55 protein-coding genes and 6 pseudogenes (2 of these 61 only partly in view) are annotated in these 56,137 nt (G+C 65.8%); 26 read left to right on the forward strand and 35 right to left on the reverse strand.

Annotated features, from left to right (window positions below; genetic code table 11):
* Together ACQPXH_RS16930 and ACQPXH_RS16935 are read left to right on the forward strand one after the other, a co-directional pair.
* Positions 1 to 356 carry the final stretch of a UbiA family prenyltransferase gene (locus tag ACQPXH_RS16930; RefSeq protein ID WP_433597497.1) on the forward strand. Its footprint begins 553 nt before the window's first position, so 356 of the gene's 909 nt are visible here — the last part of the coding sequence; its start codon lies off the left edge, out of view; it ends in the stop codon at positions 354 to 356.
* Between the two features lie 375 nt (positions 357 to 731).
* Positions 732 to 2,625, forward strand: a pseudogene (locus ACQPXH_RS16935) (Tn3 family transposase); the annotation flags it as partial.
* A gap of 85 nt (positions 2,626 to 2,710) precedes the next feature.
* Here the strand turns inward: ACQPXH_RS16935 and ACQPXH_RS16940 are convergent.
* Positions 2,711 to 3,199 carry a MarR family winged helix-turn-helix transcriptional regulator gene (locus ACQPXH_RS16940; protein WP_433597498.1) on the reverse strand — a complete coding sequence of 163 codons (489 nt, stop codon included), beginning with the start codon at positions 3,197 to 3,199 and terminating at the stop codon, positions 2,711 to 2,713.
* 78 nt (positions 3,200 to 3,277) lie between these two features.
* Here ACQPXH_RS16940 and ACQPXH_RS16945 point away from each other — a divergent pair, with 78 nt between their 5' ends.
* From ACQPXH_RS16945 to ACQPXH_RS16960, 4 genes are all read left to right on the forward strand, one after another.
* A complete protein-coding gene (locus ACQPXH_RS16945; RefSeq protein ID WP_433597499.1) occupies positions 3,278 to 3,658 on the forward strand; it encodes an antibiotic biosynthesis monooxygenase family protein in 381 nt (126 codons plus the stop codon).
* Between the two features lie 122 nt (positions 3,659 to 3,780).
* The gene (locus ACQPXH_RS16950; RefSeq protein WP_433597500.1) at positions 3,781 to 4,218 is read left to right on the forward strand and encodes a DUF4267 domain-containing protein; all 438 of its coding nucleotides are present in this window, start codon (positions 3,781 to 3,783) and stop codon (positions 4,216 to 4,218) included.
* A gap of 49 nt (positions 4,219 to 4,267) precedes the next feature.
* Positions 4,268 to 4,702, forward strand: a complete 435-nt coding sequence (locus ACQPXH_RS16955) for a DUF2871 domain-containing protein (protein ID WP_433597501.1) — start codon at positions 4,268 to 4,270, stop codon at positions 4,700 to 4,702.
* 173 nt (positions 4,703 to 4,875) lie between these two features.
* The gene (locus ACQPXH_RS16960) at positions 4,876 to 5,451 is read left to right on the forward strand and encodes a recombinase family protein (RefSeq protein WP_433597502.1); all 576 of its coding nucleotides are present in this window, start codon (positions 4,876 to 4,878) and stop codon (positions 5,449 to 5,451) included.
* 275 nt (positions 5,452 to 5,726) lie between these two features.
* Here ACQPXH_RS16960 and ACQPXH_RS16965 read toward each other — a convergent pair whose 3' ends face one another.
* Positions 5,727 to 8,078 (reverse strand): hypothetical protein, encoded by a 2,352-nt coding sequence (locus tag ACQPXH_RS16965; protein WP_433597503.1) that lies wholly within the window; start codon positions 8,076 to 8,078, stop codon positions 5,727 to 5,729.
* A gap of 132 nt (positions 8,079 to 8,210) precedes the next feature.
* The gene (locus ACQPXH_RS16970) at positions 8,211 to 8,495 is read right to left on the reverse strand and encodes a hypothetical protein (protein ID WP_433603702.1); all 285 of its coding nucleotides are present in this window, start codon (positions 8,493 to 8,495) and stop codon (positions 8,211 to 8,213) included.
* On the opposite strand from ACQPXH_RS16970, the gene ACQPXH_RS16975 reads away from it, so the two are divergent.
* The 3 genes from ACQPXH_RS16975 to ACQPXH_RS16985 all read left to right on the forward strand — a co-directional run bounded on the left by ACQPXH_RS16975 (position 8,409) and on the right by ACQPXH_RS16985 (position 11,120).
* Positions 8,409 to 8,774, forward strand: a complete 366-nt coding sequence (locus tag ACQPXH_RS16975; protein WP_433597504.1) for a hypothetical protein — start codon at positions 8,409 to 8,411, stop codon at positions 8,772 to 8,774. The genes ACQPXH_RS16970 and ACQPXH_RS16975 overlap by 87 nt on opposite strands.
* Before the next feature lie 495 nt (positions 8,775 to 9,269).
* Entirely contained in the window at positions 9,270 to 10,184 is a 915-nt protein-coding gene (locus ACQPXH_RS16980; RefSeq protein ID WP_433597505.1) for an undecaprenyl-diphosphate phosphatase, read from the forward strand.
* Between the two features lie 33 nt (positions 10,185 to 10,217).
* Positions 10,218 to 11,120, forward strand: a complete 903-nt coding sequence (locus tag ACQPXH_RS16985; RefSeq protein ID WP_433597506.1) for an alpha/beta fold hydrolase — start codon at positions 10,218 to 10,220, stop codon at positions 11,118 to 11,120.
* Positions 11,121 to 11,144: 24 nt separating this feature from the next.
* Here the strand turns inward: ACQPXH_RS16985 and ACQPXH_RS16990 are convergent, their stop codons facing one another.
* From ACQPXH_RS16990 to ACQPXH_RS17005, 4 genes are all read right to left on the reverse strand, one after another.
* Positions 11,145 to 12,050: a serine/threonine-protein kinase gene (locus ACQPXH_RS16990; protein WP_433597507.1), complete on the reverse strand. Its 906-nt coding sequence runs from the start codon at positions 12,048 to 12,050 to the stop codon at positions 11,145 to 11,147.
* Positions 12,051 to 12,120: 70 nt separating this feature from the next.
* Entirely contained in the window at positions 12,121 to 12,774 is a 654-nt protein-coding gene (locus tag ACQPXH_RS16995) for a PAS and ANTAR domain-containing protein (RefSeq protein WP_433603485.1), read from the reverse strand.
* 312 nt (positions 12,775 to 13,086) lie between these two features.
* Complete coding sequence (locus ACQPXH_RS17000) at positions 13,087 to 14,442, reverse strand: NAD(P)/FAD-dependent oxidoreductase (RefSeq protein WP_433597508.1); 1,356 nt, start codon at positions 14,440 to 14,442, stop codon at positions 13,087 to 13,089.
* Positions 14,443 to 14,559: 117 nt separating this feature from the next.
* Positions 14,560 to 15,381 (reverse strand): ParA family protein, encoded by an 822-nt coding sequence (locus tag ACQPXH_RS17005; RefSeq protein ID WP_433597509.1) that lies wholly within the window; start codon positions 15,379 to 15,381, stop codon positions 14,560 to 14,562.
* Between the two features lie 340 nt (positions 15,382 to 15,721).
* Between ACQPXH_RS17005 and ACQPXH_RS17010 the strand changes: the two genes are divergently transcribed.
* Positions 15,722 to 16,057 (forward strand): histone-like nucleoid-structuring protein Lsr2, encoded by a 336-nt coding sequence (locus tag ACQPXH_RS17010; RefSeq protein ID WP_433597510.1) that lies wholly within the window; start codon positions 15,722 to 15,724, stop codon positions 16,055 to 16,057.
* Positions 16,058 to 16,090: 33 nt separating this feature from the next.
* Here the strand turns inward: ACQPXH_RS17010 and ACQPXH_RS17015 are convergent, their stop codons facing one another.
* The 3 genes from ACQPXH_RS17015 to ACQPXH_RS17025 form a co-directional block, all read right to left on the reverse strand.
* Positions 16,091 to 16,915: an FAS1-like dehydratase domain-containing protein gene (locus tag ACQPXH_RS17015; RefSeq protein WP_433597511.1), complete on the reverse strand. Its 825-nt coding sequence runs from the start codon at positions 16,913 to 16,915 to the stop codon at positions 16,091 to 16,093.
* A 166-nt stretch (positions 16,916 to 17,081) separates the two neighbouring features.
* Entirely contained in the window at positions 17,082 to 17,549 is a 468-nt protein-coding gene (locus ACQPXH_RS17020) for an NUDIX hydrolase (protein WP_433597512.1), read from the reverse strand.
* Positions 17,550 to 17,765: 216 nt separating this feature from the next.
* On the reverse strand, positions 17,766 to 19,232 hold the full coding sequence (locus ACQPXH_RS17025; protein WP_433597513.1) for an MDR family MFS transporter: 1,467 nt from the start codon (positions 19,230 to 19,232) through the stop codon (positions 17,766 to 17,768).
* A gap of 206 nt (positions 19,233 to 19,438) precedes the next feature.
* On the opposite strand from ACQPXH_RS17025, the gene ACQPXH_RS17030 reads away from it, so the two are divergent.
* Positions 19,439 to 20,464, forward strand: a complete 1,026-nt coding sequence (locus ACQPXH_RS17030; protein ID WP_433597514.1) for a hypothetical protein — start codon at positions 19,439 to 19,441, stop codon at positions 20,462 to 20,464.
* Here the strand turns inward: ACQPXH_RS17030 and ACQPXH_RS17035 are convergent.
* The 4 genes and pseudogenes from ACQPXH_RS17035 to ACQPXH_RS17050 all read right to left on the reverse strand — a co-directional run.
* A pseudogene (locus ACQPXH_RS17035) lies at positions 20,461 to 20,676 on the reverse strand (glycine betaine ABC transporter substrate-binding protein); the annotation flags it as partial. The gene ACQPXH_RS17030 and the pseudogene ACQPXH_RS17035 sit on opposite strands and share 4 nt — an antisense overlap.
* 71 nt (positions 20,677 to 20,747) lie before the next feature.
* Positions 20,748 to 21,293 (reverse strand): hypothetical protein, encoded by a 546-nt coding sequence (locus tag ACQPXH_RS17040; protein ID WP_433597515.1) that lies wholly within the window; start codon positions 21,291 to 21,293, stop codon positions 20,748 to 20,750.
* A gap of 219 nt (positions 21,294 to 21,512) precedes the next feature.
* Complete coding sequence (locus ACQPXH_RS17045) at positions 21,513 to 21,902, reverse strand: DUF3618 domain-containing protein (RefSeq protein ID WP_433597516.1); 390 nt, start codon at positions 21,900 to 21,902, stop codon at positions 21,513 to 21,515.
* Positions 21,903 to 21,904: 2 nt separating this feature from the next.
* Positions 21,905 to 22,327, reverse strand: a complete 423-nt coding sequence (locus ACQPXH_RS17050; protein WP_433597517.1) for a phage holin family protein — start codon at positions 22,325 to 22,327, stop codon at positions 21,905 to 21,907.
* 289 nt (positions 22,328 to 22,616) lie between these two features.
* On the opposite strand from ACQPXH_RS17050, the pseudogene ACQPXH_RS17055 reads away from it, so the two are divergent.
* A pseudogene (locus tag ACQPXH_RS17055) lies at positions 22,617 to 22,811 on the forward strand (hypothetical protein); the annotation flags it as partial.
* Positions 22,812 to 22,913: 102 nt separating this feature from the next.
* Here the strand turns inward: ACQPXH_RS17055 and ACQPXH_RS17060 are convergent.
* A complete protein-coding gene (locus tag ACQPXH_RS17060) occupies positions 22,914 to 23,249 on the reverse strand; it encodes a winged helix-turn-helix transcriptional regulator (RefSeq protein WP_433603486.1) in 336 nt (111 codons plus the stop codon).
* Positions 23,250 to 23,385: 136 nt separating this feature from the next.
* Here ACQPXH_RS17060 and ACQPXH_RS17065 point away from each other — a divergent pair, with 136 nt between their 5' ends.
* The 4 genes and pseudogenes from ACQPXH_RS17065 (at position 23,386) to ACQPXH_RS17080 (ending at position 26,042) form a co-directional block, all read left to right on the forward strand.
* Positions 23,386 to 23,691 carry a hypothetical protein gene (locus tag ACQPXH_RS17065; RefSeq protein WP_433597518.1) on the forward strand — a complete coding sequence of 102 codons (306 nt, stop codon included), beginning with the start codon at positions 23,386 to 23,388 and terminating at the stop codon, positions 23,689 to 23,691.
* Positions 23,692 to 23,747: 56 nt separating this feature from the next.
* The gene (locus ACQPXH_RS17070) at positions 23,748 to 24,479 is read left to right on the forward strand and encodes an SDR family NAD(P)-dependent oxidoreductase (RefSeq protein ID WP_433597519.1); all 732 of its coding nucleotides are present in this window, start codon (positions 23,748 to 23,750) and stop codon (positions 24,477 to 24,479) included.
* A gap of 11 nt (positions 24,480 to 24,490) precedes the next feature.
* Positions 24,491 to 24,598, forward strand: a pseudogene (locus ACQPXH_RS17075) (alpha/beta hydrolase); the annotation flags it as partial.
* A gap of 340 nt (positions 24,599 to 24,938) precedes the next feature.
* Positions 24,939 to 26,042, forward strand: coding sequence for a CapA family protein (locus ACQPXH_RS17080; RefSeq protein ID WP_433597520.1), 1,104 nt, complete (start codon positions 24,939 to 24,941; stop codon positions 26,040 to 26,042).
* On the opposite strand, the pseudogene ACQPXH_RS17085 reads toward ACQPXH_RS17080, so the two are convergent.
* A pseudogene (locus ACQPXH_RS17085) lies at positions 26,023 to 26,676 on the reverse strand (dienelactone hydrolase family protein); the annotation flags it as partial. The gene ACQPXH_RS17080 and the pseudogene ACQPXH_RS17085 sit on opposite strands and share 20 nt — an antisense overlap.
* 217 nt (positions 26,677 to 26,893) lie before the next feature.
* Here ACQPXH_RS17085 and ACQPXH_RS17090 point away from each other — a divergent pair.
* Positions 26,894 to 28,078 (forward strand): NAD(P)/FAD-dependent oxidoreductase, encoded by a 1,185-nt coding sequence (locus ACQPXH_RS17090; RefSeq protein ID WP_433597521.1) that lies wholly within the window; start codon positions 26,894 to 26,896, stop codon positions 28,076 to 28,078.
* Here the strand turns inward: ACQPXH_RS17090 and ACQPXH_RS17095 are convergent.
* The 4 genes from ACQPXH_RS17095 to ACQPXH_RS17110 form a co-directional block, all read right to left on the reverse strand.
* Positions 28,051 to 29,115, reverse strand: coding sequence for a sulfite oxidase (locus ACQPXH_RS17095; RefSeq protein WP_433597522.1), 1,065 nt, complete (start codon positions 29,113 to 29,115; stop codon positions 28,051 to 28,053). The genes ACQPXH_RS17090 and ACQPXH_RS17095 overlap by 28 nt on opposite strands.
* A 78-nt stretch (positions 29,116 to 29,193) precedes the next feature.
* Entirely contained in the window at positions 29,194 to 29,571 is a 378-nt protein-coding gene (locus ACQPXH_RS17100; RefSeq protein WP_433597523.1) for a cutinase family protein, read from the reverse strand.
* Positions 29,558 to 29,833, reverse strand: coding sequence for a hypothetical protein (locus tag ACQPXH_RS17105; RefSeq protein WP_433597524.1), 276 nt, complete (start codon positions 29,831 to 29,833; stop codon positions 29,558 to 29,560). The genes ACQPXH_RS17100 and ACQPXH_RS17105 overlap by 14 nt, the downstream gene beginning before the upstream one ends.
* Before the next feature lie 187 nt (positions 29,834 to 30,020).
* Entirely contained in the window at positions 30,021 to 35,483 is a 5,463-nt protein-coding gene (locus ACQPXH_RS17110) for a carboxyl transferase domain-containing protein (RefSeq protein ID WP_433597525.1), read from the reverse strand.
* Positions 35,484 to 35,932: 449 nt separating this feature from the next.
* On the opposite strand from ACQPXH_RS17110, the gene ACQPXH_RS17115 reads away from it, so the two are divergent.
* Together ACQPXH_RS17115 and ACQPXH_RS17120 are read left to right on the forward strand one after the other, a co-directional pair.
* Positions 35,933 to 36,199, forward strand: coding sequence for a hypothetical protein (locus ACQPXH_RS17115; RefSeq protein WP_433597526.1), 267 nt, complete (start codon positions 35,933 to 35,935; stop codon positions 36,197 to 36,199).
* A gap of 579 nt (positions 36,200 to 36,778) precedes the next feature.
* Positions 36,779 to 37,441 carry a serine protease gene (locus tag ACQPXH_RS17120; protein ID WP_433597527.1) on the forward strand — a complete coding sequence of 221 codons (663 nt, stop codon included), beginning with the start codon at positions 36,779 to 36,781 and terminating at the stop codon, positions 37,439 to 37,441.
* A gap of 21 nt (positions 37,442 to 37,462) precedes the next feature.
* On the opposite strand, the gene ACQPXH_RS17125 is transcribed toward ACQPXH_RS17120, so the two are convergent.
* The 14 genes from ACQPXH_RS17125 to ACQPXH_RS17190 all read right to left on the reverse strand — a co-directional run bounded on the left by ACQPXH_RS17125 (position 37,463) and on the right by ACQPXH_RS17190 (position 47,928).
* On the reverse strand, positions 37,463 to 37,807 hold the full coding sequence (locus ACQPXH_RS17125) for a LuxR C-terminal-related transcriptional regulator (RefSeq protein WP_433597528.1): 345 nt from the start codon (positions 37,805 to 37,807) through the stop codon (positions 37,463 to 37,465).
* Positions 37,808 to 37,964: 157 nt separating this feature from the next.
* Positions 37,965 to 39,599, reverse strand: a complete 1,635-nt coding sequence (locus ACQPXH_RS17130) for a tetratricopeptide repeat protein (RefSeq protein ID WP_433597529.1) — start codon at positions 39,597 to 39,599, stop codon at positions 37,965 to 37,967.
* On the reverse strand, positions 39,596 to 41,416 hold the full coding sequence (locus tag ACQPXH_RS17135) for a hypothetical protein (protein WP_433597530.1): 1,821 nt from the start codon (positions 41,414 to 41,416) through the stop codon (positions 39,596 to 39,598). The genes ACQPXH_RS17130 and ACQPXH_RS17135 overlap by 4 nt, the downstream gene beginning before the upstream one ends.
* Positions 41,413 to 42,687, reverse strand: a complete 1,275-nt coding sequence (locus ACQPXH_RS17140; protein WP_433597531.1) for an ABC transporter substrate-binding protein — start codon at positions 42,685 to 42,687, stop codon at positions 41,413 to 41,415. Before ACQPXH_RS17140 ends, ACQPXH_RS17135 begins: the two co-directional genes overlap by 4 nt.
* A gap of 70 nt (positions 42,688 to 42,757) precedes the next feature.
* Complete coding sequence (locus ACQPXH_RS17145) at positions 42,758 to 43,048, reverse strand: gas vesicle protein K (protein ID WP_433597532.1); 291 nt, start codon at positions 43,046 to 43,048, stop codon at positions 42,758 to 42,760.
* Complete coding sequence (locus tag ACQPXH_RS17150) at positions 43,041 to 43,277, reverse strand: gas vesicle protein (protein ID WP_433597533.1); 237 nt, start codon at positions 43,275 to 43,277, stop codon at positions 43,041 to 43,043. Before ACQPXH_RS17150 ends, ACQPXH_RS17145 begins: the two co-directional genes overlap by 8 nt.
* Positions 43,274 to 44,068, reverse strand: coding sequence for a GvpL/GvpF family gas vesicle protein (locus ACQPXH_RS17155; protein ID WP_433597534.1), 795 nt, complete (start codon positions 44,066 to 44,068; stop codon positions 43,274 to 43,276). The genes ACQPXH_RS17150 and ACQPXH_RS17155 overlap by 4 nt, the downstream gene beginning before the upstream one ends.
* Positions 44,061 to 44,453, reverse strand: a complete 393-nt coding sequence (gvpJ, locus tag ACQPXH_RS17160; RefSeq protein ID WP_433597535.1) for a gas vesicle protein GvpJ — start codon at positions 44,451 to 44,453, stop codon at positions 44,061 to 44,063. Before gvpJ (ACQPXH_RS17160) ends, ACQPXH_RS17155 begins: the two co-directional genes overlap by 8 nt.
* Positions 44,450 to 44,776: a gas vesicle protein GvpO gene (gene gvpO / locus ACQPXH_RS17165; protein WP_433603487.1), complete on the reverse strand. Its 327-nt coding sequence runs from the start codon at positions 44,774 to 44,776 to the stop codon at positions 44,450 to 44,452. Before gvpO ends, gvpJ (ACQPXH_RS17160) begins: the two co-directional genes overlap by 4 nt.
* Positions 44,777 to 44,790: 14 nt before the next feature.
* Positions 44,791 to 45,048 (reverse strand): gas vesicle protein GvpG, encoded by a 258-nt coding sequence (locus ACQPXH_RS17170; protein ID WP_433597536.1) that lies wholly within the window; start codon positions 45,046 to 45,048, stop codon positions 44,791 to 44,793.
* Positions 45,049 to 45,051: 3 nt separating this feature from the next.
* Positions 45,052 to 45,810, reverse strand: a complete 759-nt coding sequence (locus ACQPXH_RS17175; RefSeq protein WP_433597537.1) for a GvpL/GvpF family gas vesicle protein — start codon at positions 45,808 to 45,810, stop codon at positions 45,052 to 45,054.
* Positions 45,810 to 46,214, reverse strand: coding sequence for a gas vesicle protein GvpJ (gvpJ, locus tag ACQPXH_RS17180; protein ID WP_433597538.1), 405 nt, complete (start codon positions 46,212 to 46,214; stop codon positions 45,810 to 45,812). Before gvpJ (ACQPXH_RS17180) ends, ACQPXH_RS17175 begins: the two co-directional genes overlap by 1 nt.
* Positions 46,211 to 47,362 carry an SRPBCC family protein gene (locus ACQPXH_RS17185; protein WP_433597539.1) on the reverse strand — a complete coding sequence of 384 codons (1,152 nt, stop codon included), beginning with the start codon at positions 47,360 to 47,362 and terminating at the stop codon, positions 46,211 to 46,213. The genes gvpJ (ACQPXH_RS17180) and ACQPXH_RS17185 overlap by 4 nt, the downstream gene beginning before the upstream one ends.
* Before the next feature lie 5 nt (positions 47,363 to 47,367).
* Complete coding sequence (locus ACQPXH_RS17190) at positions 47,368 to 47,928, reverse strand: hypothetical protein (RefSeq protein WP_433597540.1); 561 nt, start codon at positions 47,926 to 47,928, stop codon at positions 47,368 to 47,370.
* Positions 47,929 to 48,249: 321 nt separating this feature from the next.
* Between ACQPXH_RS17190 and ACQPXH_RS17195 the strand changes: the two genes are divergently transcribed.
* The 6 genes and pseudogenes from ACQPXH_RS17195 (at position 48,250) to ACQPXH_RS17220 (ending at position 55,378) form a co-directional block, all read left to right on the forward strand.
* Complete coding sequence (locus ACQPXH_RS17195) at positions 48,250 to 49,449, forward strand: PucR family transcriptional regulator (RefSeq protein WP_433597541.1); 1,200 nt, start codon at positions 48,250 to 48,252, stop codon at positions 49,447 to 49,449.
* A 156-nt stretch (positions 49,450 to 49,605) separates the two neighbouring features.
* On the forward strand, positions 49,606 to 51,060 hold the full coding sequence (gene lpdA / locus ACQPXH_RS17200) for a dihydrolipoyl dehydrogenase (protein ID WP_433597542.1): 1,455 nt from the start codon (positions 49,606 to 49,608) through the stop codon (positions 51,058 to 51,060).
* 124 nt (positions 51,061 to 51,184) lie between these two features.
* The gene (locus ACQPXH_RS17205; protein WP_433597543.1) at positions 51,185 to 52,168 is read left to right on the forward strand and encodes an alpha-ketoacid dehydrogenase subunit beta; all 984 of its coding nucleotides are present in this window, start codon (positions 51,185 to 51,187) and stop codon (positions 52,166 to 52,168) included.
* Between the two features lie 11 nt (positions 52,169 to 52,179).
* Complete coding sequence (locus ACQPXH_RS17210; protein ID WP_433597544.1) at positions 52,180 to 53,448, forward strand: dihydrolipoamide acetyltransferase family protein; 1,269 nt, start codon at positions 52,180 to 52,182, stop codon at positions 53,446 to 53,448.
* Positions 53,449 to 53,560: 112 nt separating this feature from the next.
* A pseudogene (locus ACQPXH_RS17215) lies at positions 53,561 to 53,797 on the forward strand (bile acid:sodium symporter family protein); the annotation flags it as partial.
* Positions 53,798 to 53,953: 156 nt separating this feature from the next.
* Positions 53,954 to 55,378, forward strand: a complete 1,425-nt coding sequence (locus ACQPXH_RS17220) for a CHAD domain-containing protein (protein ID WP_433597545.1) — start codon at positions 53,954 to 53,956, stop codon at positions 55,376 to 55,378.
* A 58-nt stretch (positions 55,379 to 55,436) separates the two neighbouring features.
* On the opposite strand, the gene ACQPXH_RS17225 is transcribed toward ACQPXH_RS17220, so the two are convergent.
* Positions 55,437 to 55,586, reverse strand: coding sequence for a hypothetical protein (locus tag ACQPXH_RS17225; RefSeq protein ID WP_433597546.1), 150 nt, complete (start codon positions 55,584 to 55,586; stop codon positions 55,437 to 55,439).
* A gap of 445 nt (positions 55,587 to 56,031) precedes the next feature.
* Between ACQPXH_RS17225 and ACQPXH_RS17230 the strand changes: the two genes are divergently transcribed.
* On the forward strand, positions 56,032 to 56,137 hold the beginning of the coding sequence (locus ACQPXH_RS17230) for a class I SAM-dependent methyltransferase (protein ID WP_433597547.1). 797 nt of this gene lie beyond the right edge of the window; only the first 106 of its 903 coding nucleotides appear in the window; the start codon lies at positions 56,032 to 56,034; the stop codon falls past the right edge of the window.

Below are 56,137 nucleotides of genomic sequence, written 5' to 3' on the forward strand. Positions count from 1 at the left end.
TCGCGGCGATAGCCATACCCCTGGGTGCGCTGGTATCCCTGCAAGATCTACGCGATATCGACGGTGATGTGGCGGTCGGAAGACGCACCGCCGTAGTGGTTTTCGGTGAGTCGGCCTGCCGCCGGTTCTTTGCGGCGGCATTCGTGATCTATCCGGTTGCCATGCATTTCGTCGTCTATCGGGACGCACCGGCCCCCGCGGCACTGCTCGCACTGGCCGCGGCGCTGCTGTCCTTCGTCATCGCCTACCGCGTACTCCGCCGGCGCGATCGCCGTGCCGACCACACCACCTACCTGCTCTATACCTACTGGTACTGCCTGACTCTGGCCACCGCGGTCCTCGCTTTCGCAACGTGATCCTCGGCAGGACGCGCCCACGCAAAACGCGATGACGGGTAACAGTCCGGTGGCTACCGAGGTCGGCGACCAAGACTCCGTCAACACACAAGCCCACCATCACCCGTCTTGTGAACCAGCCCAAGTCGAGATTCACGCCTGGCCCTGATCGGGGTCCCGGTAGTGATCGTGCGAAAAACAACGACAATGGCTTGACCAGCGGCGATGTCCAGCTTCCGGTTCGGGCTGCGCGGCAACATATTTGGTGCTTGGCTTGGCTGCCGATGAGGTTGGTCGGTGTGCTGGAGGTCGGGTTTCGTGGCGATGCAGGTGTTCGCGGACGAGGAGTTGGTGCGTCTGCGGGAGTTTCCGGACATCAGCCGCGAGGAGTTGTTCCGGTTCTTCACGCTCACCCCGGCCGATATCGCGTTCATCACCCCGGGGCGTGGGCGCGGTCCGGGAGAGCGGCTGGGTCTGGCGGTGGCGTTGTGCACGCTGCCGTGGCTGGGATTCGTGCCGGACAAGGTGGCCGCGGCGCCACCGGTCGTGGTGGCGCGGCTGGCCGAGCAGTTGAAAGTTGATGCGTCGCTGATCCGTTCATACGGCAAGCGGGCACAGACGCGCACCGAGCATCTGCGGCTGGTGGCGCAGTATCTGGGCTGGCGGGCAGCCGGGGCGATGGAGTTGAAGGAACTCGACGAGTTCCTGTTGGCACGGGCGATGGAGCATGATTCACCGACGTTGCTGTTCCGGCTGGGGTGTGAGTATCTGGGCTCGGCGCGGGTGATCCGGCCCAGCCCCGACACCGTCGTTCGCCGTGTTGTGCACGCGCGCGAGCGCGCGCAACGCGAGACCTACGACCGGTTGGCGCACGAGCTGACGCCGCAACGCTGCGTGGAGTTGGACGGCTTGCTGGTCATCGATGCCTCGATCCGGATGTCGCGGTTGCGGTGGCTCGCGACCGGCCCGGTGGAGGCGTCGGCGGCTGCGGTGCGCAACGAGGTCGAGAAGCTGGGGTTCGTCCGCGGTTTGGGCGCGGACACCCTGGACTTGTCGGTGCTGCCTGCGGAGCGTCGCCGGTTTTTGGCCACGCTGGGTCGCCGTCTGACCGGTCAAGCGTTGGAGCGGCGTGACCCGGAGCGCCGGTATCCGATCTTGTTGACGGTGTTGGCGCAGTCCGCGGCCGAGGTGCTCGATGAGGTGGTGGCGCTGTTCGATCAGGCGCTGTCGGGGAAGTTCAGTGCCGCCGAGAACCGGATGCGGGAGGAACTCGCCGAGCGCGGCAAGAGCGGGGAAGACCGGCAAGCGCTGCTGGACGACCTCCTCTCCATCCTCATCGACCCGCAGATCCCCGACGAGGACGTCGGCGGATTGATCCGCGGCCAGCGCATCGGGTGGGAACGGCTGCGGGCGGCGAAAGCCCAAGCCCGCCCGCGGCTTCCGCGTGATCACGGGCACCTGGCCGCCCTCGACAGTTCGTATTCGTATCTGCGGAAGTTCACCCCGGCGGTGCTCTCGGCAGTCCGGTTCGCTGGCGGCACCGCGGCCACCGAGCTGCTGATCGCGGTGAACATGCTGCGCGAGCTGAATGCGACCGGCCGCCGCAAGGTGTTCGACGACGCGCCGACCGGATTCGTGCCGACCAAGTGGCGCGGCTACCTCGACGACGCCCGCAAGACCGGCAACACCGTTGCCTACCGGCCCGTTGCTGACCCGCAAGCTGAATCTGGACCTGATCGCCGAGCACTACGACGACCTGCTGCGGTTGGCCGGATCGCTGAAGTTCGGGCACGCCACCGCGTCGCTGCTGGTCGGCAAGCTATCGGCATCGGGACGGCAGAACGCCCTCGCAGCGGCGCTGAAAGAATACGGCGCGATGCGCCGCACCATCTACGCCTGCCGGTATCTGACCGATCCGGACTACCGGCGCAAGATCTCCCGCCAGCTCAACAAGGGCGAATCCATCCACGCCCTCAAACGCGGCCTCATCTACGCCCACGAAGGGGCCTTCCGCGCCCGCCACCTGGAAGCCCAGACCGAACAGGCATGGTGTCTGACCCTGGCCACGAACGCCGTGATCGCCTGGACGATAGAGTATTTCGGGCTGGCGGTGGACCAGATGCGCCGTCAGGGCCGCCGCATCGATGACGAGGTGCTGGCCCACATCTCTCCGGCGCACAGCGAGAACATCAACTTCTTCGGCGCGATCGAGGTCGATATCGATGCCGAGTTGGCCCAGCTCGGGCCGACCGGCTACCGGCCCCTGCGAATGCGCGACACACTGTTCTGATATCTGAGGTCACGCTCCCGCCCGACAGCGAGAACTTGTGGCCGTTTCGAACCGCGCACCCGAGGGACGCTCGGCAGGGGTGAGTTCACCGTGGTTCTCGGCGGGCGCGGCGCCGTCGTTGCAGGCCAGGGTGGATTCCGGCCGGGAGGTCCGCGTGTGCGGCGATGCGATGAAGCAGCGGCAGTAGCAGGTTTCGCTCGGTCCCGTCGAGGGGTGCGAGGATTTCCGATTCCAGTGCGTCGGCCTCGGATTGGATCGCCTCGAGCACCGCTCGGGCGTGATCGGTGAGGTGGACCGCGTGTGCGCGCCGGTCGTCGGGATGCGGGCGCCGGGTCACCAGTGCGCGTTCCTCGAGCTCGTCGACCAGACCGACCATCGCGTTGCGGTGCACCCGCAGCAGATCCGCGAGTTCCTGCTGGCTGCGGCCATCGCTGGCCGCCAGGTGGCCCAGGACCGCGAAGTGGGCCGGATCCAGATCCAATCGCGCGAGCTGCTCGGTGAACCGGTATGCCACGTGATGGCCGATCTGCGACAACAGGAATACCCCACGCGAGTCCAGCGGCCGGTTCACCATGACCCCACTTTAGCAACCCAACATGACTGCCACATAGATTGATTGACATTTAAAAAGACTGTCATTTAAGGTGACAATATGACAGCTCCTAACAACCCCACCGTCCCCGCCACCGACGCCCCGGTCACAGTGATCAACACGATGACCGTTCCCGCGGCGCAGCGGGACCTGTTCCTGCGGCGCTGGCGCGACAGCGCCCAGTACATGGCGGCCGCGTCCGGTTTCCGCCGGTCCCGGATGTTCGAGGCGGCCGGCGACGCGGCCGAGGCGGTCTTCGTCAATGTCGGGGACTGGGACAGCGGCACCGCCCTGGGCCGCGCCCTGAGCACCCCGGAATGGCGTGAGTTGACCCTGCGGATCCAGAACGATCTCGACCTCACCGCGCGGCCGATGATCTACCACCTCGCTATCGACGTGGCACCCGGCGACATGATGTCCCCGGTGACCGCCGGGCGGTAACTCGAAGATTCACCGCCCGGCTGGCTCGCACGAGAGCGCGGCCGGCCGGGCAACACCCCTCGGCGGGGCCGGATGCCTTGCCGAACAAAAGCTCACCGTCCGAGTGTCACAGGAGACCGACCATGTCGCGCAAGAACGTCAACACCGTCCTGGCCACCGCCACTGTCCTGTTCACCTTCTACCTCGCGTTGTCCTTCATCCTGACCCCCGCGACGTCGGCGCCGGGCTTCGGCCTGCCGACCTGGCCCGCCGGCGACGGCGGCGGCTTCCTCATCGTGAAGGGGTGCCGCGAACTCGCGATGGGCCTGGGCTCGGGCATCCTGCTGATGACGGGCCAGCGTCGCGCCCTGGGCTGGGTCCTGCTGACGACGGCCGTCGCCCCGTTCGGCGACATGGTCAACGTCCTGGTCCACCACGGCTCCGCGGCCACCGCATTCGGCGTCCACGGCCTGACCTCCGCACTGATCGCGGCCACGGGCCTGCTGATCCTCCGCGAGACCAGCAAGGCCCCGACGTCCCAGAAGGACGCCGCCCCAGCGCTCACCGCGCAGCCCGCCTGAGGTCTACCCGCCGCGAACGACCGCACCATATTTCACGAACGAGGACTCGATGAACTCGATGAAACAGCTCTACTGGGCCGCCGTCGGCTACACCGCACTGGGACTGCCCTCGGGCCTGCTCTACCGCGAACTCACCAAGGCCCACCAGTTCACCGGCAAAACCGAACTCGCCGTGGTCCACACTCACCTGCTGGCACTGGGAACACTGTTCTTCCTGATCGTCCTGGTGCTCGAACATCAACTCACCCTGTCGAACACCCGCGCCTATCGCTGGTTCTTCCCCGTCTACAACATCGGTGTCCTGTGGGCGTCGGCGTGCATGACCATCATCGGCAGCCGGACCGTCCTCGGGCACGGCGAATACAAGCCACTATCGGAGCTGTCCGGCGTCGGTCACGTCCTGCTGACGATCGGATTCGTGCTGTTCTTCCTCACCGTGTACCAGGCCATCACAGCTCGCAGCGAGGAGCCGGTCCCCTCCTGACCTCCGGTATGGCAAGTCCATCGACTGCGGCGGCACGCATTCTCACAAATGATCGTTCACGAGACATATTGGGCCGCTGCGGATTCCCGCAGGTCGGATTCGGCCGAACCTGTAAAGATTGCCGTGTACGCGGCATCGTCAACCTGTCGGGGGTTCGCATTACGCTGCGCGGCATGCGAATCGGCTACGGGCGGGTCTCCACCCGCGACCAGCATCCCGAAGCCCAGCACGACGCACTCACCGCGGCCGGCTGCGAACAGATCTTCATCGACAAAGCCTCCGGCAAACTCGCCTCCCACCCCGAACTGACCAAGGCGCTGCTCGTCGCCAACCGACCCGCAGACCAACTGGTGGTCACCAAGCTCGACCGGCTCGGCCGCTCCCTCGAACACCTCATCGAACTGTCCAAGACGCTGCAGGAGCGCGGCGTGGACCTGGTCGTGCTCGATCAGGGCATCGACACCTCCACCGCGGTCGGCCGCATGTTCTTCCAAATCCTCGGCGCGATAGCAGAATTCGAACAGGCCCTAATGTCCGAACGCACCCGCGACGGGCTTGCCGCCGCCCGTGCCCGCGGACGCACCGGCGGACAGAAACCCAAACTCGGCTCCCGGCAGGTCGAACTGGCCCGGCAGATGTACGACGAACTCGACGAACACGGCAAGCGCCGCTACACCGTCGCCCAGATCGCCACCGAGTTCGGCGTCACCCGCCCCACCATCTACCGCCACCTCGGCAAGACCTCATAGCCCGATCAACCTGCTACAACGCCGAATCCGTTCCTCGACCGACCCCAAGTGACGGGAAGCCACGGTCCCTCCGGTTATTAGGGAACAACCATCTCGGGGAACGGGACCATGGCCTCCCAGCAGAGGGGTTGCCACACACGCATTCGTCTACACACGGTCCACCGAATGTCTATGACCGACCGTGCCCGCGCACAGACCCACCCCGCCAGGTCCACCATCGTTGCTGGTCAAGCCATTGTCGTTGTTTTTCGCACGATTACTACCGGGACCCCTGATCACGCCGACAGGTCGGTCGACTCGGCTCGCGCCATCTTGACCAGCATGTCGTGCAACTCCTTCGCCAACTTCCCCGCCCGATCGCCGTGCAGCGCGACATCGGTGAAGGCATCGAGCAGGGCGAGGCTCGGATCCAGCGGGTTGTAGGTGAGATCCGCACTGCGACGCAGTGATTCGGTGATCAGTCGGCGCTGCGCCTCGTGCCGGGCCCGAAAGTCCCCCGCGACATCGAGCGCACAACCGAACTCACGCACGACCGCCGCGTACACCGGCCTATCGGCGTTGCGGCGCCGCCGCAACCACCTACGCGGCTGCGCACCCTTGGTGGCCGGGACCAAGGTCGCCAAGGCACCCCCGTCGAGCACCATCCAAATCGCTGACGTATCCGATTGTGGCAATGCCGGAGACGGCCCATGCGAAGCGGGCCCGCTATCGTTCGGGTCGGTAATCCGTATGCCGCGCAAGGCAATCGGATATCTGGTGAGCATGTCATCCACCGCTGCCGTCACCTCCCCGACAACGTAGGTGTCGACATTCGGCCCATCGAATCCGACGATGTCCAGACCGTGCTGCGCCGCCAACTCGACAGCGGTCGTCGGCTTCGCCGAATCGACGGAATCCGCACGGGAGCACGGCATCTCGATGTCAGGATATGTCGGAAGCCGTACCGCCTCGGACTTCTCGACACAGACCGGCAGCGGCACAGACTGCGGCTTCAACTCCTCCGCGGATGGCCACACCACCCCGGGCTCCCCCATGTAGAGCGGCAGCGGTACCGACTCCGGCTCTTGCCTGTAGACCGGCACCGACACCGACTCCGGCTCTTGCCCGTAGACCGACACCGACTCCCGCTCTTGCCCGTAGACCGGCACCGACTCCGGCTCCTGAACGTCGGCCGCTACCGGCACTGCCTCCAGCCCCCGGACATCCGCGGGTAACGCCCCTTCCGCAGGCCCGGCAGAAACCACTGACAACGGGACCATCTCGGGCGCTGCAAAATCCACCCGCGGGCGTGCCGTCTCGGGTTCGGAGATATAGGCCGGTAGCGGCCGAGCCTCATACTCCCGAACACCTGCAGGCAACGGCACCGCCCCGGGTGCCTCGATTTCCACCGGCGCACGTCCCGATTCGGGAACTGAAACGTCAGCTGGTAGCGGCACTTCATCCACGCCACTGACATCCACCCGAAGCGACAGAGCCTCGGGTTCGCGAATATCCTCCGGCAGTGCCTCCGCCGCTGGCTCCACGACATCAGCCGACAACACCGACCCGGGGTCCTGAACATCCGTCGGCAGCGCCACCGCCGCAGCCTCCACGACATCAGCCGACAACACCGACCCCGGATCCCAAATATCCGCTGGTAGCGCCACCGCCGCGGGCTCGGCGGCATCCGCAGGGAACGGCACGGCCGCAGGTGCCACAGGATCCATCGGCGGGCGCACCGACTCGGGATCCGAAACGTCGACCGACACAGGTGAAGCCGGGCGTTCTGCGACCTTGACCGGTACAGGTTCCGCGATATTCACCGACGGCGGCAGAGGGTCCGACGGCCGAACATCACCGGCCGGCGAAACTACCTCCGGCGCTTGAACTTCCGCCGACGGTCGAATCGCTTCCGGGTTCGCGGTCTCACCAAGCGGACCACTCGGTGCCGACACGGCTTCCGGTTCCCGGATATCTCCCGGTGACGCCGCACCACCGGACACCGACTCCACCAGGAACGGCATAGCCGCTGGCGCCTCGATGTCGTCCACCGGCGCGGGTATCGACTCGGGTTCCGAAACACCCACCGAAAGCGACGTCGGTGCGGCTGGGGCTGCGAGTGGGATCGGTTCCGGTGCAGGGGATGTGGAGGGTTCGGCGGGTGCTTTCGGTCTCGCCGGGCGCGGACGGACGGTGCGTTGCGACCACGGGGTGTCCACTGTCCGACGGGACCACGGAGTTGGTGCGGGCTCGCGCACGAGGGGGCGATGCCGACTTGCTGTGGGTTGGTCTGTCGTCGGTCGACCTGAGGCGGTTTCCGACCGCACTGCCGCAGTTGCGAAATCCGAATGCACCACAGCAGGCGAAACGTCCGAATGCGCCACAGCAGGCGCGGCGACCGAATTCACCTCCACGGATGCCGCATCCGAACGCGCCTCTTCGGACGACGCAACCGACTCCACCTCCGCGAATTCGATCGCGGCCTTCAGCTCGACGACGGTTCGGTTGGCTTCGGCGATGAGGCGCTCCAATCTCGTCACCATTGCCCGCAGTTCGCCCGGATCGAACCGCGACCGCTGCATCACCAAGTTCTCCTGCTGTGTCGTTACCGCGGTCAGGTGCAACCGGGTGTGCTGACCCGTAACCACGATCCGATTCGCATGGACCCGAGTGCGGACAGTGGCACAGTCAATTTTCACTCAGGTCGTCAAACCTCCCGAGAGTGGGAAGTCCACACCTTGCCGGGCTCGGCTGGTTCGGGCAGGGTTCATCGGTCGGAATCAGAGGGCGCCGCCACCTTCGATCAACCACGGGTTGAAGCGGCAGTCCAAATTCGAATGGTGCGCGGGATCCAGGGCCGCGAGCGCGATGGAAGCCGAACGCGGTGAACCACCGCCCACCTCACCGCCGCCATCGACACCCTGGCAACCAGATGCGTCGTTGGCATCACCCCGCACCGCGACCATCTGGAACAGGGTGTGCGCCGCTCCATCGGCATCGTCACCGCCCTCACTCCCCACATCGGGTACGCCGCCAGCGCCCGAATCGCCAAGCAGGCCTTGCACACCGGCCGCCCAGTCGAGGAAGTCGCCACCGAACTCGGCCTGCTGCCCGCCGCAACCGTGAAATCCCTACTGCGCCGCACCGACTCGCCGGACTGCCGGCCCCGGCGACCGAACCCGCTGCGGCGCAGTAGTTACCGCGGTCGCCCCACTGCGACACGGTGTTTCATGCCTCGGTCGTCGGGCGGCCTTGTGCATCGAAGTGCGCGTGCGTCGGCTTCGAACACGCCGAACACGCCGATGTCAGCGTGGCGACATAGATCTGCGGGCCGGTTGGGCTAGCATGGCAGCGCTGTGCGACGTGGCGGCGTTCGCGCAGCGAACGGGGAAGGAACCTGCCCGGCGGCACACTGTGTCGCCGGGCGGGTCGAAAACTTCTCGTGTGTGGACCCCGGTGCCGATCCCAGAGGCCAAGGCGCGCACTGAATCGCCGCATTCCTTGTGAGCATCGCTGCACGGTAGTCGAAACCTTCTCCCCCGAGGGTGCCTCGCTCCACGACGTTGTCGATGAAGTTCGCTCGATGCTCGCCGACGAATTGCTGGACATCGCTGGTCTTTCCGTGCACGACGCCGCCAGCGGGGCTCGAGTATCACGACGCAGCAGGCTCCAGCCGCGACTACCGGCGGGCGGAACAGCGCTTGTCTCGGCGAACGCCGCGAGAATCGTCGGTCGGCAGCACACTCACGAAAGGTGCTGCGAGAACCGGTATTCGGACAAATCGGAGTGTGCTGGTCCCAGCCGGAAAGACTGTCGGGCACGTGCAAGAATCGTCCGCGATGATCACCTATCTTGAAGCGACTGTCATCGGTGCGGTGCAGGGGGTCACCGAGCTGTTTCCGATCTCCAGCCTCGGTCACTCCGTGCTGATCGCCGCATGGGTGGGCGGTGATTGGCGGAAGTTGTTGGTCCAGAACGAGTCCGGTGCGGGTAATCCCTATCTGGCTTTCGTGGTCGCGTTACACGTGGCAACAGCGGTGGCGTTGCTCGGGTATTACTGGCGCGACTGGTGCGCGATAATCGCCGGTTTCGTGGCGACGCTGCGCACCCGGCGGCTTGATACCGTTCCGCAGCGAATGGCGTGGCTGATCGTGATCGCCTCCACGCCGGTCGCCATCCTCGGGCCGCTACTCGTCCATCCACTGCACGCATTGTTCGAGGGGCCCATCGATGCGGCCGTCTTCCTGACTCTCAATGGCGTGGTGTTGGTGATCGGTGAGGGGCTGCGCCGACGCAATGAGCCGACGCTGGCGGAATACGGGCGACGTTTCGCCCTCACCGCCGCATCGCATCCGGCCCGCCAATCCGACCGGCCGCTGGCCGCCCTCGGGACGCGCGACGCCGTAGGAATCGGATTCGCGCAAGCCGGCGCCCTGCTGACCGGGTTCAGCCGCGCGGGTCTGACCATGGTCGGGGGATTGTGGCGCGGTCTCGAACACACCCACGCGGCCAAATTCGCCTTCCTGCTTGCCACTCCGGCAATCCTCGGCGCCGGGATCGTGGAATTACCGGAACTGTTCGGACCGGAGACCGACGGCATCCGCGGGCCGATACTTGTCGGCGCCATCGTGTCCGGGGCGTCGTCCTGGCTGGCCGTGCGCTACCTGGAGCGGCACTTCCAAACTCGCACCCTGCTACCGTTCGCAACGTACTCACTGATCGTCGGACTGCTCTCGATTGTCCACTTCAGCTGAATCCATCTTCGACAAACAGGGTTTCGTGCTCAGATGACAACACCGGACTATGACGAATTCGGACTGTTCGCCGAGAATGCGGCCGAGGCCGGGCTGCCCTGGTCCGGTCCGCCCCAGGTGCAACGGTTCTCGATCGACATCGGCTCTGGTCGCCAGATCAGTGGTCTGCGCTGGGGTGCGGGCGAGCCGGAGTTGGTGCTCTTGCATGGGGGCGCGCAGAACGCGCATACCTGGGACACCGTGGCGCTGGCGCTGAACCGCCCACTCGTCGCACTGGACCTACCCGGCCACGGCCATTCCGACTGGTGGCCCGACCGTCTGTACACACCGCACCGGCTGGCCGAGGCAGTCGCCACCGCCGTCGAAACCGTGGCGCCGCAAGCGAAGGCGGTTGTCGGTATGTCCCTCGGTGGGCTGACCGCGGTGCGACTGGCCGCGCGCCGCCCGGACCTGGTGCGCCGCTTGATCATCGTCGACGTCACCCCGGGCACCGGCGACAACCCGAACAAGTCCGCGGCGATAGTCGCGTTCGTCAACGGCCCCACCGATTTCGGATCCTTCGACGAGATCCTGCAGCGCACCGTCGCGCACAATCCGAGCCGGTCGGTCCGGTCGCTCCGGCGCGGAGTCCTACACAACGCACGCCCACGCGACGACGGCCGCTGGATCTGGCGCTACGACCGACTCCGCGCTACCGCCGACGGGTCGGTCGACTTCAGCCCACTGTGGGACGACGTATCCGCCGTACAAGCACCACTACTACTCGTACGCGGCGCACACTCACCGGTTGTCGACGACGCCGACGTCGCGGAGTTGCTCCGCCGCCGCCCCCGCGCGCAGGTCGCGGTCGTCGACGGCGCCGGACACTCGGTGCAGGGCGACCGGCCCCTCGACCTCGCGGCGCTCGTCCGCGACTTCGCCTTCCCCGCCGAATGATCGCTATGACTTCGGCGCGTATCGCTACCGGCGTAGCGCCGATCGGGTGAACGCCGCGTTCAAACGCTTCAGGAAGGGGCTGCCCGGCCGGGTCTCGTGCAGGGCCTCGGTGAGTAGGGCGATGGGTTCGGTGCAGGTGGGGTAGCGCGCGCTCGGATCCTTTGCGAGCGAACGGTGCACGATCGAGTCGACCTCCGGTGGGATCCAGTGCCGGCGGGCGGAGATATCGGGGGGCGGATCGTGCAGGTGGGCCTGCGCGGTGGCCATGAGATTTCCGCGGGGGAACGGCGGGCGGCCGGTGAGCAGCTCGATGGCGGTGGAGATCAGTGCGTACTGGTCCGTCGCCGGGCATACGGCGCCCGCCTGCAGCAGCTCTGGTGCGGCGTATGGTACCGAGACGACGACGAAACCATTTGTGGCCAGGGGCGGTTCGGGCCGGTGCAGCCATCGGGCCTGGTCGAAATCCGAAAGTTTCACCGTCGCAGGGTCGTCGGTGCCCACCAATAGATTGGCCGGTTTGACGTCGAGATGCACGATGTCGTTGGCGTGCACGAAATCCAAACCCGCCGCGACCCGAGTGAGCACGTGCAGCACCCGCCGCAGGTCCGGCTGCCGGTGCGGCATCGGCACCAATATCGCACCAGTTGTACCTGCCACGTACTCGTGCGCCGACCACAGCCTGCCGTCGGTTTCACCGTGGGTGTACATCCGCACGATATTGGGATGCCGCAGCACGGACAGGATGTCGAATTCGTGCACGAAGCGCGCACGCGCCTCGGATGACCGGCTGTCCTCGGGACCCAGAATCTTCAGCGATACCGGCCGCGCCCGTTCCGGATCCTCGGCCAGATACACATCACTGCTACCGCCATGACCAAGCCGAGCCTGCACAACGAATCCAGCAAACCGGTCATTCGGTTCCAGTACCACCGCCACACCGTAGTTCGCCGACGCCCGGCATCGGCGGCGCAACCTCTCGCTGCTGGGAAATCGGGTTCGGTCAGTTCTTGGGTATGCGTTCGTGCAGGGTCAGCAGAACGTGATCGAAGGTGGCGACGGTCGCGGGTTCGGGCGCCGGGACAGAGGCCAGCTCGGCGATCAGTTGTTCGGCCAGCACGCGCAGCTTGACATTGGTTTCCTGCGAGCGCCAAATCAGCACCTTGAACGCCTGCTCGGCATTGATCCCGTACAGCCGCATCAACACACCCTTGGCCTGTTCGATCACCGCACGCGCCTCGATCAGTTCCGGCAAACGCACCTCGAGCGCCTCACGTTCGGCTTCGGCGAGGGTGGCGCTGAGGTCGATATAGAAACCGGTCGTGCCCACCGGTTGGCCGTCGTCGTCGAGGATTCGGTCGGCGACCACCATGACATTGTGTTCGGCCCCGGAGGTGTCGATGAACCGGTGGCGGCTCGAGAACGGTTCGCCGCGGTCGACCGAACGGGCGATGCGTTCGGCGACGGGTTCGCGGTCGTCGGGATGTTTGTGGGCCAGCAGCAGTTCGGTGGTCGGCTCGATTTCCCCGGGCCGGTAACCGTGCATCCGGTAGACCTCCGGCGACCACTCCCACCGGCGGCTGGCGAACCAGAAGCGGAAGCTACCGACCGCGGACCGCGCACCCGACTGGCGGAGCGGCGCATCCGCGGCATGGATCGGAGATCCGGACGAAGACGTCACCAACCAATTATGGCCCTCGCGACCCGTCTGGGACGCAGGATTTCTTTCCGGAAAGCTGCTGGTCAAGTTCGCTCGTCGAGCAGCCGCCACGCCGTGAGCGCGAGCCTGGCCGCAACAAAAGCGGCGGAACGCCGAACTGGCCGGAACGCTGCGGCGCGCCGTGGCCAAGTGACCGGAAATCCTCGGCAAGGTCGGGGTGGCGCTGGTGCCGAGGCAGGGACCAGCGTTGCCGGCCCGGCCCGGCCCGGCACGACACGGCACGAATCGGGCCGGGCCGGCACGGTCGGCCTACGCGGTACGGCGTCCTCGAAGACGATGCAATCCCATCATCGCGGCGGCGACATGTGGATCGAACATGTGCAGTGGGGATTTCGTCATATTCAGCACATCGAGGAATTTCGCCGCAGTCGCCGGATCGTCCGCCGCTGCCCGGAACATCCTGTTCAAGCCTGAATGCGCAAGTGATTTCACCCCTGATGAGCCGAGCTCGACGGGGGGCATCGTCATATCGCTGACCTTTGTCAGCCACCATGGGGTGCGCAGCATGCGGCCGACGCGGCGATAGTAGCGGCGTGGCAGATCGTCGGTCCCCTGCTGGAGTACCTCATCGAGTAGATCCGCCGCAATGGCCGCGACAGTCATTCCGCTGCCGTAGATCGGATTGAAACTGCATACCGCATCGCCGATCGAAAGTATTCCGCCCGGAACACGATTCAGCAGTTCGTATCGGCGCCATATCGCCGTGCGGAACCGATAGGTCGCGACGTCGTCGACAGGTATCGCGCGGCGGATTACGGTAGCGACATCGTCCGGTGCACACGCTGCGGCGTAATGCAGCAATGCGTCCGGACTTGCCGGTGGGTGATTTTCCTTCCCGACGCCGAACGCCGAGAGCACCCACAAATCCCCCTCCTGTACCGCGAAACCGAACCCACGTGGTCGACTGGGCATCGGTCCCACCAGGACGATCCGATCGCCGCCGACTGCGTCCAGCGGTAGGCGGAAATGGCAAGTGGCATAGCCGATATCGACGGGTACCTGGTCTTCGCGTGGCCGCCGGTACCCCAGCGACTCGAGCCAGGCACCGGCTCGTGAACCCCGGCCCATCGCGTCGACCACCAGATCGGCATAGACATGTTCCGGTTCGCCGCCGGTCTCCCGGCGCAGCACCCGAACTCCGCCGACGCTGGTATCGGAGGCGACCAACTCGGCTACGACAGCGTCGTCCCATATCGTCACATTCGGCAGCGCCGATACCCGGGCACGCACATGCGATTCCAGAAATGGCCGGCTGGCGGCAACGGATGTTCTGCCCAATTCGGCGCGATACAGGACGTTTCCGAAGAAGATCGCCCGGAAATCGTCGAATGCGCTGACGGCCTTCGCACCATCGGTGATCAGCTCGTCGATCAGGCCGGGAAACCGGGACTCGGCGATATCGGCGGCGCGCATCAGCAGGCCGTGGGAATGTTGCGATTGTGGAGTGCCGCGGCGTTTGGTTTCCGCGGCCGACAACCGATCTCGCTCGACGACGGTCACCACCGCATAGTGGTCAGCCAGAATGCGGGCCGCGAACAGACCCGCGATCCCGCCACCGAGTACGACCGCATGGTCCCCGGCGCGGCGGCTACCCCTTCGACTCACCGGGGCCTCCTCGTCGGTGTGACGGCGCCGACGACGTCCGAAAGATCGGGCGATCGCGAGCAGAGCACGGCGACCCTACCCTGTTGCGGCGTGGTCGTGCATGTCGTAGACCTGGGGTCAGCGGCCGGATCGGTGGATGACCTCGCGGGCCAAGGCCCGGTATTGCTCGGCGCCGGCGGAGCGAGGCGCCCAGGTGATGATGGGTTCACCGGCAACACTGGCGTCGGGGAAGCGGACCGTCCGCGAAATCACCGTGTCGTAGACCTGGTCGCCGAAGACCTCGGCAACCCTGGCCAGTACTTGACGCGAATGCAGCAGGCGTTGGTCGAACATCGTGACCACGATGCCGAACAGGCTCAAGCCCGGATTCAGCCGGTCCCGCACCTTGTCCATGGTATCGGTGAGCAGCGCGACCCCGCGCAGCGAGAAGAACTCGCATTCCATCGGGACGATCACACCGTCCGCGCAGGCCAGCGCATTCACGGTGAGCAGGCTCAACGACGGCTGACAGTCGATGAGTATGTAGTCGTAGCGGTCCCGAATCGGGTCGAGTACCCGCCGCAGCGAATGTTCCCGGCCGACCTCATTGACCAACCGAATCTCGGCCGCGGACAAATCGATATTGCTCGGCAGGAGATCGACATTGTCGACGTGAGTCCTGATCAGCACCTCGTCGATCAGCTTTCCCGATCCCCCGAGCAGGTCGTATACCGTGCACGGCAGGTCATTCAGTACGGCACCCAACCCGGCGGACAACGCGCCCTGCGGATCGAGGTCGACCAGCAGCACCCGCCGCCCGCATTCGGCCAGCGCAGCGCCCAGATTGATGGTCGAGGTGGTCTTCCCCACACCGCCTTTCTGATTGCACAGGGCAATGACCTGTGCATCAGCGCGGGGCACCGACTGCTCGGATGCATGGACCGCACTCACGATTCGCAAACGCTTCGGCTCGTCCGCACTCCTGAGCCACTCCGTTTGCCGGGCAGATCAACTCGCCGCAGATAGTTTGCCAACATGTCGCCAGGGTAGCCGTTCAACTCCGAGACCGAACCACAAACCCCACATGAGTCCTCGCTCATCAACAATCAGGGCGTAGATCGCTGACAATTCACTGAACCGACCGCTTGGTCGAAACCAGCTCGCCGGGAATGAATCCCAGGAACTGCGCACGTCCGGGTTCGATTCGGGGCAGCTGCGACCGTCGTGCGGCCGCTCGTTATGATCACGACCCTCTGCTTACGATCCTCTGCCCGCTGTCCACCCACGAAAAGGAATGCCCATGGCACGCAAGGTCGTTGTGACGCTCGTCGATGACTTCGACGGCGAATCCGCTGCCGAGGAAACAGTGGCCTTCGCCCTCGACGGCGTCGAATACGAGATCGACCTGTCCACCGTCAACGCCGGCCAGCTGCGCGGCATCTTCGAGCCCTGGGCCTCGAGCGCTCGCAGAATCGGCCGCGCGGCCCGGGGCAAGAGCAAGACCTCGCGCACGGCCAACGACCGCGCCCGCACCGTCGCCATCCGCGACTGGGCCCGCGCCAAAGGCATCGCGGTGTCGGCCCGCGGACGGATTTCAGCAGAAGTAGCCCAGGCGTACGAGAAGGCCAACGCCTGACCGCTGCGCAGCCTGGCGCTGATCACCTCGTCGTCAGTCGGCGGGATGCAATGTCCCGGCAGCGGTTTGCCGTCCGAAATCGTCCCGCGCGACGGTCACCAACGCACCGTCGCGCGGGGTCGCCGAGACGACCAGCCCTTGGTGGTCGAACAGCGGCGACCGCAGCCGATAGTCGAAGATCTGGTCACCGGCGTAGCCGCGGGCCCGGGCGGCCTCTGCCATGGCCAGCGCCTGCAACGGTCCGTGTACGAGCAGACCGGGATAGCCCTCGACATCGCGGGCGTAGTCGCGGTCGTAGTGGATGCGGTGGCCGTTGTAGGTGAGCGCAGAGTACCGGAACAGCAGGGTCGGCGAGGTGTCGATGGCCCATTCGTTTTCGGCAGGCGGGACTTTCGCGTCCCGGCCTGGTTCCGGTTCGCCGGTTCGCCCACTCGCCTCGACGGCGTCGCGGTAGACGATGTCCTGGCGTTCGTCCACGATGATCCGATCGCCCTGCAGTATCTGGTGGCCCACGACGACGAAGGTCAATGCACCACTGCGCCCTTGCTTCTCCTGTGTCGACAGCACTGTCGTTCGTTTCGTCGCCGGTTCGCCGCACACCAGCGCACCGCGGGTGCGCACCTGTCCTCCGGCCCACATCCGGCGTCGCCCAGGCCCCGGCGGCGCCGGAACCGTATTGCGAATCGGATGACCATCGGGTCCCAGATCCGCCTGTGCGGGTCGTTCGAGCAAGTAGATCCAGTGCCACAGCAGCGGAAGTCCCTTGTCGAGATCAAGCAATGGCACACCGAGCAGCCCGCTCAGCGCCTCCGCCGGACCGGGCACCAGCAATTCGGTGCGCTCGACCACCTCGGTCATGCCAGCGACTCCTTCGAAACATGTTCTGCCGATGCGAATTCCGCGCGCAGGGCGGCGTGTGCTCCCCCATCCGAGGTACCGCACCCATCGCCGGTTCCCAGCCGCCCTCCACCGGCGGCAGCATGGCCTGCATTACCCCACCGGGTGTGTCCACCGCCGCCGACGATCACGGGCCGCCGTAGATGGAGAATGGATGACCATTGACGATGTGCGCCATAGCCACACGACAGTAGTCGATCATGTGATCAGGCAGTTCGTTGGCTGAAAACCATTGCAGCTCTGAGCATTTGTCTGGTTCCCGGTTCTCCGGCTCTCCTTTCCAGGAACGTACTGAAAAGAAGAACGCCACTCGTCCGCCGGAGGACGAATTGTGCATGATGTGGGCGAAGTGGACGTCCTCGGGGGCGATGCTGATACCGATCTCCTCCTTGGCTTCGCGAATCAGGGCGTCGATGACGGATTCGCCAGCTTCCAGGTGGCCGGATGGCAGGTGCCAAGCTCCGTCCTCGAAGCCGGTGTTCTGGCGCAGGCCGAAGAGCACGTCGCTTCCGCGGCGTAGCAGGAGGTGAACGTCGCCGATGACTTTGTGTCGCTGAGTATCTGCGCCATGAACCTCGGCGACTGCGCCAGTCATGAAATGAAACCCCTCATTCCGAGGCTAACGGGCATTGAGGCCACAAACCTTCTCGAGAGCGAGCAGCCGATTTGCGAACTCGACGATCGGATTGTGAACCCCGCGAGTTCGAAGCGTAATGGACTGGGGGTGTTGCTATTTTCAGTTCGAGCGGGCTTGGCGACGCCGAACCCCCGGCCTCACATCGGGCCAGGGGTTCGGCGTGTCGAATTACGTTCAGCTCTTGACCAATTCGGAGACTGCGGTGTCGACTTCCTCGGCATCCTCAGGGGCCGCTGCCGCCCGGCTGGGCAGCAGTACAGCCATGGCGATCACGACCAGTCCCAGGGCGGCGGAGACCAGGAAGGCCAGACGCATGCCGTCGAGGTGGGCGGTGGCCGGGTCGATGCCATCGGCGACGAGTCCGGTGCTGCGGGCCGACATCACCGTCACCACCAGAGCGGTGCCGAAGGCCGCGGCGACCTGCTGCAGCGTGCCGAGCATGGAGCTGCCGTGCGAGTACAGGTGCTGCGGAAGCGCGCCGAGCCCGAGGGTGAAGACCGGGGTGAAGGCGACGGCCAGCGACACCATCAGCAGGATGTGCAGAGCCAGCAGCTGCCAGTACGGCATGGACATCGAGATCTGGGTGAATCCGGCCAGCGCCGCGGCGATCCCGACCGAGCCGGGAATGACCAGTACGCGTCCACCGAAGCGGTCGAACAGGCGGCCGACCGTCGGTCCGAGCAGACCCATCGCCAGCCCACCCGGCATCACCAGCAGACCGGTCTGCAAGGGGCTCAGGCCACGCAGGTTCTGCAGATACAGCGGAAACAGGATCATCGAGCCGAGCATCGCCATGAACGCGACCGACATCAGCACGAGTGCCTTCGCGTAGGTGCCGGAAAGCAGGACCCGCAGGTCCAACAGCGGGGTGCCGGTGCGCTGCAGGCGCAGCTGACGGACGACGAATACGGCGATGAGGGCCGAACCTCCGGCGACGATCAGAGCCGGGCTGGTGAGGTTGTCGCTCTCGAACCGGCTGAGCCCGAATACCAGCCCGCCGAATCCGAGCGCGGCGAGCACCACGCTGACCGAGTCGATCGCCCCGGCCTGCGGTTCACCGATATTCTCCAGCCGACGCAGACCCAGCCACGTGACGACCGCGGTGATCGGCAGGACCAGCACGAAAAGCCAACGCCACGAACCGATCTGCAGCACCATTCCCGATACCACCGGGCCGAGGGCGGGCGCCACCGAAATGGCCAGGGTGACATTGCCCATCACCCGGCCGCGGTCCTTTTCGGGCACAACGGTCATGAGTGTGGTCATCAGCAGCGGCATCATTACCGCGGTGCCGCCGGCCTGAATGACCCGTCCGAGCAGCAGCACCGCGAACGACGGCGCGGCGGCCGACAACGCGGTACCGGCGAGGAAGACCCCCATCGCCACGGCATAGGCCCGTCTGGTCGATACCCGCTGCAGGAACCAGCCGGTCGTCGGGATTACGGCGGCCATCGTCAACATGAACGCGGTGGACACCCACTGAGCCGCCCGCTCGGTGACCTCGAGGTCGGCCATCAGCCGTGGGATCGCGTTGATCATGATGGTTTCGTTCAGGATCACCACGAAGGTCGCGAGGACCAGTACCCGGATGACGGTCGGCGTCCGCCCTCCCGAGGCGGGAGCGGAAAGTTCGGCTGACATCGGGTGTACCTCCAGAGTGTCTCGACAGGAATATGTGTGGCGCGTTGCCGATTCATCGGATCCCGCCACAGTGGATGAGACGGGACCGGCGGCTCGAATTCATCGGCAAGGGACAGTATTGCGGTCGCCACCGACAAGTGCGATCGCTTTTTCCACCCATCGCCACCGCGCCGCACACCGGGCACATCGGTAAGAACATACCTCTCATGATGAAGAATGATCCTTCGAGCGCGACGCGAACGGCGCAGCGCAGGATGCCGACGAGCACCGCGGCGGTGTTCGTCATGGCGATGACACTCGTGTGCGCCGGATCTCGCCGATGGGATCGAGGGTGCTGTCCGAGCCGACGCGCCGGACTCGACGACGTATCTCGACGGCTTCGGGAGAACAACCCGATTCCCGGCACCTTCATGAAGTACGGTCAGGCCATGTCCGAGGACTGTGTGGAGCGAGCCGAAGTAGCACAATCCAACACCTACACCTGGGAGGTTGTCGGCAGCGGTCCGACCGGGAAATCCGTTGTCGACTCCGGTGACGGCGAATTCGGCATTCCCGATGACTGCACCGGCCGCAGGTGCACCAACCACATCGAGGTCGGCACCGCGGTGTTCGATCGGGTCGTCGCAGACATCATGATCGAATACCGAAACGCGGTCCTGGATGCCCGCCTCGAGGACGAACCCGACCCCGACCGCCCGTTGGACCGGGTCTCCATCCAGGTCTGCGACGGCAATGGCGTCGAAATGCTCTCGGCGACAGCGGTATTGACCTATCCCGTGGTAACCGTCGCGGATACCCAGACCTACCGTAAGCAAGTGGCGCTGGCCGAGAAGCGGGAGCGGCGACGACGTGAACGCCGCGATAAAGCCATCGCCGCGGGCACCTCCGCCCCACGGTCGGGACCGGCCGACCCCCGACTGGCCGGAGTCATCCTCAACCTGCGCGTCGAAGCCGACACAGTGCGGGAGGAAGTCCCGGACGCCGACCACTGCCGAGAACAATTGGCATTGGCCCAGAACACCGTACAGGCCGCCACCGAAGCGGCTGCACGTGCGCGAATAAGCGGCGCGCAAGGTGAGTTCGAACATGCCCACGCCTATATCCAACGCTGGACACCACGGATCAACCGCTGGGCCGCATTCCTCGAACTGACCACCGAGGCCTACGCCGACGCGGACGCCGTCGACGCCCTCGCCGACCGCATAAGCCTGCAACCCCCGGTCGACAATTAGCTATTCGACCAGCTTCTCGCTCTCAGCCAGTCGTAGGCGACATCGGCGGAATCCTCGTCATCGACATCGACGCGGCCGTTGAGGTCCTGCGTCAGCTCGTCGGTGTGTTCGGAAATCGCGCCCAGCAGGGTTCGCAACTGCGGGTAGCGGTCGAGGACGACGCCGCGCACGACCAGGGTACCGCTGTAGGGCAGGAAGAACTTCTTGTCGTCGAGCACGTCCCGGTGCACCGCTGCTGTTCGGCAGCGGCACACAGGGACTCGAAGTGCTCGTGATCCGGGAATCAGGGGGTGGAGTAGCCGATCAGGGCGCCGATGCCCGCGCCGATCGGGATGGTGACGAGGGCACCGACACCACCGAGGAAGAAGCCGATCACCGCGCCGATCCCGGCGCCGATGAGCGCGCCGATCCCGGCGTTGTACTGCTTGCGGGCGATCGTGTCGGAGGCCTCATCGATTGCCTGCGCGGTCCGCGTGGTGTCGGATTGCGCTGTGAGGGTGAGAGTTCGGCCGTCATTGGCGATCTCCGGCGTGAGGGCGACGGTCCCGGCCGCGGTCTGCAGCCCCAGCGGAATCGAGGTCACCGCATTACCTACGGCGTCGGTGAGGGTGATCGAAAGAGCATCGGCGGCCACGGTGAACCGTCCGGCCTCGATGGTGGTGCTGACTCCTCGGCGGTCTGCTGTCGGTGCGGTGACGAAGTTGATGCCGTGATCGGTTGCCTGCACGGTGGTGTCGGCTGTTATCGGCTGGGCCTGCACGGCGCCTGCGGTAATGCCGGTCGCACCGATCGCGAGCAGGGCGGTGGCGGCGAACTTGGTGGCGCTCATAGTTTTCCCCACATTTCATCGGCTGTCGGGTGCCGACACGTGCCTCAAAGCCCGTGCCGGGCCACGTGATTCAGTCGACCACATCTGTGATCGAAAGGTAATAGTACCGTCCGAGAGCAACCCCTGCGGGCTGCGACTCGGACAGCCGGGGTGCCGAACATGTTGCCGCCCAACATCTCCGGCACTGCGCAGGGTCAGCAGATGGTGCGGGTTCGCAGATCAGTGCCGGTGGCGCGTTGGCCGTCTTTTGCCCAGGCTGCGTCGGTCACGCAGGATGAGCCAGGTCACCAAGGCCGCGATCGCGGCGGTCACCGCGGCCGCGACGGGCACCGGACGACCGCGCGTCACGGCGGCGAACTGTACGGCGCGGTCTTGCGTTGCGGCGCTGGCTCTCTCACGCTTCTCCCGCACGGTTTCCGCCGCATGATGCATTTTGGCGCGGGCATTGTCCACGGTCTGATGCAGTTCCGCCTCGGCTCTGCCCTTCACATCGAGCTTGCCGGTCAGTTCCGCCACAGTCTGTCCCAGCTCTTGTCTGGCCAGGTCGCGATCGGCGCGCAGCAGCTCCGCCTCGGGCGATCCGACTGAAGGGGTGCTCTCATCACGCATCGCTATCCTCCGCTCTTGATCGCATGGATGTCTTGCTGTAGTCCGCTGATCGACTCCCGCGGAACCAGAGGCACCGCCTTCTGCAGGTCCTTCCTGCCGATAGCGGCCGAGGCGGCGCCGACGAGGAGCAGCACCGCCCCGACGATCAGCGCGGCGGCCCAGCCGGACAGCGGACCCGCGAGGGCGATGATCACCGCCGCGATGACGGCGGCGCCGCCGTAGCATGCCGCGAGCGCACCGGCACCGGTCACAACCGCGCCGCGTCCCAGACGTTTGCCTTTGCTCTGCACTTCGAGTTCCGCGAGCTTGATCTCGTCCCGGATCAGGCGGGCCATTTGCTCGGTCGCATCGTTGACGAGCTCGGTAACCGACCGTGTCGCCGTGGGCGACGTCTCGATATACAACCCGGTGGGTGTTTCGGTCATGGCGATTCCTAGGTATTCGGGGAACAGCTCCAGATATGTCCGAGTTGGCCCGCTTTGCGACTTTCAAACCCACGATGGCCAGATCGTCCGAGTGCTGGACCCGATGCTCGATGTGGGCACCATATCGGTTCCACCGGGGGCGCAGATCCGTGCCGATATCGGCTCGCCACAGAGCACGGCACCAGGTCGCCCTACGAGGTGGTAGTCGGCTACCACGGCCCACTCATTCCGGGCAGCTCGCACGACACCCGAATGCCGAAATCTCTTCCCACTCTTGGGATTACCGTCGTTGACTTCCACCGCCCGAGCGGCGAACCATCGAATCGCCGAACACAATGTGCGCCTGCACTACACCAGCACCAAACGCTTCCACCATCCTGTCGGCGATATCGAGGTCGGCTACGAAACGATGCCGCTACCGGCCGATCCCGGTCCCGTTTCGACCGTCTACAGTCCCGAACCCGCCAGCCCCTCGGCCGAAGCCATGACCCTGCTCGCCACCTGGGACACCACCCACCTCAGCGCTGCTCCCGATCAAACGCTGCGCACCCCTGATACCCCGCCGCGAAGAGCGTGGCATCGGCTGTCAGGATGCGGCTGCGGTGGCGCGGGCCCGGTTGTCCCGGATCTCGTCGTGGTGGTCGGAGGCCCAGGTGATCAGGGACGTGACGGTCTCGAGCAGGCTGCGGCTCAGTGGGGTGAGGGCGTATTCCACGCGCGGCGGCACCTCGGCATAGGCGGTTCTGGTCACCAGTCCGTCCTGCTGCAGCTGACGCAATGTGAGGGTGAGCATACGCTGGGATATGCCGGGAACGTCGCGCTGTAGGTCGGTGTAGCGCCGGGGCCCGGCGTCCAGGACGGCGATCACCAGCATGCTCCACTTGTCCCCGACACGGTCCAGTACCTGCCGGATGAACTCCATCTTCTCGGTGGGAATGCCGGCGCACGGCCCGCGGTTGGTGACAACGCTCGATCGGGCTCTGACCTCCATAGCGCACATTCCTCTCCGGCACAGACATCGATGTGCCTTTTGTACAGCCTTCAATACTGTCTCATTATTGCGTTACACACAAACAGTAGGAATCGGAGGGCGGCATGAGGATAGACTCTGGGCCGAGGTCACCTGCCCCTGGTGGGGCCCGGACAACCATCGCCTGAATCGGGCGATCGAGCAGTTCGAGCACGGCGACGAGGTGAAGGTGATCCACCGTTCGTTCCCGCTGAGCGACGGCTTCCCCACCGGCCACACCATCGACGTGCGCGAAGCCCTGCGGCACAAGCACGGCCTGACCGGCGAGCAACTGGAGACGATGACGCACCGGATCGAGGCGATGGCCGCCGCCGGTCAGCCCACCGGTGCCTGACCACTCACCCGCGCCTGGCCCATCCACGCGCATGGCCCATTCAAAGGAGTAGTTCTATGTCCAAAGTGATTGCCATCTTCGGAGCAGGTACCGGTCTCGGCGTGTCCGTTGCCCACCGCTTCGGACGCGAAGGCTTCCGCGTCGCCCTCGTGGCGCGCCGCAAGGACCGCCTGGACGCGCTCGTCGAGCAGCTAGCCGATAAAGGCATCGAAGCGGTCGCCTTCTCCGCCGATCTCTCCGAGCCCGCCGAAGTGCCCGCACTGGTCGCGGCCATACACGCTCGCTTCGGTCGTATCGACGTCATCGAATACGGGCCGCTCGACGGTGAGCAGGGCTTCACGCCGGCCGTCCAGCTGGACGCGACCACCCTACGAGGACTGATTCCGCTGCTTCTGCTCACCCCGGTGGAGGTCGTCCGCGCCGTGCTGCCGGAATGGACCGAGCGCGGCGACGGCGCATTCCTGCTGACCCATGGCTCTACGGCGGCGCAGCCGATACCTCACCTCAGCGGTGTCGGCCCGGTGATGTCCGCCGCCCGCAACTATCTGTACTCCCTCAACGGTGAGCTTGCCGACACCGGCATATATGCCGGCACCCTCTCCATCGGGGCGATGATCGCGCGCAGTGAGGCGGCCGCCGCGGTGGAGGCCGATTCGGACTCGCTTGGGACCTTCCTCGTTGTCGACCCCGATGACCTCGCCGAGTGCTACTGGGATATGTACACCAAACGCGACCGCGTCGAGCAGATCTATCCCGAATCCCTTGCCCCACAAACCATCGCAGGATAACCCGACACAGTATCGACTTCATGGACGGCCTGCACATCGACAAGGCCATCCTCCGCGGATTCGACTGGGGCGCACGGACGGTCGACATCATCGCCGCAAATGTGATGGCCGATCGGGTGCACATGGACATGGTTCGGTCGACTCCTCCTGCTCGCGTGAGCGAGCGGCCGCGACGTATCGCACCGAGGTCGCTGCGACCATGGGCGCGAAGGGGTTTCGGGGTTTCGGTACTTCGCGAATGCTGACGAAGGGCGCGGCGCCACGGTCGTGAACAGGTCACCGACGCGGCGTCACAGCTAGAACCGAGTCACACGGGAAAGATCTTTGGAGTGATAAGCGAGTGTGCGATCAGAGTGAGCCGCCTTCGACAGGGCGGCTGGAGTCTGTCGACCTCGACGAGCACGTGAACACGTTGCCGAGAAGCGCAACGCACCACGCGGACATGATCGACAATGGGGTATGGCGACGGTGCTGCTGGGCGGCGACGTCATGGTGGGCCGCGGTGTGGATCAGATTCTCCCGCACCCCGGTGATCCGACGCTGCGCGAACGGTACGTCGAGGATGCGCGGACGTATGCGGAACTGGCGGAGCAGACGAACGGTGAATTCGACCGTCCCGTGGATTTCGGCCACCCATGGGGCGATGTCCTGGCGATCCTTGCTCAGCTCGCCCCGCAGGTACGACTGATCAATCTGGAAACCGCGATCACCGCCGACGGCGCGTTCGCACCGCTCAAAGGCATCCATTACCGCATGAACCCGGACAATGTGCCGGTATTGACCGCAATCGCGCCGGTCGTGTGCGCGCTGGCCAATAATCACATTCTCGATTTCGGTATTCGCGGGCTCGCGGACACGGTGGCGACACTCGATACCGCAGGCATCCAACGCGCGGGGGCAGGCGCGGACTTCGACCATGCCCGGGCCCCGGCGATATCGGAACTCGATGACGGGCGACGAGTGGTAATCGTCTCGGTCGGTGCGGGATCGAGTGGGGTTCCACAACATTGGGCGGCTCGCCGCGATCGGCCGGGGCTGTGGTGGATCGGCGATACACCGAATATTCGCGCCGCCGACGAGGTGGCGGCAGAAGTGTTGGCGCACAAGCGCGATGACGATATCGCGATCGTCTCCGTACATTGGGGCCCCAATTGGGGGTACGGGGTGCCGGTGAGTGAACGACAGTTCGCACATCGGCTGATCGATGCCGGAATCGACCTCGTGCACGGGCATTCCGCACACCATCCGCGGCCGATCGAGATCTACCGAGGCAAACCGATTCTGTACGGGTGCGGTGATGTCATCGATGATTACGAGGGCATCCACGGCTATGAGCGCTATCGCCCGGAGCTGCGGTTGCTATACCTGGTGTCCATCGATCCTGGCGTGCTGGAAACGCGAATGATTCCACTGCGGATCCGGCGGATGCGCCTGGAATCGGCCACGCGCAACGAAGTTCGATGGCTGTGCGAGACGATCGAGCACATCAGTCGCGCCTTCGGCACCCGGGTCGCACCCCGGCCCAACGACCTACCGTTGGTGTTCAAGACCGCACAACACTGAGGTGGCGGCGGAACCAGTCGCGGGCCAGATCCGCCACCTGCTCGAGCGCACCGGGCTCCTCGAACAGGTGCGTCGCGCCGGGGACGACATCGATCTCACTCGGACACGGCATCCGCAGCTGGGCCGCGCGGTTGAGCTCGAGCACCTGGCGGTCGTTGCCGCCGACGACGAGCAGCGTCGGCGCGCGGACGTGCGCCAGCCGCGGACCGGCCAGGTCGGGGCGGCCGCCACGGGAGACGATGGCCGCGATCTCGGCGCCGGGTTCGGTGGCCGCCCACAATGCGGCACCGGCACCCGTGCTCGCCCCGAAATATCCGGTCGGAAGCCCGCCCAGAACCGCCCGCGTGCGAAGTCCGCGGGTCACCGCTACGAGACGCTCGGCGAGCAACTCGATATCGAAGACCCGCGCACGGTCCCCTTCCTCGGCCCCGGTCAGCAGATCGACGAGCATGGTCGCGAGCCCTGCCCGATTCAGCACATCGGCGACCAGCCGATTTCGCGGACTGTGTCGGCCGCTACCGCTGCCGTGCGCGAAGACGACCAGACCGGTGGAGTTCTCTGGGACAGCCAGTATCCCCGTCAGTCGGATGGACTCCGACGACATGATGACTTCCTGTGTCCGCGTCAGGGGATCGGATGCGGAGGGCTGCGACATCGAACACCTCCTGGTATCCGGACTACCCGCCCGGTCGGACATGCGCAAGCTGCGATCAGGCCGGGTTCCATCCGGCCGACGTGGCGCGCACAATGGATACGCGATCAACACGCTCGTGAACGACGGACTATCGGGGACCTCGCCACAACACGCGATTCCATACCAGCACTATCTCCCGAGATGAAAGCGTTCAGCTATGTCGATACCCGCGAATGTTCGAACGCCGACGGTGCTCGTTCTGGGGGCCGGATTCGGCGGACTGGAATTGGCGGCCTGCCTGTCCGAGTCACTGCCCGGCGAGGTTCGGGTAGTACTGGTCGATCGCAACGACGGGTTCACGTTCGGTTTCTCCAAGCTGGAGATCCTGTTTCGCGATCGGACCCCGGAATCCGTGCGCGTCAGCTACCGCGACCTGGTCCTGCCGGGGGTCGAGTTCCGGCAGGAGCAGGTCACTTCGATCGACCCGCAGACCCGCCGCGTCGTCACCGATCGCACCAGCTACGACCCGGACTTTCTGGTTGTCGCTTTGGGCGCCGATTACGACCCGGCCGCTACCCCGGGGTTCGTAGCGGACGGTAACGAGTACTACTCGATCCAGGGAGCTTGCCGGCTACGCGATCGGCTGGCCCATTTCGACGGTGGCACCGTTCTCGTCGCGGTGTTGAGCGTTCCGTTCAAGTGCCCGCCCGCACCCTACGAAGGCGCGATGCTGCTGCACGAACTGCTGACCCGTCGCGGCGTCCGCGACCGCACCCGCATGCATGTGCTCACGCCGATGGACTCACCGATCCCGGTCTCCGCGGACACTTCCGCGGCGCTTGTCGAAGCGCTCGCAGAACGTGGCATCGACTACTCGCCGGGGCGGCGGGTCCATGCGCTCGACCCGGAGAACCATATCGCGCAGACCCGCACCGGCGTCCTCGCCTACGACCTGTTCATCGGCATCCCGACCCATTGCGTCCCGCCCGTCGTCGAAGCATCCGGGCTGACCGTCGACGGCGCCGATGGTTGGATCCACGTCGACCCGCGGACCCTCGCCACCCCGTATCCGGGCGTCTACGCCATCGGTGACTGCGCGGACGCGCCGGTGCCGCGCGCAGGGGTGTTCGCAGAGAACGCCGCGCGCACGGTCGCCGCGCATATCGGCGCGCAACTGCGCGGAACACCCGCGCCCGGAAAATATCTCGGCCAGGGCTCCTGCTACATCGAATTCGGCGACGGACTCGTCGGCAAGGTCGACGCCGACTTCCTTTCCGGGCCGAAACCGGTCGCGCCGTTCGTCACACCCTCGACCGAATTGGCAACCGAGAAGGCGGAATTCGCCGCTACGCGTATTCGGCGCTGGTTCACCGATCAGCGGACAGTTACGGGGAACTCCTGAATCAGGTTGTTTCCCATACCTTGGCGATTCCAGAATTGCTCGGTCGGTTGCACATTCCCATCCGCGTCCGTGGCCCGGCAGCCCAGTCGATACTCGCCCGGTCGCGCATCCCAGGTGTAACTCCAACTGCGCCAGGCGAATTCGGCGGCAATGCTGTCCAATTGAGCGTCCCGCCAGACACCGTCGACGCCGACTTCCACTCGCACCACCGGCGAGGTTCCGCACCACGCACGACCGCGAAGGAGGACCGCACCCGCGTCGACCGTGCGTCGCCGACTCGGAAAATCGGGAAGGCCAGGCGGAATCATCAACGCACGCACCTTGATTCGCGAAACCGGCACACCCGGATCGTCGACGTCGCGTTGGTAGTGATAGGCCACCGCCTGTTGGAGCCCGGTGAAGGGCAGGTCCACGACTTCGATATTCCGCAACCATTTGACGCTCGTCATGCCGTACCAGCCGGGCACGAGTAGTCGCAATGGAAAGCCGTGCTGCGGCGGGAGCGGCGCGCCGTTCATTTCGTAGGCGAGCAGAATTTCGGGTCTGCGGCATTCGCCGATGCTCAGGGAGCGTTGATAGTTGTGCTCCACATTGTCCTGGAACCCGCGATCGGCCCCGGTGAATACGACCTCGACCGCCTCGTCGCGGATACCGCAGTCGTCGAGAATCCCACCGAGTGCGGTGCCCGTCCATGCTGCCGTGCCGATCGCCTCGAGACCCCACGGTGTGCTGACATTGCGCGGGTCCATCCCCGTGCGTCCGTTACCCGCGCATTCGAGGGTGACCGGAATCGTCGATGCCGGTCGCGACCTGATGTCGTCGAGCGACAGCTCCAATTCGCGCTGGACATTCCCGGTAACCCGCAGTCGCCACGCCGATGCGTCGATCTCGGGGATGTCGAAATGAATCAGCAGGTAGTGCATGCCGACGGGCGTGATGTCGTACCGCATGCCCTCGAGTTGCATGCCGTGGTTGCGCGTCGCCAGGGCGAGCTCGTCGAACCGGACGCCCTGCGCGCGCGAGACGAGTTCGGTCATCGGCTCGGGCTGATTCTGATCGAGGCGGAACAGGCTGTCGGGGTCAGTATAGGACCGCCCGGTCGGGTCCGACAGGAGCTACAAACGTGCTGCGCTGAATCCGACTGCGGCACCGATGAAATCGCCGTAGCGGGCGTGTGCCCCGGGGTCGGTTCCGCCGCCACAGACCGGGTCACCGGCGGCGCAGAATTCGCCGGTGCGATCGGAGTACCGGTCGGGAACGCTCCACCCGATCGAGCGCAGCGGGTCACCGAAGAGCAGAACTACTGCCACGCGGTCGACGAGATCGCCGGGCAGTTGTACGACCCCCGGCAGCCCGGCGACGATACCGGTACCGAGCGCGCCATGCACCACGCCCGCCCCCAGCGAGTAGCCGGCGAGTATGAACCGTTCGGCCGGGCAGGCCGCGGCTCGATATATGACATGTGCGACCAGATCGGCGCTACCCGCGCTCACATCCGTCAAATTCGCGGGGTAGTTCACCGAATACGCACGCGCTCATCGGTAATGCCCGCCGCATCGCGTCGTACAGCGGATCACCGACGTACGTTCCGAGGTACCCCGGTTCCTGGGTTCCCCTTGCCATCACCAAATCCACCGCGGCACACGATTGTGCCGCGGCATGCGGACCGAGCACGGCACTCGCCGCGATCAGCAAGACCGCGAATGCCGATGCCATCGGCCACCTCTTGAACAGAACCACCTTTCGGTCGCTCATTTTCCTCACCTCTCACGCCGTTGTGAGAAGTGCTTCCTCAGCCCTCACGCCATTGTGAGGCGTCGAGTGACACTTGTCAGCGACAAGTCTCAATGTACTCCGCTATGCGGCACATGGACGACGACAGTCGGCCGACTCGGGAGCGATGTCGCGCCCGAGTCGGGCGACTGTTTCAACACTCAGATGGTCAGCCGGGCAGCCCCGCCTCGATGGCTTCGATGATGCGGGGGCGCAGTTCGGCGGCGCGGATGATGGCGTCGACCGAACCGACCTCGACAGCGCGCTGAATGTTGTGCACGCGGTCGAATTCCGCCGCGACCTCGCCGAGTTTCTCCGTGCGAACCGACGACCGGACCTCGTCGCGTTCCGCCGTCAGAGCCGCACGGTCGGCACCGAGCGCGTTCGCGGCACGTGCTTCGAGATCTCGCACGCGCTGATCGGCTGCGGTACGGGCGTCGACCTCACCGGCGAACACCACCGCGGCCGCCGGAGCGCCGCCGAGCACCGAGGCGAACGAGCCTTCCAGCGCGAGCACGGTCATACTCGGGTTGAGCAGCTTCGAGAACACCACGAACGCGCCGCCGTGATAGCGCGAGATCACGCAGAACACGATGGGGCCCTGGAAGTTCACGATCGCACGGCCGATCTCGGCACCGTACTCGAGCTGCAACTTCCGCATCGATTCCGGCGAGCCGTCGAAGCCCGACAGGTTCGCCAGCACTACCAGCGGCCGATTGCCGCTGGCCCCGTTGATCGCCCGCGCGGCCTTCTTCGAGGACTGCGGGAACAGCGTGCCCGCCGTGTAGGTGTCCGGTCCGTCGGTAGAGGGGTAGCCGCGGCGCGGCACTCCCCTGGACTCGATGCCGAGCAGGCACACCGGAATACCGCCGAGACGCGCGTCCTGCACTACGGCTGTCTCGGCGTCGGCCATCCCCGCCCAGCGTTCCAGCACCGGGTGGTCCTGATCGGCCACCGCCCGCATCACGGTTCGGATGTCGAACGGCTTCTTGCGGTCCGGGTTCGCCGTGGCGGAGAAGATCTCGCCGACCGTGGTGAAGTCGCTGCCCGCCACGACATGCGGGAAGTCGGAGACGTCGCGATCGACGGGGTCGCTGGTCTGCGACCGCCGCGGCGACTGCTCGCCGGGCGCCACATAGGTGTGGTCGTAGTGCGACATCAGCACATCCCGCGCGGCGTGCAGGTTCGGCGCCCAGTACTGCGCCTGCCCGTTCGGACCCATCACCCGGTCGTAGCCGCCGATACCGAAGTTGTCCTCGGCCGACACACCACCGGAGAAGTCCAGCGCCTGCTTGCCGGTGAGCACCATCGCCGAGTCCGGCGTCATCACCAGGATGCCCTTGGTGTGCATGAGCATGGTGGCTTCGGCATTCCAGTACGGCTGCGCGCCGACGTTGATGCCCGAGACCACGATGTTGATCTCGCCGCCGTCCTGGGTGAATTCGACGATCCGCTTGAGCGCCGCCGCCACCCAGTCCATGTTCTCGGTGCCCGACTGCATCGAGATCCGAGCGCCGGAGGACAGCGCGTACCACTCCAGCGGCACCTGCATCTGTTCGGCCAGGTCCATCGCGGCGATCACGCGACGACACTCCGGTTCCGAGAGCGCGCCGAGCGATTTCGTCGGATCACCGAGCAGCACCACCCTGGTGATGCCGTCCGGGTACTGCTCGGTCGGCGTGGTGACCACACCCGCGACGATCGCGGCTTTGTTGCGTCCCTTGGGCCGGTCGACCGGGACGAGCGTGTGATCGGCGTCGAGGTCGTACTCGGCGAACTCACCGAGCAGACCGGTCAGTTCGTACGGGTACACGGTGTTGCGGCTACGGGCCCGCAGCACCTTTTGCCGGTACTCGTCGATCGGCTCGACCACCCCGTCGGACCGCTCACCGATGGTCACCGCGGTGCCGCCGGTGGCGTCGAACGAGATGCGCACGGCGACCTTGATCAACTCACCGGACTTCCGGTCCTGGTGCCGCGCGATGAGCAGGATCTCCTCCAGCCCGGCACCCGCCGTCGTCGGCGCCACCCGATCGACGATCGTCTCCAGCTCGGCGCGGGTCATCTCGACCGCTGGCCAGATGTACATCACGATGCGGTTGGTGTGGAACCGCTTGGCCGACGGCCGCTGCGACTGCGCCCGGCGGATCGAGTCGAGGCAGGTGGCGATGGTGCTCTCGGCCGTCGGCAGCGCCAGCAGCCTGCCGTCGTGCTCGCGCAGCGCAGCCAGGTCACGCACCTGCGCGAATGCAACGAGACGCTCGTCGGCCGCGTTGTCTTTCGCAATGCACCGGAACAGGTAGATCTCCTCGTCCGAGGACGGGAGTCGGGTGAGGTCGAACTTGCGCAGCCGCTTCATCTGCATCCGCTCCGCGATGTACGGATGCAGGCCGCGGATCAAACGCTCCTCGGCCATACCGGTGGCGGACGGGCGGAAGGTGAAGTGGTGGTGCATCACCGCACCGCCGCTGCCCGCGACGGTGGCGGTGAGCCGGTGGATCTGGTTCGGCAACGGCCGAGTACCGAGCACTTCCTGCAATGCTGCCGCCATCGCGTCGAAGTCCTCCGGCTGCTTTTCCCAGCTCAGGTAGATGTCGACTTCGATGGACGCGGCCACGGTCGCCAGTTCGGTGAGACCACGCAGCACGGTATCGAGCGCGTCGAAACTCACCGCCGCCGATACCAGGCTCTGGCCCCGACGCTCGGCGATCACGAAGGTGCACCCGCCCGCCTCGCGGGTGTGCACACCGGTCAGACCTTTGTTGCCGTAGTACCGACGGGTCAGCACCTCGAGCATGGCGGTGTTGTCGGCACTGCCGCGCACCAACCGCTGACCGAGCAGCCGCACCAACGGCTCGGTACTGCGCACCATCTCGGAAACGCGTTCGGCGCGATCGGGCGTTTCCGGGTACGCGTCGAGGTGGCTCAGCTGTTTACGAACATTGGTGTAGACGCGGGCGCGGTTGCGCCGCAACAGCGGCTGGCCGAACCAGGAGTACACCAGACCGCGGGCGAGGTCGGCGATCACAGGGAAGCGCACCTGCGTCGCGACCACCAGCCGCTCCAGCGCCAGTCCGACCGGCTCGCGCAGCGCCCGGTCCGGCACCGGCTCGCCCAGCCACTCGCGCAACAAGGTGGTGATGACCGTGACGGTGTCGGACGGCCGTTGCTGGGCGAGGAAGATCCGGAAGACAGCGGCTTCGAGCTCCGGGGAACGATCCAGTTCGGTGACGCCGTAGTGCCCGAGCGCCTTGGCCAGCTCGGCCTGGTACGACTCCGGCAGCCCGGCCCGCTCGACATCCAGACTCTGCAGGTAGGTGTGGAAGTACTCGCGGGCGCTGTGGACGTGGCCCTGGACGCCGTCCTCGTCCCAGGACCGGTTGTGGCTCAGTTCGGACAGGTCGGAGAACATCTGTACGAGTTCGATCTCGTCGGCGAGGGGCCTGCGGTTGTCCGCGATGGCCGCCCGACGCACGGCGAGGTAGTGGTCGAGCACGCGGCGCTCGTTGTGCGGGTCGACGTCGAAGCCGAGCAGCAAGCTGCGCAGGTCCTGCAGGCTGCGGGCGATGCCCTCGTGCGGTCGGTCCGGTGCGGGCTCGTCGGGCAGGTCCAGTTCGACCGACGCGACTTCTTCGGCGTCCGCGGCCTCGTCGTCCTCGACGAGCGGCTCCAGCCGCAGCAGCGGCGCGCCGGTCTCGACCTGGGTGCCGACGGTAACAGCGCATTCCTTCAACCGAGCCCGGAACGGCGCGCGCAGCACCGTTTCCATCTTCATGCTCTCGAGTACCAGCACCGGCGCACCCGCCTCGACTTCGGCACCGACCTCCAGGGGCGTGGCAACGACCAGCGCGGGAGCAGGCGAGCGGACGACGCCACCCTCGTCACGACTGATCCGATGCGTCACCCCGTCCACATCGACCAGATGAATCGTCCCGTGCGTGCCGGTGATCACGCGGTGCCGGGTGCCGTTGACCACGATCTGCCCGGTGTGGCGGTCGAAACGTTCGAGATCGACATCGGCGGCACGCATTTCGCCGCCCGCCTCGATGCCGATGCGGAACCGGTGCGCACCGATCCGTGCCACGCGCACCCGGTAGCCGACGCCGCGCAGCTTGAGGTCGTGCGGCCGGCCGCTCTCGTGCTGCACCTGGGGACGGCCGCCGGCCGCCGTGGACAGCAGCCGGTGCCGCTCGACGCGCTCGTCCTCTTCATAGGCATCGATGGCGGCGACGGCCACCGCGACCGCCGAGTGGCGATGCGATACCAGGCGTCCCTCGGCGCGAACACGGTCGATCCAGCCGGTGTCGGCGCTGGCGTCGATCACCTCGGGCTGGTTCAGCAGGTCGAGCACGAAGCTCTTGTTCGTCGCGCCGCCCTCGATGACGACCCGGGTCTGCGCCACTGCCCGGCGCAGCCGGCCCAGCGCTTCGTCGCGGTTTCGACCGTAGGCGATGATCTTGGCGATCATCGAGTCGAAGTCGGCGGGAATCGTGTCGCCCTCACTGACACCGGTGTCGACTCGAATGCCGGGCCCGGCGGGCAGATCCAGCCGGGCGATGCGGCCCGGAGCGGGCGCGAAGTCGCGGTCCGGATCCTCCGCATTGAGCCGGGCCTCGATCGCGTGCCCGCGCTCGGCCGGAGGTTCGCCCGCGAGCTTGCCGCCCGATGCGACCAGCAGTTGCGCCCGAACCAGGTCGAAACCGGTGGTGTACTCGGTGATCGGGTGTTCGACCTGCAGTCGGGTATTGACCTCGAGGAATGCGAACAGCTCGTCACCAGGGTGGTACAGGAACTCGACGGTCGCGGCGCCGCGATAGTCGACCGCGATCGCCAACCGCTCGGCCGATGCCTTGAGTTCGGCCGCCTGCTCGGGACGCAGTACCGGCGACGCCGACTCCTCGATGACCTTCTGATTGCGCCGCTGTACCGAGCAGTCGCGGACGCCGAGCGCCCACGCGGTGCCCTGGCCGTCGGCGATCACCTGGACCTCGACGTGCCGTGCACCGGTCACCAGCCGTTCCAGGAAGACCACGCCGCTGCCGAACGCGCGCGCGGCTTCCTGACGGGTGCGCTCGTAGGCATCGACGAGCTCGGCCTCGTTCGTGATGACCCGGATACCACGGCCGCCACCGCCGGCGGTCGCCTTCAGCATCAGCGGGTAGCCGATCTCGGCTGCGGCCGCGATGGCGGCGTCCACGGTGTCGACGGCACCGCGGCTCCACGGCGCGACCGGCACACCGACTTCCTCCGCGATCAGCTTGGCACCGATCTTGTCACCGAGCTTGCGCATGGCCTCCGGACTGGGGCCGATGAAGGTGACGCCGATCTGCTCGCACAGCTCGGCGAAGGCCGGATCCTCGGCGACGAAACCCCAACCGACCCAAGCGGCGTCGGCCTTGGTCGTCACCAGAGCGAGCTCGAGCGCCTTCAGATCCAGATACGGGCGCGCGGACGCCGGACCGAGGTCATAGGCGATATCGGCCTCGCGCACGAATGTCGCGTTCCGGTCGACATCGGTGTGTAAAGCGACGGTTTCGATCGGTCGCCCGGTCTCCGCGGCCAGATCTCGGACGGCATGGATGAGGCGCATAGCGGCCTCTCCCCGGTTCACGATGGCGATGCGGCTGAACACGCGCCAACTCCTTCCACTCCACAGCACTGGCCCGGTCGGGCGACGGTTTGCGACTGCCCGTCCGGCGTAGTTTGCACTCCTACTACGCCCAAGTACACAGCGTCAGCTGGTTACCCGCGCGTATCGTGCGAAATACCTCATTTATGCCTATGACACTAATGGCGGAATTCGTCGGTCGGCAGGATTCCAGTACCGTACCCGTGATCGAGTCGTAGCCGAGTCGCGTATCGATCAAAGCAATCAATCGAGTGGCAGCGTCGATTCGCGTCCGACCATCGTCAGATGCGTTGACCTGCAATCTTTCTCGCGGGTTCGGGCGCAGTGTGGGAGGTGATCTGTGTGGCCGACATTCTCGATGTACTGCACGCGCGCTGCGCCGAGGTCGCGGGCGAGGCGATCCTCTCCGGCGAGGAGCACCCCACCCCACCCTCACCCTGACCACACGTGAGGTGGCCGACCTGCTCAACCATATGGCCGACCTGTGCCGCCGCTACCACGACATCGACCTCGCCTACCGCGAACTCGACCGTCGCTACACCGTGCTCCGCCGAGCGACCGGCGATGCCACAGCGTCATTGGATCGGATTCGTGCCACGCTGGCGCAGCGGACCGCGCACCCGGAAGCGCTTGCGCGGCAGGCCTGCACGATCGCCCGTTTCGCTGCCGAGAATCTCAATGCCGCGAGCATGGACCCGGACACGACATCCGGCCCGTGATGCGGTTATCGGGCGCGCGGGCAGTTGTACCCGAGTGCCGATATACCCCGCGTGGTTGCCACCCATACCGAACATCATCGCGCCACCGGATCAACAGCGCGTGCCTGACACTTCTTTATCTGCGATGACGTGCTCCGATGGCCCCGGGCTGACGGCTGGCATCAGCGAGGTGTGAGTGTTTCCAACCCGGGGGATGATGATCTTCCGAGCACTCTACGAGAAGAGTTGGTGGTGTTCATCTGCGGGAGGCCTTCGACAGATGAGGGCGTCCCTGAAGCTCAGTTGAAGGAAACCATCATGAACAGCACCAAAATTCGCGCAGCCGTAGCAGCGGCAGCGCTCGCACCGATGCTTGCTCTCGGGTCAGGCGTTGCTACCGCCGCGCCCGCCCCGGCCGCTCCCCCTGCGCCTGTCCAGGTGGCACCCGCCTCCGAACAGCTCCCCCCGCAGGTCGAGCCTGCCATTTTGTGGTGGAACCCATTTCTGTGGTGGGTCTGCTTCGTACCACCGATCTTCCCCCTCGGTACGGGCATCTGCCTCGCATGACCGGATAGTTGCAGCTCAGCGATTGGATCGAACATGTTCAGGAAGCTCGCGAGGGCTGCGGCTGTGCTCGCAGCATGCGCAGCGTCGGCCGGGGTGCAAGTAGGCACTGCGCATGCCACAGACCCGTCGGTACTGGGCGGCGGTTCCGGCATTGTCGTCGGCGACCAGGGCGTCTGCACGCTGACCACGATCGGGCACGATGCCGCTGGTCGACTGGTCGGCTTCACGGCGGGTCATTGTGGTGATGCGGGTACCACGGTCGTTGCCGACGCCAACCGTGACGCCGGCGTGGTCGGCACCTTCGCCTACGCGAACAACGATATGGACTACGCCGTCATCGTGTTCGATCCGGACAAGGTCGTACCTGTGAACCACGTGGGTAATACGACGATTACCGGATTGGGCGGTCCGGCGCAGTTCCCGGATATCGCGTGCAAGGAGGGCTATACCACGGGCCAGACCTGCGGACTGGCCTACGGCGATGTGTACCAGACCAACACCTGGACCTGGACGCAGATATGCGTCCTGCCCGGTGACTCCGGCGGCCCGGTCGTGGTCGGCACAACGCTCGTAGGCATGGTGAACGGATACCTGAGGGTGCCGTGCCTGGGACCGCAGCTCGGCGCGAATATTGCCGCCATCATGGACGACGTCGATGCGCGCGGTGGGATCGGAGCGGGTTTCCGCCCGATCTAGCGGTATCACCGCACATTCCAGCTATCGCCCGTGGTGATTGACGATCACGCCGCTGTCGACTGCGCGCTCGACCAGAAGCATGCGTTTTTTGTTCTGCGGGAAGGATTCGACGTCGAATATTTTGAACAGCGCCCGCATGTGGGTCTTCACCGTGGCGACGCTCAGGCAGAGATCGTGCGCGATCTGCCAGTTCGATGCGGGGTAGGTGAAGCCGGTCTCAGCGTCGTACGGGCGACATAGCGCCTCGAGAATCAGATACTGAGCGTCGGTCAGCGCGGTCCGGGCCGGCAGACCGGTCTGGGCAATCGTTCGTTCATCCTCGGATGGGTGAATGCGCCACCCAAGCCGCCTGATGTAATAATTCAACTAACTTGGTATATGGGGTAGGGGTTTGATCGTTCCCTAGGTCTCATTTTCGGAAATATTCCAGACCGTGAGTTCCGCGACCAGGAGTCGGGGTGATCGTTGGGTCGCAAACTCTTCCCCGAGCTACTCCGGCTGCCGAGTTCCACGGTGAACCCGGCTATTGCGGATCCGGGGCGGGTAGCGGCCAGCGGTCGACGGTGTGCAGCGTCGAACCGGCCTGGCGTGCATAGTGTTCGGCGTGCAGAGCGGCGGGATGCAGCCGGCGGGCGGCGGCCAGCCACCCGCCGGCCTGCCGGAGCACTTCGGCACGGGTGAGCGCAGGGTCGTTACCCAGCAGCAGACCCCCGTGTTCAGGGGCCAGGACGACGGCCGATCCGAGGTGCTGCAGGCAGCGGCCGGTACCGAGATCATCTTCGAGCTCGCGGTAGGCGGAGAGAGCGCGTTGCCAATGCCGAAGCGCCCGGCGGGGTTCACCACGCGTCCACCAGAGCACGCCGAGTGTCTCGCGCGTCTGGGCCCGGCCATCGGGGTCGCGGCCGTCGCGGGTCAAGGATTCGGCCAATTCCAGGCGGTCCTGGGCGGCGTCCAGCCGACCCTGATGTAAATGGACGACGGCCAGGTTGATCAGCGCACACACGACTGCGGCCAGATCCGTACGCGGGAGCAACCACCAGGCCGCTTCGAGTTGTTCGGCCGACTCGGACAGCACGGTCGGACTCGGCGGCGCGGTTTCGAGTCGATGCAGCGCGGTGTAGTGCGACCAGCGCGCGGACAGACTCGTGGACAGGGCGCGTGGCCGATACTTCGGCGGTCGTCGACGTAACCTACCCGCCCGGAGCGCGGCCAGTTCACTACGCAGCGGGAAATCGTCGGCGGTATCGGTGAATTCGCACAGCGCCCGCGCTACGCCGTGGGCATTCTCGGGTAGGCCCGTGCGGGCATACCAGACGTCGAGGGCGTCCGCGATTCTGGCGAGTTCGTGTACCGCCGCGCTCGGAAGCCGTGTTCCCGGATTCGGGAAGAGTTTGCGCAGATATTCTTCTTCCGCTTCGAACCAGCGTCGCGCCCCCTTGGCGAAACGAACCGTTTCCAACGCGATCGCCCAGCGGCTGGCCCGGTCCGCGTAGTGATGCAACAGTGCGGACAACGCCGCCCGCCAGTGTGGTCCGCTGACGACCTCCGCGGTGAGCGGCAGCCGCGGCGCCTTACGCAGGCAATATCGATCGGCGCCGAGATAATCGACGACTCCGCGAACCTCGAGGTCGGCCAGCAGCAGGGTCGCGGTGCGCCCGTCGGGTGCGGAATCCGGCGGCAACCGGGTCGGTGCCTCGAGAACGGCAGTCAGCACCCCGAGCAGGGCGGCTGTCTCGAATTCCTGAACCGGCAGTTCCCGCAAAGCGGCGAGCACGGGATCGTGATCGAGTTCGGAAAGCTGCCGCGGCGGATCAGGACAGTTTCTGGCGTCGACGAAGCGTACCGGCGCGCCGGGTTCGACGAGTTCGGCGATCAGAGCGAGTTCCCTTTCGGTGCGCACTCTTTCGCGAAAGCCGTCTATGCGTCGGTACGCCACATACGCGCCTGCGCCCAGCACGGCGACGATGGCGAGCCCGCGCAGCAACCCGCCGATCACCTTGACGACATCGCTGTCGCCGAGCGAGTTGACCACGATATTGCGACCGAGTTCGAGGACCAGCGCCCACGCGACGACCTCCGCTGTGCCGAGCACACCCTCCCAGATCGACGAGCGCGGCGTGCTCTGCTGGGGCGCCTCGAATCCGCGTGGCGCCGTCACGACAGCGTCCCGCCGGTCAGTCCCGGTACCAGCCAGCGCCGCCACGTGGCAAGCAGCAGCAGCACGGGTAGCACGGCCGACAACAGCGACCCGGCCGCCAATTCCGCGGCGTTCTCGTTGAATTGCCGTGCCTCGCCCCACAGCAGCAGCGACCAGGGGCTGGCACCCGCACCGTTCATCATCAGACCGATGAAGAAGTCGTTCCACACCTGGATGAATTCCAGCACCGCGACCGCCACCACGGCCGGGCCCGCCGATGCCAGCAGCCGCCGCGTCACGGTTCCCGGACTGGCCAGACCGTGCAGCACCGCATCCGCCGGCGTGTCCGGCGGGGCCAGCATCGCACCGCGCAGAATCAGGATCGCGATCGGCAATCCCGCGGCAGCGTGCACGAAGATCAACGGAATCCTGGTGCCGGACAAGTTGAACGTGTCGATGAACGTATCGAGGGAACCGAGGTAGCTCTGCGCGGGCAGCACCGACAGGACGACCAGGGACACCACCGCGATCCGCGAGACCACACCCTCCTGACGGCCCGCGGCCAGTCGATGCGCCACCGGAAGGGCGGCCGCCACCACCACGATCGTCGCCAAACCGGCAACCAGCAACGTCGTCTGCCATGCCGCACGGAAGGATTCATCGCCCCACATGCCGGTGAGTGCGGAAAGCCCGAATCCCTTGGGGCCGTTCAGACAAACGGCGATGAGCACCAGGATCGGCACCAACGCGAACAGCGACACCGCGGCGATTCCGACCGCACGCACCGGACCGATGCGGCGACTGGCATCCACCGGCGGTGAAACCGCCGCGTAGCTCTGCCCACCGCGCTGCCCGCGCACGCTGGTCCGCGGCAGCCAGGCCACGAAGCCGACCAGCACCGCCAACGGCAGCGCGTATGCCGCGGCGACACCCGCGCCGAGATCATCATCGGTGGCCAGTCGCCACCACTGCACGGTCGCACTGTCGAGCTGGTACTGCATCGAACCGGGTACCCCGATCAGCACCACATCGAAGACCCTGGCCGCGGCCACCGCGACGACCAATCCCAGGATGAGCAGGATCGGACGCACCAACTCCAGTAGGCGCAGCAGTGGGAAACGCTTTCCCTGCCCGTGCAGATAGCCCGACCGCACCGGATCCGCCTCGATGGCACGGATATCGGCGCGCAACAAACCGGTGAGGAAACCCAGCCAGGTCCACAGAAACGCCGAACCGAGCATCAGCGCGAACCAGATCCGGTACCCGCCAACGCTTTCGATGCCGAACCGGGCGGCGAGCTGCTGGAAGATTATCCGGAAGGCGACACCCGAGACGAATGCCGAGATACCGAACGGCACGATCAACGGCGCCCACAACCTGCGCGAATCGCGTGAGAGCCAAGCGATGCCGACGGCGACGAGCAGCAGGACCAGACCGAAGACGACCCACAGCATGGTCAGCAGGTACGCCCATCGTCCGTCACCGGCCAGGGCGTCGGCCAGTAACCAGAGCCCGAGCGCGATGAGCACGGCGCAAGCCGCCAGCACCGACCGGCGCGCCCGACTCGCCGATCCACGCCTGCGGATCAGAGTGAAGGCGACGGCACCGCAGGCAACAAGTGTGCAGGAGAACACGATTCGCGGACGCGCGGGCACCGCGATCGCCACCGTCCACACCGCGGGCGCCATCAGCAACGCCGCCATCAACCCGACCGCCAGCAGGCCCGCCCAACCGAGCCAGCGATGTGGCCGCCCGCCTGGTATCAGTGGGCCGCGCATCCGGCGAGTCGCGAGTTCGATGCGCAATCCGTTGGCACGGAAGTCGGCAACACCCGTCATCGGCGACTCCGCTCGAATCCGTCCAGTGCGGCGATCGCGCGATCGATCGCGGCATCCGGCCGCTCGGCGGCACCGTCACCGATCGCGATGAGAAACTCGGTCAGTATGCGCCACAACCCATTACGGCCGCCGACCGCTCCCAGCTGATCGGACAGATCGAACGCGCTCCAGGGGCTCTGCGCACCTGCAATCGGTTCCAGCAGTGTCGAATAGCGCACGGCGGTCCGGGTATTCGGGGCGATGAAGCCGCCGTCGCCCTGAATCCACGGCAGCGGCGCCTCCGGCGCGGCCAGCGCCACCACCACCTCATCTGCGCGCGAGCCCGCGTATCTGGTCACCACCATGACATCGCCGCCCACAATCCGCGGCCGTTCACCACCGAGGCCGGTGACCGGGAACGGTGCGATACCGACCACCTCCTCCGGCCGTCGACCGGATGCTCGAAGACACTCCCGGACAACGGGTTCGGCGAAATCCGGTGCGATCACCATAACGGCGCGGCGGTGCTCGAACACCTCTCGAATCGCATCCGGGAACTGACGGGTCAACGCCACCGCGACGCCGCCCGCGATGGCATGCCGTCGGCCCCACAGTCGCGCGAGATTTCCGAACGTCGCGCGCACGGCGGGCCGGTCCCAGACACGCTCCTGCGTGGTGGTCGTCAAATCGTCGTAGGTGCGCGGAGATTCGGCGCGCAGCACATTCTCGAAGACATCGGTCAGTACCCAGCCGTCCGCCGCGGCAAGGGCCAGCAACCGGATCGGCGTATCGGCCAGCACCTCGATCCGGTCGACCCAATCCGCGATCGTCCAATCGGCGGGGTCGCCGAGGTGGTAGGTGTCGACGGTCTGCCGGTCGTACCAGACCAGTGACTTGTCGGCGGCCTTGAACGGCACCCCGTACGGTTTTCCATTGTGGTACAACAGCTGTCGCCACAACTCGGGATACCGTGCCCCGTGGTCGTCGGTCCACAGCACATCGGGGACCGGCCGAAGCTTACCGTCGTCGACGAGTGCGCGAACCTGGCCGGCCTGCGGCAGCAGCACGATATCCGGCGCCGACTTCCCGCCCGCGCTGAACGCGGTACCGATCTCGTCGCCCATCGGAATCACATCCACCGATCGCGCGAAAGGCATCGGCTCCAACACTTTCCGGAAGGCTGCCAGCTCCGCACCGCTCCACGACACTCCGATTCGGATCGACCCCGAATCGCCCCACAACAGCTGCGGCGCACACGCGGCCAGCGGCAGCACCCAACCCGCTTGCAGCAAAGCTCTTCTCGTCCCCATGCTCCCCCAACAGAGCGGTGATGGTGTCACCGAGAATTATTGCATCACGCTGTCAGTCGGGAAGAAGCTTTCCCAAGGGACCCAGGTCGATGTTGAGATCTTCTGGGGTGAGGCCGAAATGGTCGCGCAGTTCCTCCATGCGTTGTTCGAGCAGCATCAGGGTGGTGCCGATGCGTTCGATCTCGGTCTCGGTCAGCTCGCCTTCGTCCACGCGCCGCAGGGCCTGGCGTTCCATCAGCTGCCGCAGCAACTCCACCAGTGTGAGCACGAGCGTGACGAGCCCGCGCTCGACGGATTCGGGGTTGGTATCGATACGCGGGGCAATGCCACCGACTTCAGTCATCGCGGGGCGGTTCCAGTTCAGGGTGCGCCGCCGCGGGTTCGACCGAGAAGGCAGACAGCGTACTGACGGATGAGACGAGGGCTCGCAACGAGATCGCGACCAGGTCTACGTCCGCGATGGCCAGCCTGATATCGCCGGTGATGACGACCCCGTCGGCCAGCACTCGGTCCAACAGATCGACGAGCGCGACCCGGCGCTCGTCGTCGACGCTCTGGTCCGCGGGTCTCATATCGGCTCCTGGTCTACGCCGGCGAACGAATACGGCGGCCACGGACCGGTGATTTCGAGCCGGATGCCGGGCAATTGCTTGCCGAGTTCGTCCACGGCCGCGGCGAAGTCACCGGCGTGATCGTCATCGACCAGATAGGTGCCGTTGAGCACCATCCAATCGCGGCGGCCGCTCAGCGCCGGGTCCGTCGCCGGTTGACGACGTCCCGCGGCGGACCGGCGAACCAGGCGCGCATGTACCGCCTCGGCCCGCTCTGCCGCGTCGCGTTCCACAGTCTCCTGTGCGGACAGTTCCGCGCGGCGACGGGCCAGATAGGCTGTGCCCGTGCCCTTTTCGCTCCCCGTGCTCGCGGCCCTGGCATCGGCGACCGCGGCGGTGAGGGCGGCACGGTCGGTATAGGCTTTCACGCCCCACTCGGTGCGGCCGGTCACCAGGGTCAGCGCCGCGGTGAAGTCCGCACGCCGCGCATCGAGCAGGTCGCGCACCCGCTCGTCGTCGAGAAAGACCGTGGCCAGGCGTAGCGGGACGGTCGGGCCGCGCCGCACCAGCGCTGACACCACGACGTCGTGCGCCCGGGCTGTCGCCGCGAGCCAGTCCAGATCCTCCAAGTTCCGCCGTAGTGCCTGCTCCCCGAATACCGCGAGCGGCACCGATCCCACGAACGCCACCAGCGCATCCGAGACCACCGCGCGTACCGGCTCGCCCGCGACGCCGGTGATCGAGCCCAGCCCCGCCGCAGCGTCGGTGGCGCGAGTCACCGCGTACAGCCAGACGCCGACCTCGTCAGTCACGCCGCCTCGATTCCTTGGCCTCGCGGTGGCCTTCGAGAGATTGCGGGACCTGTCGTGCGGCTTCGAGTTCGGCGATTCGGTCGCGCAGTTCCCGGTTCTCGAGTTCGAGGTCGTGATCCTGCCGCTCGAGTGTGCGGGCCTTGCTGTTGAGCCAGGGGTCGGTCTCCCACCAGTCGATGCCCACCGCCTTGGCCGTCTCCAAGGACGCGATGACCAGCCGCAGCTTGATCGTGAGCAGTTCGATGTCGAGCAGATTCACCTGGATGTCGCCCGCGATCACCAAACCCTTGTCGAGCACCCGTTCGAGGATGTCGGCGAGATTCGTCGACTGACGTCCGCCACCGTAGGGCTGCGGTGCCGACGACTCGCCTCCGACCACCGTCATCGTTGATTTCTTCCACCGATATCGGTGCTGCCGCGGTAGTAGCGCCTGGTTCTGCGGTAGGCCAGCAGATTTCCGTCCACATCGAGCTCGAGTTCGTAGAGCGCCAGCATGTCCGACGATGAGGGGATGCGGCGATCCTCGAGCACTTCCATCTCGATCACCCATCCGTCGTCGGTCGTCTCCATGGAGGTGACGCCTTCGACGTGCTTCGAGGTCAGTTCGCCAAGGATATCTATTGCCGCGGCTGAGGCCTGCGCCGCACTGATGGGAGGCGGTTCGTCCGACACCGAGTCCACGTTCTCGGGGTCTTCTGGAGTGGTCATGCGTGCCACGCGAGTCACTCCTTCCGGTCGGTCTCCGTCGCGCCGCCTCTCAACGGGACTCTGCGATCGAGAACAGCCTTCTGCGCTTGCTTGCGCTCTTCTTCGGACAGGCGATCATCTGCGGCAGCCGCATCGATCTCCTCGAGTTCACGCCGCACCGACGCGGGACTTTGAACCTGCTGCTCTACCTGATCTTGGATCAGTTCGCCCAGCCAGATCACGCCGCGCACCGGAGCGAGGGGCAACGAGACGATCGCCGAGAGCAGGCCCATGGTTCAGCTCTCGGGTGCCTGCTTCGTCACGAAGTCGTAGGCCGCCATCGGTCCGAGCAGGGTGAGTTCGACGCGGTCGTCCCAGTCCCTGGCGAGCCGACCCAGCACATCCTCCAGATCGCCCTGCCGACTGTTGTCGAGCAGAACCGCGACGTGGACCGCGTCCTCCTCATGGGTGGGCTGCCGCTGGTTGACGAGCGGATCGAAATCCTCGAGTTCGGAAATCACCCTGCGGGTGTCCTCGGCGCGTTTGGCTTCGATCGCCTGATTGATCATTTCGCCGAGTGCGATCCGGGCATCGCGGGTGGCGTCTTCGGGTTTGTCGTGGATCTCCTCGCGTAGCCGGGCGACTTCGGCGTTCTCGTCGACGAGTTCACGCAGCACGGCATTCTCGACGTAGCGTCCCTTGATCACGAACTGCGCACGACCCTCCAATTCCTCCAGCGCGGCGCGGAACTCGTCCTCGTGTTCGCCGAGCAACTCGTTCTCCACCGCCCCCTCATCGGTCATCACCGCTCCGAAGCGCAGCGGCAGCACCGGAACCACGGCCGCTGACTCGTCCAGCAGCTTGGCGTGCGCGGCGAGGTCATCGGGCTCGCCGAGCGGGTGATCGGTGGCGATGTCACTGACCAGCGCGGCAATCTCGCCGTGCCGCACCACCGCGACGTCGCTCGGGGGGTCGCCGATACCACTGGCATGCGGCTGCGGCTCCACATCGGCGGGCACGATGCCGTAGACGTATACGGCGTGAGCGGTAGCCATCATTCCTCCCTGCGCCGCGAAGACCGGGGTGCTGTTCGACGCTGGTCCTCGACGTCGTCGAGGAAGCTTTTCACTTTCTCGCCCGCCGCCTCGAGCGCGCCCTTCGTCTTGTGCTTGCTCGCGCCTTCGGTGACGTCGCCGACGATATCGGTCAAGCCCTTGGGTTCACTGGTGGAAATTTCGAGCCGGTTGACGGCCTCGGCGAAGCGCAGATACGTGTCGACACTGGCCACCACGACTCGAGCGTCGACGGTCACCAGCTCGATACCGACCAACGACACGCGCGCGAACGCGTCGATAACCAGTCCTTTGTCCAGAATTGTGTCCACAACGTCGGCAAGGCTGGAGGAATTCGGGCGCGCCATCGTGCCGGTTCCGCCACCGCCTGCGGGTTCGATGGTCATGTTCGTGCTCTCCTCTCGCTCGACCGGCGGGCCGCTGTGCTGCGCTGCGAACCCGATCGACGGCGGGGTGACGCGGGCGCGGTCTGCTCGACCTCGTCTTGCTCGTCCTCGTCTTGTTCGGCCTCGTCGTATTCGTCGGACTCGTCTTTGCGTTCCCCTTCGTCTCGATCTTCGTCGTCCGCAGTTTCGGCCTCGGCGTTCTCCTGTTCCTCGCGCCGTGCGGTCTCGTCGTCCTTGACGACCTTGCTGTCGTGGATCTCGCCGTGCCAGCCCACGACGTCGTCGGGGTGCAGCACAGCCTCGGTCATGACGTGCCGCTCGAATTGCTTGAGTTCCAGGCGGCAGCGGCGACCGGCCGCGCGCCACAGATTGGCTGTCTTCTCGAAGACGCCGTTGGGTTGGTACTCGAGCACCACGAGGATGCGGGTGAGATCCGGTGTGATCTCGTGGAAGCTCACCGCGCCGTCGATGTAGCCCTTGGCGCCTGAAGAACGCCAGACGATCCGCTCGAAGGGCACCTGTTCGAGGATCGTGGATTTCCAAGTCCGCCTGGACCAGAACACCTTGCCCGTCCAGGTGAGTTTCTCGTCGGCCTCCTGCTCGACCTGCTCGAGCTTCTTGGTGAACTTCGGAAAGTCCGCGAACCGGGTCCACTGGTCGTAGGCCAGGTCGATCGGAACGCCCAGGTCGAGCTGCTCGACGATATTGGTCGGTTTGCGCTTCTTGCCGCCACCCTTGCCCTTGCCCCCGGTCACGGACTCTTTGACCGTTTCGAAGTTGTCGCGGACGGAGTGCTTCAGCTTCTCCATGCCGGCACTCATCGTCGCTCGCAGTGGTGAGGCGCCTTGGCTGAGTTTTTCCACTCCCGTTATCGCCGAAAGTAGATTTCCCCCACCGTCCTCAGCGTATTCATTCAGCCGGTCGGCGGCCTTCGATACCTTCCCCGAGAGCCCGGAAGCCGCTCGTTCGGCCAGGGTCGCGGTGAGATTCTGCACCGATTGCTGCAGCGGGCTGGCCGGGACCGCTTTTCGGGTCTTCCTCTGGATGGTCGATCCGGCCCCGGTCGCGGCTTTTGTGGCCCGGCCCGCGGAGGCGGCGGCTTTCTTGCCGACTCCGGTCGTCGCATCACGCAGTGTTTTGGCCGCCATCGGCCTCATCTCCTCGTGCGTCGCACAGGCGCTTCGTCGGCTTCATCGGTGTCGACGCGACTACGGCGTCGGCGGACCGAGGGTGCCTTACGCTCGGCGGACCCGGGTGCCCGGTCCGCGGTCCGTGAGCCCGTCCTACGCGTGGCTGTACGCGTCCGGCGTGCCCGCGGCCGTGCACTGGTCCGCGCGGAGTCCTCGTCGTACTCGTCTCGGGTTCGGGCGAAGTCGTCCTCGTCGTACTCGTCCTCGGCCGGTTCTTCCTCAGCGGATTCTTCCTCAGCAGATTCTTCCTCAGCAGATTCTTCCTCGGCCAACTCGCCTTCGGGCCGTTCGTCCTCGTCCTCGTCCGAAACCGGCTCCTGCGACTCGACTCGGTCCTCCTCCGCGTCGGGTATGGCACGCTGCTGCAACCGGGCGTTGAGCGCGTCGATGCGGTTGCTGGCGGCGGTGACCGCGGCGGAGCGCACAGCGCCCACCAACTCACCCTTGACGGTATCGCTGATCTGGGTCAGCTCCGGCGACGATTTGAGCAACGACGTCCCCCGCTCGAGCAGTTCCGAGGGCATTCCCGACGACCGTCTCGACATCGCCGCACCCGCCAGCGCCAGCGCGAATCGCATCTTTCGTGTGCGCCCCAGCACGTATCCAATGCCCACCCCTATGGCAATTCTTGCTCCACCTTTCACAGCTCACTCCTTGCTCGCCTCGACACCCAAACGCATCAGCGAAGCCCGGACGTCCGAGATATGACGCCCCAGAGTGGGATAGATCGGGACGCAGAACATTTGGCAACTTCAGCGTATTCCTGGTTACCGGATAGGTCTATGGGTGCGGCCCGCGAAAGTCGCCTATCGACGCCGCAACGGCACTGGGTAGCGTCGACTGGTATGGCTACACCCCAGCATCCAGTCGCCACCGCGGGTACACGGAAGTTGGCCGCGGCCTGCCGGGCGGAGATTCCACTGCTGACCCGGCGGTTGCTGTCGGCGATTTTCACCGATAACCCGGAGTGGACGGATTACACCTCGGTGCCGCGCAAGGAGTTGCGGGAAGGGTGCCGGCAATATCTGACCCGGATCTTGGATCTGCTGGGCGGGGTGGCGACCGATCCCGAACACGATGATGTGGCCGCGGCGATCGGCAGGCATCGCGCTGCGCAAGCGGTGCCGTTGGAGGCGATGTTGCGCACGTTCCGCCTCGGCGGCGGGATCGTGTGGGAGGCGTTGCTGGACAAGGCCGAGGCGATCGACGCGCGGGAGGTCCGCCAGGCGGGTACCGCGATGTGGACGGTGATCGATGGGTTGTCCTCGGCGTTGGTCACGTCGTATCGCAATGCCGAACTCGAACAGGTGCGCCACGACGAACGCCGCAGGCACGCGCTGATCGAGGATCTGCTCGCCGGGCGCGCGCATGACGCGACCTTCGCAGCACGGGTGGCGCGCGAGCTGAACTTGCCCGCCCAGGGGGCCTATCTGGTGGTCGCGGTCCGCGGCGGCGAGGGACGGCCGCTGCGAGCGGGCGCCGAAACCGCATTGGGCGCGTTGGGGATTCGGTCGGTATGGCATGACCGCGTGGACGCCACGATCGGGCTGGTGTCGCTGGCCCGTCACGACAGCGCTAGCGTGCTGGCTCATCTTCGCCCCCAGATACGTGGACTGGCCGGCGCCTCCCCTGCTGTCGCGGGACTCGCGGATGTCGATACCGCGCACGCGCTCGCTCTCGTCGCGATGCGGACAATGCCCTGGGACGCAACGGGATTGGTCGCCTTGGACGAGCGCTATCCGGAAGCGCTGCTGGTCCGCTCGCCCGATCTGACCGAACTGCTGGTCACCCGAACCCTCGGCCCGGTGCTGGCCCTCCCGGTCAAAGAGCGTGACTCACTGCTGCAGACCCTCGCGGTGTGGCTGGCGGAGAACTGCTCGGCCGCCAATGCCGCGCCGCGTCTGCATTGCCACCGCAATACCGTGATCAACCGGTTGCAGCGCATCTCGACCTTGCTCGGTGGTCCGCTCGACGGACAACGCTCCTATCTGGAGCTCTCGCTCGCGCTCGCGGCGCTCCGACTCGGCGAATCAGAGCACCGGTAGGCACCCGTGGAATTGGGCTCAGCGCCCATTTTCGAGACCGATTTCCTGGGCTTCGGAGTGATTGTCTGTGCGCTGGGTGGTGACCAGACTCGTCGATGATGACTCGCGCCGGACCTGTGCCGAGTCGAAAATCGTTCGAGACGAGGAGCACCACGAGTGCCGGACTTCGATCTTTTGGTGGTCGGTGGCGGCCCCGGCGGCTATGTGGCCGCCATCCGCGCGGCCCAGCACGGCTTGACGGTCGCCCTGGTGGAGAAGGAACGGCCAGGCGGGGTCTGCCTGAACTGGGGCTGCATTCCCACCAAGGCCATGCTGCGATCCGCGGAGGTTTTCCAGACCGTCGGCGCCGCAGCGGATTTCGGTGTCCACGCCGACAATGTGCGTTTCGACTTCGCAGCTGTGCGCCGGCGCAAGGACGGCATCGTCACCGAACTCACCGACGGTGTGGCGGGTTTGCTGGCGGCAAACGGGGTGACGGTCATCGAGGGCCATGCCCGGTTCATCGATCCCACCACCGTCGAGGTGCACGAGGTGGGCCCCTCACCCGTCGGTCCGCAGGGTCCGCGCTACGCCGCCGCCCCGACCGCGCCGATCCGGCAGGTCAGTGCGCGCGATGTGATCATCGCGACCGGCTCGGTACCCGCTCGACTGCCGATTCCCGGCGCGGACCTGCCCGGCGTGATCACCTCCGACGGCGCATTCGGGTTGACCGAGGTGCCGAAGCGGCTGGTGATCATCGGCGGCAGCGCGGTCGGCGCCGAATGGGCCAGCCTGTTCGCCACCTTCGGCGCCGAGGTCACGATCGTCGAAATGCAGGACCGCCTCGTTCCCGCGGAGGACACCGATATCGGGACCGCGCTGGGGCGCTCCTTCAGCAAGCGCGGCATTTCGGTGGTCACCGGGTCGACGGTGAAATCCATTGCACAAGAGTCGAATCAGGCACTGCGTGTGACTGTCGACGGCCCGCGGGCGCGCGAGCTCGATGCCGATGTGGTGCTGGTCGGTGTCGGTCGGCGTCCCAACACCGCCGACCTCGGCTTGGACATTGCCGCAATCGCCACCGACGACCGCGGATTCATCACCGTCGACGAGCAGTTGCGTACCGGCACCGCCCACGTCTACGCCATCGGCGACGTCACCGGTCGGGCGCTGCTCGCCCACGTCGCTTCCCATCAAGGCCTCACCGCCGCCGACGTGATCGCCGGACATCAGGCACATATCGATTACACGGTGATCCCCGCGGCCACCTTTACTCATCCGGAGATCGCCAGCGTCGGACTCACCGAGGCCGCCGCCCGCGCCGCCGGGCACGAGGCGATCACCGTGCGCTTCCCGTTCACGGCCCTGGGGCGAGCCAAAACCTTCGGCGAGACCGAGGGATTCGTGAAAATTGTTGCCGGGCAACAGCATCAGGAAGTCCTCGGGGTGCACATCATCGGGCCCTCGGCCAGCGACCTGATCACCGAAGGCGCGCTTGCGATTTCGCTCGAAGCGACGCTCGACGAGCTGGCAGGCACCATCCACGCCCACCCGACCCTCGGCGAGATCGGCATGGAGGCGGCGCTGGCCGGACTCGGACTGCCCGTGCACATCGCGCCACGCAAACGCTGAGGAGCCACCGTGACCACGACCACCGCACCCCGTAAGACCACGTCGAAGGCCGCGACGCGCAAGGCGTTCGCCGGCTGTTCTGAGAACACTTCCCGCAACTGCTGAGGACACCACCGTGCCTGTCATGACCTATCGCGAAGCGCTGCGCGAAACCCTGCGCGAGGAGATGCGTCGCGACGCCGACGTCGTCCTCATCGGGGAAGAGATCGGCGTCTTCGAAGGCTCCTACAAGATCACCGCCGGCCTGCTGAACGAATTCGGCGAGAAGCGGGTACGCGACACCCCGATCGCCGAAGAGGGATTCGTCGGCGCGGCCATCGGGGCGGCCATGCTCGGTCTGCGCCCGGTGGTCGAGATCATGACGATCAACTTCTCGCTGCTGGCGCTGGACCAGATCGTCAATCACGCCGCCAAGATCTACGGCATGTTCGGCGGGCAGACCAGCGTGCCGATGGTCATCCGCACCCCGGGTGGCGGCGGCCAGCAACTGGGCGCCACCCACTCACAGAACATCGAGCTGTACTACGCGTTCGTGCCCGGCCTGAAGGTCGTCGCCCCCAGCACCCCAGCCGACGCTCGGGCACTGCTGCGCGCCGCGATCGAGGACGACGACCCGGTGCTGTTCCTGGAAAACCTCGCTTTGTACAACACCAAAGGCGAAGTGCCCGAGGATCTTCCGCCCGTCGCGATCGGCAAGGCGGCGATTACGCGTCCGGGGACCGATATCACCCTGATCGGCTACTCGCGCATGGCGACAATCGCCACCCAGGTCGCCGAAAAGCTGGCCGCCGAAGGGATCTCGGCCGAGGTCATCGACCTGCGCAGCCTACGCCCGCTGGACCGCGACACCATTGTCAACTCCGTACGCAAGACCGGCTGCGCGGTGGTCGCCGAAGACGACTGGCTCACCTACGGCATCGGCGCGGAGATCGCCGCCTCCATCTCCGACGGCGCCTTCGACTACCTGGACGCGCCCGTGCGCCGTGTCGCCATGGCCGAGGTGCCACTGCCCTATGCCAAAACTCTCGAACAGATCGCGCTGCCGTCCGCCGAATCCCTTTACACCGCGGCCGCGGAAACCCTCGCGGCCGTCGGCCGACGCCGCTGAGAGGACTTCACATGCCCGACATCATCATGCCCCGCCTGTCCGACACCATGGAGGAAGGCGTCGTCGTCGCCTGGCTCAAGCAGGTCGGCGACAAGGTCAGCCGCGGCGATATCGTCGCCGAAATCGAAACCGACAAAGCGCTGATGGAACTCGAAGCCTACGAGGACGGCATTCTCGAACGGATTCTGTTCGAGCCGGGCTCGCGGGTCCCGATCGGCAACACGATCGCGCTGATCGGCGACGGAACCGGGTCCACGCCGGGCGGCTCTGCCGGACCGAACTCTGCTGCCGAAAGCGGTGTGGCAGAGAGTAATACGGCGAAGGAACATGTAGCCCCGCAGGGAAGCGCTGGTGCGCAAGATAATCCGATCGACGCCGCTGGAACTGTTTCCGGGGCAAAAGAGACCCGAACTCACAAGAAATCCTCACCACTGGCCCGCAAGATCGCCCGCGAACTCGACATCGACCTCGCCACCGTAGCCGGCACCGGCCCCGGCGGACGGGTCACTCGCAATGATGTCGAATCCGCTTACCACACTATCGAATCCACTCCTGCCGCACCGCCGGTAGCATCGGTGACCGCCTCGGGCGACTACGACGAGATCCCGCTCAGCACCATCCAGCAGGTCTCGGCCAAACGCCTCACCGAAAGCAAACAGCAAGCCCCGCACATATACTTGACCAGCGCAATCGACGTCACCGACCTGCTGGCCTTCCGCGTCGAGATCAATCGCACCCTCGAGCAAGCAGGCAAGACCAAGGTCAGCGTCAACGACCTACTCGTCAAAGCGGTCGCCACCGCACTGCGCACCGATCCTGCCGTCAACGTATCCATCGCCGACGACAAACTCCTGCGGCACCGCGGAATTCACCTCGGCATCGCCGTCGCCACCCCCGCCGGGCTACTCGTTCCCGTCGTCCGCGACGCCGACCGCAAGAGCGTGTCGGAAATCGCCACCGAAACCCGCGACAAAGCCGAACGCGCCCGCGACCGCAAACTCCGCGCCGACGAAATGAGCGGCGGCACCTTCACCATCTCCAACCTCGGCATGTTCGGCATCGAACAATTCACCGCGGTCATCAACCCGCCGGAATCCGCCATCCTCGCCGTGGGTGCGGCCAAAGACGAACTACGCCTCGACGACTCCCAGGTCGTCACCCGCAGCATCCTGCGCGTCACCCTCTCCGCCGACCATCGCGCGATCGACGGCGCAACCGCCGCACGGTTCCTCCAACAGTTGACCGAACTCCTGGAACACCCCTTGCGCATCATCACCTGACCGGTCCTTCTCGCTGAACTGATCAAAACCACACCACCGCACCAGCCGGATACCGTTTCCGCGTCCACTCCAACGCGACGAAGGAACACCGGGGAACTCACCGCTCGTATCACTGGCTCTGCCACTGGCTTTGGCCGTGATCATGTTCGGGCTGGGACTTTCGCTCAGCGTCGACGATTTCACCCGCATCGCGCGCCAACCCAGGACGATCGTTGTCGCGCTGGCCTGTCAGCTGCTCGTGCTGCCGGCCATCGCGTTCGGTCTGGTCCTGCTCTTCGATCTGCCGCCCACCCTCGCCATCGGCATGCTACTGCTCGCGTCTTCGCTGGGCGCTACCACAGCCAACCTGTCCCGATCGCGGGCGCTGTCGGTTGGCTCATCACCCGCCGACACGCCGCGGTGCGCACCGAAAGGGAGTGACGGTCTCAGTCGCCGAATTCGGTATCGAGGCGGTGCAGGAGTTCCGCGACTGTTTCAGGTGCAGTAGGCCGGGAACGCCCAATTCATGGAGGAAGTACTGGAACGTGAAAGCAAATGGGAGGTCGACGGGGTCTTTTCTCTTCCGGCATTGGACAACCTCGTCTCCGACAGTCGTATCGAGAAGACGTCGGTCGAATTGACCAGCACCTATTTCGATACCTCCGAGCGAGATCTGCTCGCTCACAATCTCACCCTGCGCCGTCGGGAAGGTGCCGACGAATCCGGTTGGCAGTTGAAAGTTCCCCATCCGAGCGGTCGCACCGAATTGCATGCTCCGCTCTCGGAGGAACTGCCGCCCGAGTTCGTCGAGCTGGTCACCGGCGCGGCGCTGGGCAAACCATTGCACGCGATCACCACGATTCACACGCTGCGCAATCGCCACCGTGTACTCGGGCCGGACGGCGAATTGATCGTCGAAGTCGACGACGACATCGTCGATACGACACCGCCTGACGGGAGTTCCGTCGCCTGGCACGAGATCGAGGTCGAACTCGGCCCGCGGATCGACGCGGTACCCGAGGCGCTGGTCGACAGTCTCGCCGAGGCGGGCGCCCGCAGGTCGGAGTTTCCCTCCAAGCTGTCCCACGTGCTGCCCGCGCAGGCCAGTCCGGTCACCGACACCGCGGCGGAGCGCGCCATCTATGAATACATGACCGCGCAGATCGACATGATCTTCGCCGGTGATGTCGCTTTGCGCCGCGGACTGGAACCGATCCACGACACCCGTGTCGCGACGCGACGCCTGCGCAGCACCCTGCGCGTGTTCGAAAAGCTTCTCGACCGCTCCGCCATCGGTGGTGTCGAAGACGAATTGAAGTGGTATGCCGGGGTGCTCGGCGATGTGCGCGACTGCCACGTGCAACAGCGCCGTCTGGCCGACCAGGTGCACAAACTGCCGCCCGAACTCGTCCTCGGCCCGGTCGCCGCGCGCATCGACGCGACGATTCTGTCCCGGCAGGTGCCCAGTCGCAGCGCACTCACCGAGGCCATGGACTCGACTCGCTACCTGGAATTGCTGGCGACCCTGCACGCCTGGCAATCGCACCCGCCGTTCGACAGGCGACTTCGCAGACGTGAACCCGTGAAACGAGCCCGCAAGGCCGCACGCAAAGCCGATCGCCGGCTCGCGACCGCCCTGCACGACCAACGACACGCGTCATTGCACCGCGCCCGCAAGGCCGCCAAACGAGCCCGCTACGCCGCCGAACTACTCGAGCCCGTGGGAAAGCGCAAGCAAGCGAAGTCGAATATCAAGTACTACAAGAAGATTCAAGGAGTGCTCGGCGACTACAACGACGGCATCGTATCGTCACGATTCCTGTGGCGCACCGCGACGACCGCGGGCACCGCAGCGGGCGAGAACGGCTTCACCTTCGGCGTGCTGTACGCGAACGAGATGCACGCCGCCGACAATGCCCGGCGTAAGGCCGCCGAAATCGCCACGACATAGCAAGCCGCAGGTAGTTGTCGGGGCGCGACCGGGGCGCGGATTCAGCTGGACTGTGCGGTCAAGACGTCTCTTGCCTGCCTCGGTCCACGATCCAGGCGGCGATCTGTACGGGAGGGAATCCGAGTTTGCTCAGGATGTCTTCGACCTGCCGCAGCGTGCGTTCCCATGACCTGGCCGCACCGGAACGCCGCATCGAATCCTCGGTCACCGAGCGCGCGCCGCACCGTTCGCTCGCATTCGTCGTGAGATCACCAAACGAGGTAGGGGTGGACAAATGGGCACTAGGGCGAAAGGCTGTTGGTGAAGTGCCAGCTACTCGCCGGAGGGATCCGATACCCTCGGTGCGGGACCCGGCTCGACCACTTCGGAGCGAGCGACGATGGATCAGAACCTCGGAGCGAGCACACCCGGCGCCGGTGTCGCCCGTGCGACGGCAACGCAGACCGCGTTGACGACCCTGGATGCCCAGTTCGCCGGCGACTGGAAAGCATCGAGCGAACCGCCCGATCTGCCCTCGAGGCCATCGGTACGGGCGCCGCCGTCGACGATTTCGATTTGCTGCTGCCGCTGGGCCGCAGCGCATCGTGAACCCGCGTTACCGTTCCCACACCTGACGACCTGCCAATGATCGCTGACACCATGGGGTGATATTTATGCGAACGGACGGAGACAGCTGGGACATCGTGACGAGCGTGGGGCTGACTGCCTTGGGCGTCGCCACATTTCGCGCACTCGAAACGCTCGATCCCGAGCCGATGA

Source organism: Nocardia sp. CA-135953 (assembly GCF_050955735.1).
GTDB lineage: Bacteria > Actinomycetota > Actinomycetes > Mycobacteriales > Mycobacteriaceae > Nocardia.

Excerpts from the sequence above, each read along its gene's own strand:
- ACQPXH_RS16940 (WP_433597498.1), bottom strand. The coding sequence starts at position 3,199 with ATGGTGAACCGGCCGCTGGACTCGCGTGGGGTATTCCTGTTGTCGCAG.
- ACQPXH_RS16945 (WP_433597499.1), top strand. The coding sequence starts at position 3,278 with ATGACAGCTCCTAACAACCCCACCGTCCCCGCCACCGACGCCCCGGTC.
- ACQPXH_RS16950 (WP_433597500.1), top strand. The coding sequence starts at position 3,781 with ATGTCGCGCAAGAACGTCAACACCGTCCTGGCCACCGCCACTGTCCTG.
- ACQPXH_RS16955 (WP_433597501.1), top strand. The coding sequence starts at position 4,268 with ATGAACTCGATGAAACAGCTCTACTGGGCCGCCGTCGGCTACACCGCA.
- ACQPXH_RS16960 (WP_433597502.1), top strand. The coding sequence starts at position 4,876 with ATGCGAATCGGCTACGGGCGGGTCTCCACCCGCGACCAGCATCCCGAA.
- ACQPXH_RS16980 (WP_433597505.1), top strand. The coding sequence starts at position 9,270 with ATGATCACCTATCTTGAAGCGACTGTCATCGGTGCGGTGCAGGGGGTC.
- ACQPXH_RS16985 (WP_433597506.1), top strand. The coding sequence starts at position 10,218 with ATGACAACACCGGACTATGACGAATTCGGACTGTTCGCCGAGAATGCG.
- ACQPXH_RS17010 (WP_433597510.1), top strand. The coding sequence starts at position 15,722 with ATGGCACGCAAGGTCGTTGTGACGCTCGTCGATGACTTCGACGGCGAA.
- ACQPXH_RS17015 (WP_433597511.1), bottom strand. The coding sequence starts at position 16,915 with ATGACCGAGGTGGTCGAGCGCACCGAATTGCTGGTGCCCGGTCCGGCG.
- ACQPXH_RS17020 (WP_433597512.1), bottom strand. The coding sequence starts at position 17,549 with ATGACTGGCGCAGTCGCCGAGGTTCATGGCGCAGATACTCAGCGACAC.
- ACQPXH_RS17025 (WP_433597513.1), bottom strand. The coding sequence starts at position 19,232 with ATGTCAGCCGAACTTTCCGCTCCCGCCTCGGGAGGGCGGACGCCGACC.
- ACQPXH_RS17030 (WP_433597514.1), top strand. The coding sequence starts at position 19,439 with ATGATGAAGAATGATCCTTCGAGCGCGACGCGAACGGCGCAGCGCAGG.
- ACQPXH_RS17040 (WP_433597515.1), bottom strand. The coding sequence starts at position 21,293 with ATGAGCGCCACCAAGTTCGCCGCCACCGCCCTGCTCGCGATCGGTGCG.
- ACQPXH_RS17045 (WP_433597516.1), bottom strand. The coding sequence starts at position 21,902 with ATGCGTGATGAGAGCACCCCTTCAGTCGGATCGCCCGAGGCGGAGCTG.
- ACQPXH_RS17050 (WP_433597517.1), bottom strand. The coding sequence starts at position 22,327 with ATGACCGAAACACCCACCGGGTTGTATATCGAGACGTCGCCCACGGCG.
- ACQPXH_RS17060 (WP_433603486.1), bottom strand. The coding sequence starts at position 23,249 with ATGGAGTTCATCCGGCAGGTACTGGACCGTGTCGGGGACAAGTGGAGC.
- ACQPXH_RS17070 (WP_433597519.1), top strand. The coding sequence starts at position 23,748 with ATGTCCAAAGTGATTGCCATCTTCGGAGCAGGTACCGGTCTCGGCGTG.
- ACQPXH_RS17080 (WP_433597520.1), top strand. The coding sequence starts at position 24,939 with ATGGCGACGGTGCTGCTGGGCGGCGACGTCATGGTGGGCCGCGGTGTG.
- ACQPXH_RS17090 (WP_433597521.1), top strand. The coding sequence starts at position 26,894 with ATGTCGATACCCGCGAATGTTCGAACGCCGACGGTGCTCGTTCTGGGG.
- ACQPXH_RS17095 (WP_433597522.1), bottom strand. The coding sequence starts at position 29,115 with ATGACCGAACTCGTCTCGCGCGCGCAGGGCGTCCGGTTCGACGAGCTC.
- ACQPXH_RS17105 (WP_433597524.1), bottom strand. The coding sequence starts at position 29,833 with ATGAGCGACCGAAAGGTGGTTCTGTTCAAGAGGTGGCCGATGGCATCG.
- ACQPXH_RS17120 (WP_433597527.1), top strand. The coding sequence starts at position 36,779 with ATGTTCAGGAAGCTCGCGAGGGCTGCGGCTGTGCTCGCAGCATGCGCA.
- ACQPXH_RS17135 (WP_433597530.1), bottom strand. The coding sequence starts at position 41,416 with ATGACGGGTGTTGCCGACTTCCGTGCCAACGGATTGCGCATCGAACTC.
- ACQPXH_RS17145 (WP_433597532.1), bottom strand. The coding sequence starts at position 43,048 with ATGACTGAAGTCGGTGGCATTGCCCCGCGTATCGATACCAACCCCGAA.
- ACQPXH_RS17150 (WP_433597533.1), bottom strand. The coding sequence starts at position 43,277 with ATGAGACCCGCGGACCAGAGCGTCGACGACGAGCGCCGGGTCGCGCTC.
- gvpJ (WP_433597535.1), bottom strand. The coding sequence starts at position 44,453 with ATGACGGTGGTCGGAGGCGAGTCGTCGGCACCGCAGCCCTACGGTGGC.
- gvpO (WP_433603487.1), bottom strand. The coding sequence starts at position 44,776 with ATGACCACTCCAGAAGACCCCGAGAACGTGGACTCGGTGTCGGACGAA.
- ACQPXH_RS17170 (WP_433597536.1), bottom strand. The coding sequence starts at position 45,048 with ATGGGCCTGCTCTCGGCGATCGTCTCGTTGCCCCTCGCTCCGGTGCGC.
- ACQPXH_RS17175 (WP_433597537.1), bottom strand. The coding sequence starts at position 45,810 with ATGGCTACCGCTCACGCCGTATACGTCTACGGCATCGTGCCCGCCGAT.
- gvpJ (WP_433597538.1), bottom strand. The coding sequence starts at position 46,214 with ATGACCATCGAACCCGCAGGCGGTGGCGGAACCGGCACGATGGCGCGC.
- ACQPXH_RS17185 (WP_433597539.1), bottom strand. The coding sequence starts at position 47,362 with ATGGCGGCCAAAACACTGCGTGATGCGACGACCGGAGTCGGCAAGAAA.
- ACQPXH_RS17190 (WP_433597540.1), bottom strand. The coding sequence starts at position 47,928 with ATGCCCTCGGAACTGCTCGAGCGGGGGACGTCGTTGCTCAAATCGTCG.
- ACQPXH_RS17195 (WP_433597541.1), top strand. The coding sequence starts at position 48,250 with ATGGCTACACCCCAGCATCCAGTCGCCACCGCGGGTACACGGAAGTTG.
- ACQPXH_RS17205 (WP_433597543.1), top strand. The coding sequence starts at position 51,185 with ATGACCTATCGCGAAGCGCTGCGCGAAACCCTGCGCGAGGAGATGCGT.
- ACQPXH_RS17210 (WP_433597544.1), top strand. The coding sequence starts at position 52,180 with ATGCCCGACATCATCATGCCCCGCCTGTCCGACACCATGGAGGAAGGC.
- ACQPXH_RS17220 (WP_433597545.1), top strand. The coding sequence starts at position 53,954 with ATGGAGGAAGTACTGGAACGTGAAAGCAAATGGGAGGTCGACGGGGTC.